The sequence below is a fragment of the Micromonospora sp. WMMD1102 genome, from assembly GCF_029626265.1.
GTDB lineage: Bacteria > Actinomycetota > Actinomycetes > Mycobacteriales > Micromonosporaceae > Plantactinospora.
In genome coordinates this window covers 5,609,703-5,667,373 of sequence record NZ_JARUBN010000001.1, presented here as the reverse complement: position 1 = coordinate 5,667,373, position 57,671 = coordinate 5,609,703, and the positions used below count along the sequence as shown (strand labels likewise).

The following is a 57,671-nucleotide window of genomic DNA, read 5'->3' as shown; positions in this document are numbered from 1 at the left end:
GCGGATCCGGTCGAGCTTGGCGGCGGGTGCCCGGCGGGACGCCACCACCGTCACGTCGAGGCCGCGGCGGCGACCTGACCAGCCGAGCGCCTGCCCGAGGTTGCCGGCGCTGGCGCAGACCACGGCCGTACGGCCCTGCCCGGTCAACAGGCTGGCGACGAGTTCGGTGCCCCGGGCCTTGAAGCTGCGTACCGGGTTCGCGGTCTCCAGCTTGATGCTCACCGTGCAGCCGAGTTGGTGTCCGAGCGGGTCGCACTGGTACAGCGCGGTGTCCAGGAAGAGTGGATCGATCACCCGGCGGGCCGCCCGGATCCGGTCGAGGTCCAGTCGTGTGGCGAGCATGGCCAGGCAGCGTATCGCGGGGCGCGGCTGCCGGGATCCGCATATTTGGCGCTACCGACGGGTAACAAAACCCGGTAGCGTTGGCGGGGTATTTGCGCAAGGACCTCAGGGGGTTACCGCTCCAGTAGCTGCCGTAGCCGGGCGAAGCGGCGCGGACACCCCCTTACCGCCGTACTCGATCGGAGGGGTTGCCGTGACCACGACAGAGCGGAACGGGCCGGCGGTGAGCGGGTCGGACGGAGTCGGGCCGCTGCCGAAGGAGGCGGGGCAGGTCTCCGAGCGGGAGGCCCGGCAGGTCGCCGAGGCGGCCCGGGAGACCGAGTGGGGCAAGCCGAGCTTCGGCAAGGAACTCTTCCTCGGCCGACTCCGGCTGGACCTGATCGACCCGTGGCCGCAGCCCGATCCCGAGCGCGCCGCGCACGCCGAGGAGTTCCTCGACCGGCTCGACAGCTACGTACGCTCCGAGGTGGACGGCGCGGCGATCGAGCGGGACGCCAGCATCCCGGACGAGGTGTTCGCCGGGCTCGGCCGGCTCGGCGCCTTCGGCATGAAGATCGACCGGAAGTACGGCGGCCTCGGCCTGACCAACCTGCACTACTGCCGGGCGCTGACCCTGGCCGGCTCGGCCAGCCCGGCGATCGGCGCGCTGCTCTCGGCACACCAGTCCATCGGCGTGCCGCAGCCGCTCAAGATCTTCGGCACCGACGAGCAGAAGCAGCGCTTCCTGCCCCGGCTGGCCGCCGGGGAGGTGTCGGCCTTCCTGCTCACCGAGCCGGACGTCGGCTCCGACCCGGCCCGGCTGGCCACCACCGCCGAACCGACAGCCGACGGCAGCGGCTACCGACTCGACGGCGTCAAGCTGTGGGCCACCAACGGCACCGTGGCATCGCTGCTGGTGGTGATGGCCCGGGTGCCCGCGTCCGAGGGGCGGCGCGGCGGGATCACCGCCTTCGTCGTCGAGGCCGACTCGCCGGGGATCACCGTCGAACGGCGCAACGAATTCCTCGGACTGCGCGGCCTGGAGAACAGCCTGACCCGGTTCTCCGACGTCTTCGTACCCGCCGAGAACGTCATCGGCGGCGAGGGGCGCGGCCTGAAGATCGCGCTGACCACCCTGAACACCGGCCGGCTCTCGCTGCCGGCGATGTGTGTCGGGGCCGGCAAGTGGTCGCTGAACGTGGCCCGGAGCTGGGCCGCCGAGCGGGTGCAGTGGGGCCGGCCGGTCGGCGGGCACGAGGCGGTGGCCACCAAACTGTCGTTCATCGCCGCCACCACCTACGGCATGGAGACCATGCTCGACCTCTGCTGCCTGCTCGCCGACGACGACCGCAACGACATCCGGATCGAGGCGGCGCTGGTCAAGCTCTACGCCAGCGAGATGGCCTGGAAGATCGCCGACGAGTTGGTGCAGATCCGGGGCGGGCGCGGCTACGAGACCGCCGACTCGCTGACCGCCCGGGGGGAACGCCCGGCCGCCGTCGAGCAGATCCTCCGCGACCTGCGGATCAACCGGATCTTCGAGGGCTCGACCGAGATCATGCACCTGCTGATCGCCCGGGAGGCGGTCGACGCCCACCTCTCGGTGGCCGGCGACATCATCGACCCGGACGCCGAACTCGGCCAGAAGGTCCGGGCCGGCGCGAAGGCGGGCGCGTTCTACGCCCGCTGGCTGCCGACCCTCGCGGTCGGACGCGGCCAGAACCCCACCGGGTACGCCGAGTACGGCCTACTCGCCGGGCACCTGCGACACGTCGAGCGGTCGTCCCGCAAACTGGCCCGCTCGACGTTCCTGGCGATGTCCCGCTGGCAGGGCAAACTGGAGCACAAGCAGAGCTTCCTCGGCCGGATCGTGGACATCGGGGCGGAACTGTTCGCCATGTCGGCGGTCTGCGTACGGGCCAACGCCGAACGGGAGAACCGGCCGGAGGGCGTGGAACTCGCGGACCTGTTCTGCCGGCAGGCGAAGGTGCGGATCGCCGGGCTGTTCCGGGCACTGTGGGAGAACACCGACTCGGTCGACACGGCGGCGGCGAAGCGGATCCTCGCCGGCCGGTACGCCTTCGTCGAGGAGGGCGTGGTCACCCCGCCCGCCGACCTGCCCTGGGTCTCCGCCTGGCAGCCCGGTCCGTCGACCGTCGAGGACGTACGGCGCCGCATTCCCCGCCCGAACGAGAAGAAGTGACCGGCATGGTGATTGACGAGTTCCGAGAAGCGAAGGAGATCTAATTCAGGTAGCCGGGCCTGACGGGTGCGGACGAAGGCGCCCCAGTCGGCTCGAACCATCGCAGGCTCTTCGCGTTGCGCGGGAGGACTGACCCAAGCGGCGGATTCCGGTCATACCCCCTCGTGAAAGACTCGTCCCGGACGACGCCGTGCCCGGCGCGCCGCCCGGTACGACAGAAGGGACCCCGGTGAGCGACCCGACGCCGAAGAATCTGGCCAACTGGATCTGGCAGGTCGCGGACCTGCTCCGGGGCGACTACAAGCGCGCCGACTACGGCAAGGTGATCCTGCCGTTCACGGTGCTGCGCCGCCTGGAGTGCGTGCTGGAGCCGACCCGGGACGCGGTGCTGGCGGAGAAGGCCAAATGGGAGGCCAAGGGTGTCGACCCGAGCCCGTTTCTGCCCAAGCGGGCCGGCTACCGCTTCTACAACACCACCGAGCACACCCTCGAATCGATTGCCGGCGCACCCGACGACGCCGCCCGCAACCTGATGGGCTATCTCAACGGCTTCTCGGAGAACGCCCGCGAGGTCTTCGACCGGTACCGCTTCGCCGAGCAGGTCGCCCACCTGGCCGAGGCGAAGCTGCTGCACCTGGTGGTCGGCAAGTTCGCCGACTTCGACCTGCACCCGGACGTGGTGGACAACCACGAGATGGGCTACGCCTTCGAGGAGCTGATCCGGAAGTTCGCGGAAGACTCCAACGAGACCGCCGGTGAGCACTTCACCCCACGCGAAGTGATCAAGCTGATGGCGGGCCTGCTCATCGCTCCCGACCTGAACGAGATCAAGGTGCCGGGTGCGCCCCGCCGGATCTACGACCCGGCCTGCGGGACCGGCGGCATGCTGACCGCCGCCGAGGAGTTCATCCTCGCGCACAACAAGACCGCCAAGGTGTACGCCTTCGGCCAGGAGCTGAACCCCGAGTCCTGGGCGATCTGCCGCTCCGACCTCATGATCAAGGATCAGGAGGTCGACAACATCAAGCTCGGCAACTCGTTCAGCGACGACCAGCTCCCACACCGCACCTTCGACTACATGCTCTCCAACCCGCCGTTCGGGGTGGAGTGGAAGAAGGTCCAGGCACAGGTCAGGGACGAGCACGAGGAGCGCGGCTTCGACGGTCGCTTCGGTGCCGGCCTGCCCCGGATCAACGACGGCTCGCTGCTCTTCCTCCAGCACATGATCGCGAAGATGCGGCCGGTCAGCGAGGGCGGCTGCCGGCTGGCGATCGTCTTCAACGGCTCGCCGCTCTTCACCGGCGCCGCCGAGTCCGGCGAGTCGGAGATCCGCCGCTGGATCCTGGAGAACGACTGGCTGGAGGCGATCGTCGCCCTGCCCGACCAGCTTTTCTACAACACCGGCATCTCCACGTACTTCTGGATCCTCACCAACCACAAGGACCCCGCCCATCGTGGCAAAGTGATGCTGGTGGACGCCCGGGACTACTGGGTCAAGATGCGTAAGTCGCTCGGCGACAAGCGCAAGATGATCGACGAGAAGCAGATCGACGAGATCATGCGGATGTACAGGGACGGGCCCGCCATCGCCGCCGACCCCGAGCACCCCCAGCACGGCAAGGTGAAGGTCTTCCGCAACCGCGACTTCGGCTATCACCGCATCACGGTCGAGCGCCCGCTGAAGCTCCGCTTCGAGGTCACCGAGGAAACCCTGACCCGGGTACGCGAATCCAAGGCGCTCCAGCGGCTGGTCGGCTCCGACGCGCTGGAGAGTGCTCTCAAGCCGCTGCTCGGCTCGGTATGGTCCACCAAGAAGGCGGCGTGGACCGCGCTGCGCGGCAGCATGGCCGAAGCAGGGGTGCTCTGGCCCACCGGGGCACCGTTCCAGAAGGCGCTCCGCGACGTGATCGGCGTCCGGGACCCGGAGGGCGAGGTGCAGATGGTCAAGGGCGCCCCCGAGCCGGACCCGGAGCTGCGCGACTTCGAGAACGTCCCGCTGGACGAGGACCTCGACGCCTACGTCGAGCGCGAGGTCCTGCCGCACGTCCCGGACGCCTGGGTCGACCACGACAAGACCAAGATCGGGTACGAGATCCCCTTCACCCGCCACTTCTACGTCTACCAACCACCCCGCCCGCTCGCAGAGATCGACGCCGAACTCAAGGCCCTGGAAGCAGAAGTCCAAACCCTCCTCGGCCAGGTGACGCAGTGACGTGGGCGGCGAACGTCTCGGTACGTTCGATCGCTGAGGTGGCGCTGGGCAGGCAGCGATCGCCACAGCACGCCGAGGGCCCCTTTATGGTCAAGTATCTCCGGGCAGCCAACGTCAAAGACGGAAGACTGGACCTTAGCGATGTGATGTCCATGAATTTCACGCCGGATGAACAGAGAATCTTTGGCCTCAAGCAGGGCGACGTTCTTGTTACCGAAGGGAGCGGCAGCCTTACATCGGTTGGAGCATCCGCGGTTTGGCGAGCCGAGAATAGCGAGCCTGTCTGTTTTCAGAACACACTGCTGCGTCTGAGGCCACGAGCTGGTGTCACCGACGGCCGGTTTTTGGGCTGGTGGGCTCGGTCGGCGTTTGGGTCAGGACTGTTTGCCTCGCTTGCGGACGGAGCAAACATCTACCATTTGAGCGCAGAACGAGTCCGTGCGATCCGCATCGACCTTCCGCCGCTGAACGAGCAGCGCCGCATCGCTGACTTCCTCGACGCCGAAACGGCTCGGATTGATGGATTAATCGAGGCGCAACGTCGGGTCACGCACCTTTTGCGGGAGCGGCGCAACGTCGGCGCTATTGCACATATCACCGGACTTACCGAGCCAAAGCGGCGTACGTCAAGGCTGGCCTGGACGGATTCACTGCCCGCCGGCTGGCCGGAGGTTCGCCTTGGGCTCGTAGCGCGAATGGGAAGTGGGCACACGCCAAGCAGGTCGCATCCGGAGTGGTGGACAGACTGCACCATTCCCTGGATAACCACGGGAGAAGTTAGTCAAGTGCGTGATGACCGGCGCGAGGTCATCACCGAGACCCGCGAGCGCATCAGCGCGCTCGGCCTCGCGAATAGCGCCGCCGAGTTGCATCCTCCGGGAACGGTCGTCCTCTGTCGCACTGCATCGGCCGGATACTCTGCTGTCATGGGTGCCAGCATGGCGACCAGTCAGGATTTCGTGACCTGGACTTGCGGTCCGCGCTTGAATCCCTTTTATCTCCTGTGGTGCCTACGGGCAATGCGGCAGGATCTGCTCGGCCGTTTGGCAATGGGATCGACGCACAAAACGATCTACGTGCCCGACCTCCAGATGCTCCGGATCCCGTTGCCAGGACTCCACGAGCAGGAGCAGATTGTTGAACGGATTCGCGAGGAAAATGCCCGAATTGATCAGCTAATTGACGCCGTCCATCGCCAGCTTCAGCTCCTCGCCGAGCGGCGGCAGGCACTTATTACGGCGGCGGTGACGGGGCAGATTGACGTGACGACCGCTCGGGGAGTGGATGTGTCGTGAGTGAGGGGTTCGGGCTCGGCCCGCAGCCGGTGCCGTTCGTCCGGCGGGTCCGGGTCAGGAACTACCGGTCGATCGCCGACTGTGACGTCACCCTGGGGCCGCTGACCGTACTCCTGGGCTTCAACGCGTCCGGGAAATCCAACTTCCTCGACGTACTCCGGCTGGTCTCTGACGCCCTGCGGACCTCGCTGTCGCAGGCGGTGTCGGACCGGGGCGGCCTCGATGCCCTGCTGCATCGCGGCCCGAGCGGCGTGGCCGACTCCTTCGAGATCCTGCTCGACCTGATGCTCCGGCCCCGGATGGCCGGCGCGGAGGCGGTCCCCGCGACGTACGGGTTCGAAGTCGGCCCGGACCCCGATGGCCTGCTGCCGCTGCTGGTGCTGCGGGAGACCGGCGAGATTCGGCAACCGGACGGGGTGCTGCGGCTGCCGCTAAAGGTGCCGGGCCGCAGCCAGCGGTTGCGGCTCTCCGCCACGATCCTCCGCGAGGAGGAGCCGCAGGCGACCCTGGAGTCCAGCCTGCGGGGCATGACCTTCTACGAGCTGGACCCGACAGTGCTGCGCGCGCTGGACGAGCCGATCACCAAACGGCCCGTGCTCGGCCCGGCCGGACAGCATCTGGGTCCCGTCCTCGGCGCGCTCGACGGCGCCGACCCGCTGGGCAAGGAGCGGCTGGACGCCTACCTGTCGGCGCTGGTGCCCAACGCGCTGGGCGTGGACGAGCGCCGGGAGGGCCGGTATTCGACCGTGCAGGCGCGGTTCCAGGCTGGAGACGACGACGGGGCACAAACCTTCCTCCGGGAGAACCTCTCCGAGGGGACCGTGCGGGCGGCCGGGGTGCTCGCCGCGCTGTTCCAACCCGCCGTCTCCGCCGGGCGGATACCCCTGATCGGCATGGAGGAGCCGGAGATCGGGCTGCATCCGGCCGGCGTCGGCGCGCTCTACGAGGCGCTCGACGACGCCGCGGCGCGCGCTCAGGTGATCGTCACCAGTCAGAGTTCGGAACTGCTCGACAACGAATACGTCCGGCTCGACCACGTGCGCGCGGTGGCCAATGTGGACGGGGTGACCAGGATCGGAGAGGTGGACGCCGGTGGGCGCACCATCGTGGAGAAGGGGCTGATGAGCATCGGCGAACTGCACCGCAGCGGCCAGATGCGACCGGAAGGGGCGCACGCCGGACCATGGTCCGCCGGAGGTGAGGTCGGGTGATGAGCCGCGCCACGATCGCCGCGATAGTGGAAGGTCAGGGCGAGGAGCGGGCGGTGCCGGTGCTGCTGCGCCGGATGGCCGCCGAGATCGCCCCGGACATCTGGGTCCAGGTCACCCGCCCGTTGCGGGTGTCCCGTGGCACCCTGACCGCGCCGCTCGGGCTGGAGCGGTACGTCGAAACCGCCGCCGTGCACGCCGGTCCGGACGCCGGTCTGCTGGTGCTGCTGGACGCGGACGACGACTGCCCGGCCGACCTGGGCCCACGGCTGCTCGCCCGCATCCGCGCGGCCAGGGGAGACCGGCCCAGCTCGGTCGTGCTGGCCAACCGGGAGTTCGAGGCATGGTTCCTCGCCTCGGCGCCCTCGCTGCGCGGGCATCGGGGTTTGGCCGGAGACCTCGCGCTGCCCGTCGACGCGGAGGGGCCGCGCGACTGCAAAGGTTGGCTGAAGCAGCGCCGGACCGACGGGCGGGCCTACAAGCCGGCCGCCGACCAGGCCGCACTCGCGGCGGTCTTCGACCTGAAGATGGCCCGGGACAACTCGCCGTCCTTCGACAAACTCTGGCGCGACGTGACACGACTGCTGACTGGGGGCACGAGTGAGTGAACGGGTGCTGACCGAAGGGGCGTTCGAGCGCGAGATCGTCGAGTCGCTGCTCGCCTCGGGCTGGCAGCGCGGCGACCAGCAGTCGTACCGGCCGGAGTTCGGGCTGGACACCGGCCACCTCTTCGAGTTCATCGGGGCCACCCAGCACGAGGAGTGGAAGACCCTGGTCGGCTACGCCGGGGGCGACCAGCCCCTCGCCCAGCACCAGTTCACCCGCTTCCTCGCCCGCGAGTTGGACGAGCGCGGCGCGCTCGACGTGCTGCGCAACGGGGTCCGGGACCGGGGCGTCCGGATCCGGCTGGCCTACTTCCGGCCCGCGCACACCATCGCCGAGGGCGCGCTCGACGACTACCGGCGAAACCGGCTCTCGGTCACCCGCCAACTGCACTTCTCGGCCGGCGCCCCGCAACAGTCGGTCGACCTGGCGCTCTTCGTCAACGGGATTCCGGTCGCCACAGCCGAGCTGAAGAGTTTCGCCAGCCAGCGTCCGCAGACCGTCGAGGACGCCAAGGAGCAGTACCGGTCCGATCGCGACCCGAAGGACACGTTCTTCGCCCGGCGTACCCTCGTGCACTTCGCGGTGGACGAGGACCTGGTCTTCCTGACCACTCGCCTGCGGGGCAGAAAGACGGCCTTCCTCCCGTTCAACCAGGGCACCGCCGGGCCGGGCAACTCCGGCGGCGCGGGCAACCCGCCGGTGCCGGGCCTCGGTGGACCGGCCTACCGGACGTCCTATCTGTGGGAGCAGGTGTGGCAGCCGGACGCCTGGCTGGACCTGCTGAAGCGGTTCCTGCACGTGGAGGATCCCAAGGCCGCCAGATCCAGGGGCCGGGGCGCCGGCAACGGCCGGACGAGCGTGCACGACCGCACGCTGATCTTCCCGCGCTATCACCAGCGGCATGCGGTGCTCGGGCTGGCCGCACATGCCGCCCGCGCCGGTTCGGGGAGCAACTATCTGGTGATGCACTCCGCCGGCTCCGGCAAGTCGAACACGATCGGCTGGCTGGCACACCGGCTTTCCACCCTGCACGGCTCGGCAGACCCCGGTGCCCTTGACCCGGACTCGGTCGCGGCGGGGCGGATCGAGCCGAACAAGCCGGTGTTCCACAAGATCGTGGTGATCACCGACCGGTCCGTGCTCGACAAGCAGCTCCAGGGCACGATCTACCAGTTCGACCACACTCCCGGTGTGGTGGAGCGAATCACCGGCTCCGGGGGATCGAAGTCCGTCGAGGTGGCCGCCGCGCTGGCCAACACCGCTACGAAGATCGTCATCGTGACCGTGCAGACCTTCCCGTATGTCCTGGACGGCATCGAGGCGCTCAAGGAGAAGCGGATCGCGGTGATCGTCGACGAGGCGCACTCCGGACACTCCGGCGACAGCGTCAGCAAGCTGGGCAGGGTGCTCAGCGGCAAGGGCGCCGAGGACGCCGACGCGGACGGTGATTTGCTGCTCGCCGCGGCGAGCGCCCGCCAGCAGCGCCCGAACGTCTCCTACTTCGCGTTCACCGCCACCCCGAAACAGAAGACCCTCGACAAGTGGGGCATCCTCGACCCGCTCACCAACGAGATGCGGGCGTTCCACATCTACTCGATGCGCCAGGCCATCGAGGAGGGCTTCATCCTCGACGTGCTGCGCAACTACACCACCTACCAGACCTACTGGCGGGTGGCGAAGGAGGGTGCCGAGGACATCGAGGTCGACCCGGGCAAAGCCGGGGCGCAACTGGCCCGGCTGGTCTACCTCAACCCGGCCACCCTCGGCGCGCACGCCGAGGTGATCGTCCACCATTTCCAGACCCGGGCCGCGCACCGGCTGGGCGGCCGGGCCAAGGCCATGGTGGTGACCCGGTCCCGGGAGAGCGCGGTACGGATGTACCACGCCCTGGCCAAGGCCACCGACGACCTGGGCTGCCCGGAGATCGGCGTGCTCGTCGCGTTCTCCGGCGAGCTGGAGGTGGACGGGATCAAGGTGACCGAGACCGGGTTGAACGGGTTCTCCGAACGGGAGTTGCCGGAGGCGTTCGGATACACCCGGGCCGACGATCCCCACGCCGCCGCCCGTACCGGCCGGCCCGGCGCCGCGCCGGCCCGTACCGAATACCGCATCCTTGTCGTCGCGGAGAAATACCAGACCGGATTCGACCAGCCGCTGCTGACCAGCATGTACGTGGAGAAGCCGCTCGACGGCGTCGCGGCCGTGCAGACCCTCTCCCGGCTCAACCGCACCCACCCGCTGAAGAGCCAGGACGACCTGTTCGTGCTGGACTTCGCCAACGACGCCGAGAACATCCAGGCCGCCTTCAAGCAGTACTTCGAAGAGGCCCGGGCCACCCCCAGCGACCCCAACCTGCTCTACGGGATCCAGCGTGCGGTGATGGACCACCAGATCCTGGTGGAGTCGGAGCTGCGGGAGTTCGCCGAGGCGTACCTGCGAGCTCAGCCCGCGCCCGGCTCGACCGAGGCCGGGCAGCCGCCCGCTCAGCGGTGGGACCGCCGTCATGCGGCCCTCTATCAGCTCACCGACCCGGCCCGGCAACGCTTCGAGCGGCTCGCCGCCGAGGACGCCGACGCGGCCGAGATGTTCCGCTCGGACCTCACCGACTACGTCCGCAAATATGGCTTCCTCTCCCAGGTGATGCAGTTCGTCGACGCGGACCTCGAGGGGCTCTACCTCTTCGGCAAGCACCTGCTCAACCGGCTGCCCCGGCGTCAGGACCCGGCCATGGACATCGGCGAGGTCGACCTGACCCACCTGCGGGTGGCCAAGACCGGCGAGCACGACATGACCCTGGAGCCGGAAGGCGCGCAGCTCCTGCCCGGCTTCGACACCAGCGGCGCCGGCATCGCCCGGGACCCGGACAAGGCCCTGCTCTCCGAACTCATCGAGGAGTTCAACCGGCGGTACGGCGAGGGGATGAGCGAGGCGGACCGGCTGAGCGTCGAAGAGCGCATCGTCGCGGCGGCCGAGGATGCCGAGCTTCAGGAGGCGGCCGTGGCCAGCCGCAACGAAGGTGACTTCGAGTTGCCGTTCGACGCCCGCTTCCGGGACATCATGGTCGAGCGGGCCGAGGCCGACACGAAGTTCACCGAGCGGTACTTTGCCGACAACGAGTTCCGGGGCCGGCTGACTCGGGAGGCCCGGCGCCTCGCGTACCGGATGATCCGGCGGCGGCACGGTCTCTCCGACGTGGCCTGAGCCGGCCCTGCGGGCTCGGTCTCTCGGGGCGGGTGTCGCGTTCTCGCACACGCATGGACATGTTCGCATCGTCCACGACAGACTGACCGGACGTGATCGCGAGGAGAAGACGCGTGGGGTCCCCGCATCCGCGACTGATCGCCGGACGCTACGAGGTGCAGCCGCTCGACGACGGCGGAATGGGAACGGTCTGGCAGGGCTACGACCGTGTCCTCGACCGCCTCGTCGCCGTCAAGCAGATCCGCGGCGACCGCCACCACCCGGCCGAACTGCGCCGGGAGCTCGCCGAGCGCTTCCGCCGCGAGGCCAGGATCACCGCGAAGATCGAACACCCCGGCGTACCGGCCGTCTACGACGCCGCCATCGACCGGGGTACCGACGACGTCGAACAGCTCTATCTGGTCATGCAGCTCGTGCGCGGGGTCACCGTTGCCGACCTCCTCGCCGAAAACGGTCCGCTTCCCGTGCCATGGGCCGTCAGCATCGCGGCCCAGGTCTGCGCCGTGCTCTCCCACGCCCACGCAATTCCGGTCGTCCACCGCGACCTCAAGCCGAGCAACGTCATGGTCGACGGAGACGGCAACGTCAAGGTCTTGGACTTCGGCGTCGCCGCAGTGCTCCGAACCGACGTCACTCAGTTGACCGGTACCGGGCAGATGATCGGCAGCCGGGACTACATGTCACCCGAGCAGTTCCACGGTGTCGGTGTCAGCCCGCGGAGCGACCTCTACGCGTTGGGCTGCCTGCTGCACGAGATGCTCGCCGGGAAGAGGCTCTTCGACGGGGCGAACGACGCGGCGCTACAGCACGTCCACGACCGTCCGACACCGCTTCGGGGTTTGCGGGGCGACGTGCCCGAGGCAGTCGAGAGGCTGGTCCTCGACCTGCTGGAGAAGGCGCCTGAAGACCGCCCCGTTTCGGCGCAGGAGGTGTTCGGCCGGCTCAGCCCGTTCCTGCCGGCGCCGAGTGCTCCTGCGGCCTCGTGGACCGGTCAGCCCGATGGCGATCCCGAAGCCACGGCCGATCCGACCCGCCCCTACCGGCATCCGCTCGCCCCGCGCCGCCTGGTAGCGCCACCGGGCGTGCCACGGCCGGTGCCATCGGCTCCGTCGCCCGTGGTCGCACGGCGACAGGTGTTGCCCACCACACTCGCCAAGGAACTCGACAACGCCGAAGAACGGGCCTCGCAGCTCGTCGACTCCGACCGCCTCTCGCAGGCCGTCGCGGTGCTGGACGCGGCGCTGACGTCAGCCGACGCCGAAGGCGTGCTCGACCACCCACGCGTGTTGGAACTGCGGAACACCCACGCGGCGGTGTTGTTTCTAGGTGGCGACGTCCGACGGGCGCTGACCGCGTTCGAGGAACTGGCCGACGCCTTCGCCCGGAAGTTGGGTCCGGACGACCTGCGGGTGCTGGAGTGCCGGAAACAGGCGGCGTACTGCCACGCCGAGTTGGGCGACACCGACGCCGCCCTCGCGGGGTTCCGGGCCGTCCAGGAGCACGTGCGCAGCCAGCACGACGATCGCAGCCAGGACGCGCTGGAGTTACGCACACAGATCGGCATTCTTCTGCTGGCCGCGAACCGGCTCCGGGAGGCCGCCCGGACCCTCCGTCCGCTCTACGATGATCTCGTCGCCACCCGTGGCCCCGACCACCCCGAGACCCGGGAGATCCTCGACCTGCTCACCCGCATCCGACTAACCGGCGGATCGCGATAACGGCGGCAGTCGGGGCACGGCGTGCCATGCCCGCTGTGTGTCCATTTCGGGGTGACCTCCCTCGGTCATCCGTCGACCGCACTCAAGCCCACAGCGTGAGCCATGCCAGAGAGACAGCGCCGGCTCAGTGGAGCCAGGACTCCTTCGGGGCGGTGAGCGGGGCCAACGCCTCCCACAACTGATCGGGGACATCCCAACTGGCCAGGCGGGCTGTCTCGGCGATCCGCTCCGGGCGGGACACCCCGACGATCGTGGACGTGATCCGGGGATCGCGCAGCGAGAACTGCAGCGCAGCCGCCGCGAGCGGTACGCCGTGCGCCGCACACGCCGCCTCCATCGCCCGGATCCGGGAAAGCGTCGCGGCGTCGGCATCCCGGTAGGCGTACTTGGTGAACCGGTCCGGCCCCTTGGCCAGGATGCCGCTGGCGAAGGGTGCCGCGTTCACCACACCGACACCGAGCGAGACCGCCTCGTCGATCAGTTCACCTGCCGAGTGGTCCACCAGGGTCCACCGGTTGTGTGTGATCAGCGCCGCGAAGTGCCCGGTACGCAGGTAGCGCGCCATCAGCTCCACCGGGCCGCCGGCCACCCCCAGGTGCTCGACCACGCCCTGGTGCTGCAGGTCCAGTAGCGCCTCGACCGGGCCGCCCGGTGCCATGCCCTGCTCGAAGCCGATGTGCTCCGGATCGTGCAGATAGACCAGCGGCAGCCGGTCCAGGCCGAGCCGTTCCAGGCTCCCCTCGGCGGAGCGGCGCATCTGCTCGCCGGAGAAGTCGCCGGTCCCGAAGTCCCGGTCGACCTTGGTGGCCAGCACGAAGCCCTCCGGCACGCCGCCGATCCGGCGCAGGGCGGCACCGATCCGCCGTTCGCTCTCCCCGTCGCTGTAGCCGGCGGCGGTGTCGAGGAAGTTGAACGGGCCGGTCAGCGCGGCGAGCGCGGTCTCGGTGCCGCGTTCGGCGCTGACGTCGTACCCGAAGAGGGCCGGCATGCTGCCCAGCGGGCCGCCGCCGATGCAGACCGGGGTGACGCGCAGGCCGGTGGCGCCGAGCAGGCGGCGGGGGAAGGCGTCCGGCGGTTGCTGGTGTGCGTACACGGAGATCCTCGACCTGCGGTGTCGGCGGTGCGTCGGCGTGCGGATGGCGGCCGGCGCACCGGCAGACGATCATGTCGCCCGCCCGCACATTGTTGTCGTGCGGTCCCGCGTCGGCCAGCAGAGGTGAACCGCTGCGGTCACGCCACCTTCAGCTGGATGTTGCCGATCCGGGCGACCACCTCCAGGTGGCCACCGAGACCGGTGACGTACGCCCGCAACGTCTTGAGGCTGGTCGCCTCGCCGTTCTCGATCTGGCTGATCCGGGCCTGTGACACCCCTGCCGCCTCGGCGAGCTGCACCTGTGTCATGCCGAGTCGCTTGCGGATCTCGGCGAGCTGGGCGCCGCTGACCGAGGTGAGCATCTGCTCCCGCATCCGGACACGCCGTTCCACCCGCTCGGCGCTGTCCCACCTGGGATCGGTCGCCCGAGCCTTGACCTGCACGTCAGGCCAGTTCAACGGAGCACTCATGACTGTTCGTCCTTCCGCTTGGTAGGTCTTCGTTCGGTTTGGTCAGAGTCGAAGGCGTCGGCGCCGCGTCCGAGACGTCATCGGCGTACCGGGGCGGACCGTAGCCCGAGTGCCCGCAGTTCCAGCGCGGCCAGCGCCTCCACCGCCTCGGTGTCACCCCGCCGCCACGCCTGCGCCACGTCCGGGTCGATCCGGGTGAGCTTGCGGAGCGGCTGGTTCGCCAGCGCCCGCAGCGCCAGCAGATCCCGTCCGGCCGGTGCCGACCGGAGCGCCCGGGCCGCACCCGCGCGCCGCATCCAGCGGACCCGCAGCGGCAGCCACCCCAGCAGCACCACCCCGAGCGGAAACACCAGCAGGGCCAGCGAGAGCGCCAGCGCCAGTTCGCCGACCAGCTCCTGCTGGTCCCGGCCGGCGTCGGCCATCGCCCGCGCCGCCCCGGCGGCCTTCTCGAACGGCTCGGTCAGGTCGTCGCCGACCACCGGCACCCGGCCGACCTTGCCGCCCGCGTCCGCCAGGTTGTCGGCCAGCCCACCGCCGGCCCCCTCCAGCTTCTGTCCGGGTACGGCGAGTTTCTGCACCAGGTCGTGCAGCCACATCGCGGCCCGGACCCAGAGGTAGACCCAGGCGACGACGAGCAGGTCGGTGAGGAATTGGCGGGTGGCGGTCGGAAAGCGATCGGCGTAGATCCTCATGCCGGTCAGCGTGCCACGGCCGGGAACGCTGTGCTGCTGGGCCTGTGCTGCCGGGCTGGTGGGCCGGGATGCGTTCCCGGCCCACCAGCACCCCCCACGGCACAGCCGTCAGCCCCGGGCCGCCACGATGGTGTAGTCCACCCCGCCCAGCACGAACTTCTCGCCGAGTTCACGGGCCGGACCGATCTGCAACACCTGGAGTACGTACGGTTTCTGCGCCGCCTCGCCGGCAGCGAAGCTCAACCTGACGACCGGCCGCTCCTCCGGATCGATCAGGATGCCCCTGATCTGCGCCCCGGCCGGGTCGACCTCCAGCTGGCTCCGGCCGACCACCCGGACGCCCTCGCCCCCTCGGCCGCCCCGCACCCAGCGCTCGAAGAGCTCCGGGCCGAGGTCGACCACGACCCGTACGCCCGGCTTCACCTGCTCCGCCGGCCGGAACACGAGGTCGAAGTCCGCCGGCACCGGCAGTGCGTTGGCCAGCGCGTACGGCCGGTCCACCGGCGGCCCGCCCGGTGCGGCCGGAACGGTGTTGGCGTTCTTCCAGACGATGTTGTTGTTGTACTGCGTGTTGACGGACGTCGCCGTGCCCTCGAAGTTCATCGGGTCGGTCTCGGACTCCCAGCGGAGCAGCAGGCAGAAGTGACCGATGGACGGCACGTTCGACCACTCGATCGAGGTGACCGTCTCACCGGGCGTCACCGGCAGGCTCCTCGAGCCGATCGGGGTCCAGTGCGCCGGCCAGTTCGCCGCGCCACCCGAGGTGGTGTAGTACGCGCGCAACGTGCCGGAGCTGGTCCCCGAGCCGTACGGGCCGGGGTTCCGGAGCTTGACGAAGATGTGGCTGGTCGATCCGACGACCGGGTTCGTGTGCGAGGCGCACTCGATTCCGCTGGGGCAGATCTTGACGTCCGGGCTGTTGAAGAAGGACGAATAGATCGCCCCGTCCGGCTCGTTCCCGACATCCGACGCGATGTCCTGCATGAACGCGTCGGTACGCGCGGAGACCGTCGCGCCGGCCTTCGACCCGTCGGCGATGTCGCCACCCAGGGCGGCGCTGCTCGTCGAGACGGTCAGCAGCGCCGCCAGTACCGCGCCGAACAACACGATGGGAGTTCGGAACAGGCGTGTACTCGCAGTACTCATGCGGGTTCCTTCTCTTCGGGGACACTGGGGCGACGAGAGTGAAGGGCGCGCTCCCTCGGTTGCCGGCATAATGACTCTAATCAGTGTCCGGAGTCGATGGAACAGGCGAAGAATTCGATTGCCGCGCGTGCCCGCATATGCCGGGGACGGAGTAATTCTCGAATAAGGTGGAATGTGAGGCGGAAGAATTACCCGCGATTTTGTATCAACGGAGCTCGACGATCCTCATGTACGGCCGCACCTCTGGGCCAATGGCGTTAACTTAGTGTGGGTCGGTCTATGATCTGTGGTCGTGGCGAGGGCTGGTCAGGTCAAGACTGGGTTGCAGACGCGGTTGCCGGATTTGGTGGGGATCGGGGTGTTGACGGCGGCGTTTCCGCCGGAGTTGGTGGATCTGGCGATCGAGCGGTGGGACGCGCGGGAGCGGCGGCATCGGCTGTTGCCGGCCCGGTTGATGGCGTACTACGTGATGGCGTGTGTGTTGTTCCTCGACAGCGCGTATGCGGAGGTGTGGAACAAGCTGCTCGGCGGGTTGTCGTGGGCGCGGCGGTACCGGTCGCGTCGGCAGGTGGGTATGCAGCCGTCGGCGGCCGCGTTGGCCAAGGCGAGGGTGCGGTTGGGGCCAGACGCGATGAGCGGGGTGCTGGCGACCTCGATGCGGCCGATGGTGGCCGATGCGCGGGCCGCACCGTGGGCGTACTTCCACGGGCTGCGCAAGCTGGCCGCCGACGGGTTCACCGTGAACGTGGCCCGCACGCCGGAGAACGTGGCGCATTTCGGGATGCCCTCGAACGCGGCCGGGCAGGTGGGGTATCCGCAGGTCCGGGTGGTGGCTCTGGCCGAGATCGGTACCCGTTGCCTGCAAGGCGCCGGTGTGGATGTGCTGGCTACCGGGGAGCAGACCCTGGCCCGCACGCTGTGGCCGCGGCTGGGCCGCGGGGACGTGGTCGTTGCTGACCGGAATTTCCTGTCGCATGAAGACCTGACCGCGATCCTGGCGGCCGACGCGCACGCGGTACTGCGGGTCGAGGCCGGAATCGATCTGCCGGTGCTGCAGGTCCTGGCCGACGGTTCGTATGTATCGAGGATCGCCGACCCGCAGCAGGCCCGCCGGCTGCGCCGCCGCAAGACGAAGGTGCCGCCTGAGCAGTTCCCCGGCATCCCGGTACGGGTGATCGAGTACACGGTGGAATCCGAGCCGGACGAGCACGGCAACCGGGAGGTCAGCGAGCTGTTCTGCCTGGTCACCACCCTGCTAGACCCGGACGTCTACCCCCTGGGCGACTTCCCCGAGCTCTACCACGAACGGTGGACCCTGGAAACCGCGATCGGTGATGTGGAAACCCGGCTACGCGGCGGTGCCGAGGTCGTGCTGCGCTCCGGCCGCCCGGACCTGGTCTACCAGGAGGTCTACGCACTGCTCTGCGTCTACCAGGCCATCCGCGCGCTGATCGTGGCCGGTGCCGAGCACGCCGACCTCGACCCCGACCGCATATCGTTCACCCGCACCCTTCAAGCAGCCGCGCGTCACGTCAGTGACGACGCGGCCTTTTCCCCCTGACGACCTCACCGACCTGGTCAACGACGTCATCTACGAAATCACCGACGAACGCAACCTGCTACCCGCCACACCCCGCAACCGCAGCTTCGCCCGCCAGCAACGACAACCCGGCCGCCGCTACCCCCGCCAGACCGACGACTACAAGAAACCCCTACCACCCCGCACGACGATCAGACTGTGGATCCTGACCAGGCCAGACACGCTAAGTTGACGGCATTGCGCCTTGACCAGCGCGGCCAAAGCGGCATCGGCAGACAGCCCGCCGGGCCCTCGTAACCCGTCTCGACCTCCCTGGTGCCGTCAGCGAGGATCACGACAACCCGAGAACGGCGTACCCCGAAAATCTCCACGACCCGACCGGCCACCACCGACCTGACAATGTCCTCCAGGTACGCCACATCCTCCTCGTCACCGCCGAGCTCCCAGCGACCGCCAAAGTCACCGACCTGAACGACGATCCCGACGCCAAAGTCCCCCCAGCTCACCCGGCGAGCGCCCACCCTGCGAGGAACAACATCAACGACGAACCCACCCTCGGCGTCGTCGACGAGCACCCACGCAGCGTCTGACAACTCAACGGCCAACGCCACCGCCAAGCCGCGCGAACGCGCCAGACCCGACGTCGATGCGTCCTCACCGCCGCCATCCTGAATCCCGACCACGCAGCGATCATCGTGCGAACCCCCGAACCCGTCACCCCGTTTTCGCGGCCGGCCAGCAGGGCCCGACACGAACCGAGCAAAACTCGCCGCGGCAGATGCCGTGCGCCTCCAACGTCGACGGGCACCGCCGCGGCGATGGTGCGGTCCAGACGCTCGCGCAGCATTTCCGACGTGCCGTGCCGCGGCCCAATCAGCAGGGTGGCGGCCACAGTGCCCTCGGCGATGAATCGCTCGACGGCGGGTCCAGGCCCATGCCGTCGGCCAGGTTCAGCAGGTGGGTCACGGCCGGCTCGTCGCCGGGGGCGGCGAGCCGGATCCGGGTGTCGCGGCGGCGGCGCGGCCGTAGTCGATGCGCTTGTCGAGGTCGAGTTCGAACGTGCCGTGCAGCGCCACGTTGGACCAGAACAACGGGGTCAGGCCGCGCAGATCGTTGGCAGTGAGCCGGCCGGCGAAGTCCGCATCGTCGAGGACCCGGTCGACCAGGCGGGTGTTGACCAGGACCAGCGCCGACTGCAGACGATGCTCAACACCTGCACATCCTGACGGCGGCGAGGCTGGGCAGGAGTGGTAGCGCGCTCGATGCTGTGGCGGCCGACGTGGCGAAGGTCCATGGCGTGCCCGTCGACGCGGAGATGCACGGCTACGACATGTTCCACGGGGAGCTGGGCTGGTCGGGAGTGCCGCCCCGGGTCCGGATCGCGGTCTACAACCAGGCGTTGAAGGCGATCGGCGCGCACGACGTCACGATCATCCTGCGCGGTGTGAACCGGCACGGCCTGACCCAGCGGTACGTCCAGCCCAAGCCGGCGCACGAGGTCGTTCTGTCGCACGTCCTGGAGCGCGTCGACGCCTTCGCCGCGAAGGAAGAACAGCTCGCGCTGGTCATCGCCGACGAGGTCGACAACCAGGCGGCACACCGCGCGGACCTGACCCGCTACCGGGAGGACGGCACCGGCGGGTACCGCTCACGGCAGATCAACCGTATCGTCGACACGCTGCACTTCGCCCCGTCACACAGCTCTCGGCTGGTTCAAGCGGTCGACCTAGTGACCTTCCTGCACCGGCGGATGCAGACGGTGGTCGAGACGGACCGCGTGCGACGGCCTCGAACCCGGCTATCGCCGGGTTGCTATCGAGGCGATCGCTGGCACGTGTGACATACCGGGTTGCCCGAGCCCTCGCTGGTCAGTTCGGTGCCCTTGATCAGACCGACCCGTGCGCAAAACTCCTCGTGGTTTAGCGTCACGTGCGAGGCTGTCAACTCAAGAACGGACTTGGATTTGCCTCGCACGAGCTCGTAGAAGGCACAAACGCGCCGGTACGCGAGGCGACGACCGTCACGGCGCGGAAGGATCACCAGGCTATCGTCGACGTCCCAAAGCCGGCGACCGATCTTGGCGAGCTCGGCGGGGTCGTTGCACGCCAGCGTGTAGGCCGCCAGCGCGTCCCACGCCTCACCGACGGGCCGATGCTTCAGAACCCCCACACCCACGCTCAGATGCCGGTCCGGTCGGGCCACGAAGACGCGCTGCAGCCGGTCCTGATCGGCGGCACCAAGCCGGTCGTAGAGGCCCCCCAAAAGGGAAGAAACTTTCGAGCCATCATCGAGTCGGCGATCCAGATAGAAGTGCAGCAGGCGGCCCAACCTATCGGGCTCGATCACGGCAGACCTCAGCAGCTCCCAGGCATACGGGTACCGCCGGTCGCCTGCCGTCGCGAGCGACTCGGCGGCATCTCGAAGTCGCGCCTGCTCCTCAGGCGACGAGTTGACGTACCCGTCGTACCAAGGCGGGTTATCCCAGAGCGGATCCGGGTCGTTGTCGGCGAAGCGCTCCTCCGACCGACGCAGCAAGGCTAACGCCTCGTCCAGATTCACCGCCTGACTGTATCTAGATGGCCCCCCGAACCCGCAATCGGGAGCCGGCTACACACAGGACCACAGACGTGCAGTCGTCCGGCAAACAGGCGGCCAAGCTTCCAAGGCTCGGCTAGACGCGGCCTGCAAAGACGCAGGTCAGAGGCCAAGCTTAGACCGACAGCGACACCCGCCTCCGGAGGCGGGAGCGCAGGTTCGAATCCTGCCGGGGGCACACCGCAAATGGGCACGGTCGTCTGAATCACCACGGCAACTGGTGATCGAGGCGACCGTTTCGCTTTCTGTCCGCGGTGGTGGTGCTCCATGAGCACCGTCGATCGAGCGATCGCCGTCGCGGCCGGTGCCACGGTCGTGGTACTCGCCGGCGTTGCCGGGGCGATCTCGTGCTCACACATGGCCGAGCTGGCTTGGCTCGGGCGGGCGCGTACGTGGGCAACCGTTGATGCCATCCTTCAGGCGCTTTGCACCTTGGCGGACCGGAGCCCTGACGAGGAGCGGTGGCCCGAGGACAACTGGTCCGAATTGGCCCTTGACGCCTGATCTTGTAAAAAACGGCGGTAGCCGGCTGCGCACTTGCTCGGCTACCGGCTGCTGCCGCGGTTGAAGAACATCGGCTCCGCCCGGCTGTACCGCCCGCACGACGGCGCGGCGTACCCGGGTCTGGAGCCGGTCCTGACCCGGGCGATCAACTGGGATCTGATCACCCAACAGTACGACCAGATGATCAAGTACGCGCGGGCGTTGCAGCTCGGCACCGCCGAGGCCGAGCAGATCCTGCGCCGGTTCCATAGCCGCGGCCCGAAGCACCCCACCTCGCCGCGATCGAGGAACTGGGTAGGGCGGTGCGGACGGCGTTCATCGCCGACTACCTCGCCGACCCGGCCCTGCGCCGCGAGATCCACGAAGGGTTGCAGGTCGTCGAGCAGTGGAAGTCGGCGAACCTGGCCATCCACTACGGCCGCGAGGCCGAGCTGCCCGGCACCGACCGCGAGGCCCAGGAGATCTCCATGCTCGCCCTGCACCTGCTGCAGGGCGATGCCGAGGTTGTTCAGTGCCCCGCCTTCGCCGTGTCGGGCGTCGAGCTGGCGGTAGATCTCAGCGGCTTGGGTGTGGGCGGTGATGGCCTCGTCGAACCGGCGCACCTCGGCCAGGGCGAGGCCGAGGTTGTTCAGCGCCCCGCCTTCGCGGCGTCGGTCGTCGAGCTGACGGCAGATGTCAGCGGCGAGGGTGGTGATGGTGATCCAGTCGTCAAAGTAGCGGCGGAAGCCGAGAAACCTGGCGAGAGTGAACGCGAGGCCGATGCTGGTCTGTGGCAGGTGGTGGCCAGGGGCAAACCTCTGGGCCGCCGGCGCCACCCCTCGACCGGGATGGGCGGTCGCCCCGGTCGGGCCGGTCGGGCCAGGTCAGGCGCGGAAGCCGGCTGGGCCGGGGGCTACGGCTCCCGGCCGGGTTCCGTACCCGTGGCGCTCGGCGGTGCGGGGTGGGTCAGCGGAGCGAGACCCAACTGGTCGCCACCGAATAGTCCGAGGTGCGGGCGTGCAGCTGGACCGGACCGTCGGGCGGCGGACCCAGCGAGAAGAAGCCGACCGGATCCACCGGCACCTCCTCGTACGGGCCGTGCGGGGTACGGGCGACGACCCGGCCACCGCGGGCCGGCGACAACTGGCCGACGATGCCGCTTGCGGTCACCTCGATCGCGACGGCGACCGGACCGGCGTGGAAGGCCAGGGCCCGGTCGGAGCCGGCGGACCGGGTGAGCCCGGCGGGTTCGAGGTCGCAGGCCGAGTCGAAGGTCAGCTCGGCGATGGCCAGTTCGACGTCCAGGGCCCGCCAACGCAGCGCCGCGAAGCCGGCGGACAGGAACTCCTGCTCCGGCGGCGGTCCCGCCTCCCGCAGGGCCGTACCCAGCTCGCGCAGCAGGGCGTCGTCATCGACCGGCGGCCACTGCCCCATTCCGGTCACCTCCGTTCCCCTCGGCGTCCGAGGACGACCCGACGTACGCGGCGAGCGCGGGGGAGTCGCGCAGCTTCCGCAGGCAGCGCGCCTGCGAGGGGCCGATGCTGCCGATCGGCATGCCCAGCCGCTGCGCGATCTCCCGATAGCTGGCCGGCGGGTCGGCGACCAGCAGGGACAGCAGCTCCCGGCAGCGTGCCGGAAGCTGGCCGAAACCGTCCCGGAGTGCCTGCCGGCGTTCGGCCCGGAGCAGGTTCTCGTCCGGCGCCGTGAAGTCCGGGGGGAGCAGAGCGCCGATGGTCGCCTCGACGGCGTCGTCGAGCGGGTCGAACGGCTGGGTGCGCCGGCCGACCCGGACCAGCCGGTAACACTCCCGTCGGGTGGTGGTGACCAGCCAGGTCGCCAGGGCGGCCGGCTCGCGTACCCGGTCCAGGTGCTCGACCAGGCGCAGCCAGACGGTCTGGTTCACGTCCGCCGCGTCGGTGCGGTTGAGCCGGTGCGCCCGGATGACCGAGAGCACCAGCGGGGTGTAGCGGCGGACCAGTTCTGCCCAGGCGAACTCGTCACCGTTCGTGGCGGCGGCGACCAGCACGGTGAGGATCCCGTCCGGCGCCGGGCCGTCCGTGGTCCGGACGTCCGGCCCCGCACTCCCGGACCCGTGCGTCGGGCAGGCTTCGGGGGGCGCGGTCCGGTCCGGACGCTCAGTCAACGAGTACGCCATAGTCGGGGTGCCAGACGGGCTGGGCGAGCAGGAACTGGCGGGCCTGTTCGGCGTCGAGCCCGTTGCCGGTCATCACGGCGGCCAGCCGGCCCGAGACGTGTGCCGCCGCGAAGGAGGTGCCGGCCCAGCTCGCGTACCCGAGGAACTGCCTGGCGGGCAGCCCGGGCAGCAGCAGCCGGCCGTCGACGAAGGTGCTGGTCCGCTCGCCGACGGCACACACGTCCACCCAGGAGCCGTGGTTGCTGTACGGTGCCGGGGCCAGCCCGGCCGCGTCCCGGCTGACCGCGGCCACCGCGAGCACCTCGGGCAGTGCCGCCGGCCAGGTCGGCCGGCTGGTGCCGGCGTTGCCGGCGGACGCGACGACGACGCTGCCCTGCCGCCGGCCGCCGAGGACGTTCGCCAGCGGCAGCGGCGGCAGGTCGTCCTGGGTGAAACAACCGAGCGACAGGTTGACGATCGACACCTGGGGGTCGAGGGCGGCCAGCGCGGCCACCAGCATTTCCTCGTCACCGATGCCGGTCGGGTGCAGCGCCGGCTCGGGATCGAACGACACGCCCGGCGCGGCCTGCCGGACCACTCCGGCGACGAAGGTGCCGTGCCCGCCCTGCGGGCCGAGCACGTCGGTGTGCAGGTAGAGCGGGTCCTCGTCGTCGACCTGCGGCAGGTAGCTGCCGCCGAGCCACAGCGGGTGCCGGCTGTCGGCGAGCCGCCAGACCCCGGTGTCGCAGACGCCGACCGTCACCCCGGCGCCGTCCCGCGCGTGCGCCGGATCCGGCGCGGGCAGCGCGGCGGCGACCTGGGGCGGGCCGCCGGGATTGCCCATGATGTTGCCGTAGCCGACCAGCAGGTGGTGCGGCTGCACCCGGGGGACCGGCTGCTCGGGCCACTGCCGTGGGTCGCGCAGTTTCGCCACCACCGCGGGCACCTCGGTCTCCCGGTCGAAGCGCAGCCGGGTGACGCCGGCGAACCGGCCGCCCGGGGTGGCCTGGTGCCCCGCCTTCCGCAGCGCGGCCAGCACCCGTTGGGCGTCCGGGTCGGCTACCAGCAACTGCCGGGGGCGGTAGAGGAACTCCCGGCCGGTCTCGCCGTGCAGTCGCACCTCGGGATCGGCGGCCAGCAGTTGCTGGAATGCCCGCTGGTACGCGTCGTCGTCGCCCTCGCCGCCGGAGCCGGCGCCGGCCGGACCCGGTCGCAGTCCGGCGCCCAACGGGGTGGCCGCGGCCAGCGCGGCCAGCGCCAGGAGATGCCGACGGGAGAACCGACCGGCCGAACGCGGCGCGACGGGACGGGACGGCGACACCGGTCCTCCAAATGAGCGAAGAAAGTGCGGTGGAGTGGTCAACTTCTCGGACGTTCCCCGGCGGCGTCAATTCTTTTCCACCGATAGTTGGTTGTCAATAATTGTCGGCCCGGCGGACGGCCCGGAATCACCTCTTTTCGGATAACCGCACAGATTGACCGAAGGTCATTTATCGGGGATTCTATCCGGATGGGTGACAGCGTCGGCTCCGCCGCGGCGACGGCCCGGGCCGCGCTCGACGCCGTCCAGCGCTATCCCCGCGAGGCGATCACCATCGGCCGGCGGGTGCTGACGACCGGGCAACCCGACCCGGACGAGCGGTCCACCGCCGAACGGGCCATCGGGCTCGCCCTGCGGGAACTCAACGACCTGCCGGGAGCCCTGCGGCACCTGCGCCGCGCGCTGCGGGCCGCCGGGACGCCCCGGGTGGCGGCGCTGGCCAGGATGAGCCTCGGGTACGTGCTCGCCAACGCCGGCCGCACCTCCGCCGCCCTGGCCGCGGTCACCTCGGCACTGCCCGAGCTGACCGGCGCCGACGCCGGGCGGGCCCGGATGCAGCGGGGCGTGGTGCTGCACTTCCGGGGCCAGTTCGAGGAGGCGATCCGGGAGTACGGGATCGCGGTGGAGATCGCCCGCCGCGAGGGCGACCTGCCGCTGGAGGCACGCGCCCGGAACAACCGGGGACTGCTCAACGCCCACCGGGGCGCGACCCTGGGCGCCGACGACCTCGGCTGCGCCGCCGCCATCTTCCAGCGGCTCGGACTGGACCTGGCCGCTGCCGACGTGCGGTGGAACCTCGGCATCGCCGCCGGCCACGGCGGCGACATCCCGGGGGCGCTGCGCCGCTTCGCCGCCGTCGAGGAGGAGTACGCCCAGCTCAGGGTGCCCCGGCCGGCGCTGCTGCTGGACCGGTTCGAACTGCTGCTCTCGGTGCCGCTGGTGGAGGAGGCGGTCGAGGTGGCCGGCCTCGCCGTCCGGGAACTGCGGCGGCGCGGAATGGCTTCGGATCTCGCCGAGGCGCTGCTCGCCCAGGCGCGGGCCGCGTTGCTCGCCGGTGACCTGGCCACGGCCACCGAGTCCGCCGCCGCCGCCCGGGTCCGGTTCCGCCGCCAGGGTCGCCGCACCTGGGCCGCCTTCGCCCGGCACGTCGAACTGCGCGCGGAACTGCGCCGGGGTACCCGCTCGGCGGCGCTGCTGGCCGCGATGGTCCGTACCGCCGACCAGCTCGACGGCACCGGATGGCCGGGACCGGCGCTTACCACCCGGATCGAGGCCGCCGGGCTGGCCGCCGCGCTCGACCGCACCGGGCGGGCCCTCGAACTGCTGGCGGTCGCCGCCCGGGCACGCCGCCGGGGCACGGCGTCCCGGCGGGCGCAGGGCTGGTACGCGTTGGCGCTGTCCCGCCGGCTCGCCGGGGACCACCGGGGTGGCGCCCGCGCCCTGCGCCGCGGACTGGCGGTGCTCGACGGCTACCGGGCCGCGCTGGGCGCCACCGAACTGCGCGCGCACAGCGGCGCACATGGCCAGGAACTCGCGGCCGAGGGAGTCGACCTCGCGATCAGCTCCGGTACGCCGGCCCGGGTGCTCGCCTGGACGGAGCGGTGGCGGGCCAGCACGCTGCGGATGCGGGCCGTCCTGCCACCCCAGGACGTCGGACTGGCCGCCGCCCTCGCCGAGCTGCGGATGGTCAGCGGCGCGCTGGAGGAGGCCCTGCTCGCGGGCCGGCCGGTGACCGCGCTGCGCGGTCGCCAGGCCCGGCTCGAACGACACATCCGGGAACTGGCCCGGGGGGTCGACGGCGGCGGCGGACTGCTGGCACCGCCGGGCCTGCGCACCCTCGCCGAGGAACTCGGCCCGGCGGTACTCGTGGAACTCGTGGCCCACCGGGAGCGGCTGCGGGCGGTGCTGCTCCGGGACGGCCGGGCGACCCTGCACGACCTCGGCCAGGTCGAGGCGGCGCTGCACGCGGCCCGGCTGCACCGGTTCGGCCTGCGCCGGCTGGTCGTCACCGGGGACACCCCGGACGCCCGGGCCGGGGTGTCGCACACCTCGGAAGTGCTGGACCGGCAGCTCTTCGGGCCGCTCCGGGCACACCTGGCCGACCGGCCACTCGTGCTGGTGCCGATCGGGGAGTTGCACGCGGTCGCCTGGTCCGGGCTGCCGACCTGCGCCGGACGGCCGGTGACGGTGGCTCCGTCGGCGACGGCGTGGCTCGCCGCCAGCCGGCGTACGCTGCCGGACGGCCCGCCGCTGCTGGCCGCCGGCCCGCGCCTGCCCGCCGCCGCGACCGAGGTACGCCAACTGGCCCGGGTGCTGCCGGGGGCACGCGTGCTGACCGGCGCGGACGCGACCGCCGAGGCGGTGACCAGCGCCTTGGACGGGGCCCGACTGGCACACGTCGCGGCGCACGGCACGTTCCGGGCCGACAACCCGCTCTTCTCCACACTGGAACTCGCCGACGGCCCGCTTACCGCCTACGAGTTGGAGCGGCTGCCCCGGCCGCCCGGCTGTGTGGTGCTCTCCGCCTGCGACTCGGGGCGCTCCGGCGTACGCCCGGGGGACGAGGTGATGGGCTTCAGCTCCGTACTGCTGGCCATCGGTGCCAGCAGCCTGGTCGCCACCGTGCTGCCGGTGCCGGCGGACCTGACCACCGCGCTGATGCTGGACCTGCACCGCCGGATGGCTGCCGGTGCCCGGCCGGCGTCGGCGCTCGCCGCCGCCCAGCGGGAGTTCGCCGCCAGCGGGGACGGTTCCGCGCGGGCCACGGCGGCGGCCTTCGTCTGCTTCGGAGCGGGCTGACCAGCCGGGCCCCGGGTGCGGGCTGACCAGCTGTGTCCCGGGTGCGGGCTGACCAGCTGTGTCCCGGGTGCGGACTGACCAGCCGGGTCCCGGGTGCGGGCTGGTTCGCCGGGTCCCCGGGGTCAGCGCTTGGCGCAGTCCGGGCAGGTGCCGAAGATTTCCAGGGTGTGGCTGACGTCGGAGAAGCCGTGCTTGTTGGCGACCCGGTCGGCCCAGCTCTCCACGGCCGGCCCCTCCACCTCGACCGTACGGCCGCAGGCCCGGCAGACCAGGTGGTGGTGGTGGCCCTCGCTGCACCGCCGGTAGAGGTGCTCACCGCCCGGCGGTCGCATCACGTCGATCTCACCCGCGTCGGCGAGCCCCTGGAGGGTGCGGTAGACGGTGGTCAGGCCGACCCGCTCGCCCCGGCTGCGGAGCATGGCGTGCAGGTCTTGGGCGCTGTGGAAGCCCTCGACCTCGCCGAGCAGTGCGCTGACCGCGCTGCGCTGTCGGGTGTTGCGTACCGCCGCGCCGCTGTCCGTCGCCGCCATCTCGCCCTCCTCGCGTCGTCTCAGGTGCCTGCCGGACGTCCTGGGCGTCAGGTGGCTTCCCCCGAATGGCTCACCGCGTCCGCCACGATATGCGCGATGTGTTCGTCGACCAAGGTATAGGCGATTTCCCGACCGCGCCGCGAGCCGCGCACCACGCCGGCCCCGCGGAGCACCCGCAGGTGTTGGGAGACCAGCGGCTGCGGTGCGCCGAGGGTTTCCACCAGTTCGTGCACGCAGCGTTCACCGTGCGCGAGTTCGCTGACGATGGCGAGCCGGATCGGTGCGGCGAGTGCCCGCAGCAGCTCACCGGCGCCCGCATAGGCCTCGTAGGCGTTCGTGCTCGTCACCCTGTAACGGTAACGGTTGTTAACGCCGGGCCGCCGTTCGGTGCGCCGTCCCAAGGTCGACCGCCGCCGGGTCGACCGGGGCGGGACCGGCCGCCGGGGCTGGCGGTGCGGCCGGGCCGAGCAGCACGTCACAGGGTTCGACGTGCGGCTCCGGCCCGGCCACGGCCCGCCGCCGGGCCAGCGCCCGGCGTACCGCCACGCCGACCGACACCACCAGGAACAGGCCGATCGCCAGGATCACGATGGTGGCTCCGAGCGCGGTGTTGGCGGTGCCGGCCAGCCACACCCCGGAGCCGGAGGCGAGCAGGCCCAGCCCCATCGCGGCGACCATGGTGCCGAGGAAACCGCGGGTGAACAGCTGCGCGGTGGCCACCGGCACCACCATCAGGGCGCTGATCAGTAACAGTCCGACCGCCCGCATCGCGATGGTCACGGTCACCGCCGTGGTCACCGCGAGCAGCAGGTTCAGCGCCCGGACCGGCAGCCCGGAGACCCGGGCGTACTCCTCGTCGTGGCAGATCGCGAAGAGTGCCGGGCGCAGCCCGACCATGGTGACCAGGACCACCGCCGCGAGCACCACGATCACCACCAGATCCTGCGGTGACGTCGTGGTCAGCGAGCCGAAGAGGTACGCCAGCAGGTTGGCGTTGCTCCGGCTGCCGGAGAGCCCGACGAGCATCACGCCACCGGCGATGCCGCCGTAGAAGAGCATCGCCAGTGCGACGTCGCCGGAGGTGCGGCCGCGTTCCCGGATCAGCTCGATGGCGACCGCGGCGACCGCCGCCACGAGCACCGCGGTCAGCACCGGGGACTGGTGGAGCAGCAGCCCGACCCCGACCCCGGTCAGCGCGACGTGCCCGACCCCGTCGCCGATCAGCGACATCCGGCGCTGCACCAGATAGATGCCGAGGGCCGGGGCGGTCAGCCCGATCACCAGCGCCCCGACCAGGGCGCGGATCATGAACTCGTACTGGAAGATGCTCATGTCGCCCTCACTTGCCCCACATCCCGGTGGACTCCTCCGGCGCGTGCGGGTGGACGTGGTCGTGTCCGGGCGCGGCGTGGTGCCCGACCGGTTCCGGGACCGCGCCGTCGTGCGCGATCGTCCCGTCGTGTACGACCACCGCCCGGGTGACCACCCCGGCCAGCGGCCCGAGTTCGTGCGCGACAAGCAGCACCGTCCCGCCACCGGCGACGAACCCGCGCAGCGCCTCGGCGAAGGCGTCCTGGCTGGCGGAGTCGACTCCGGCGGTCGGCTCGTCGAGGACCAGCAGCTCGGGCCCGCCGGCCAGCGCCCGGGCGATCAGGGTGCGCTGCTGCTGCCCGCCGGAGAGGGTGGCCACCGGGTCGCCGGCCCGGTCGGCGAGCCCGACGGCGGCCAGCGCCTCGGCCACCGCCGCCCGGTCGACCCGCCCCGGCGGCCGGAACACGCCCCGCCGGGCCAGCCGGCCGGAGGCGACCACCTCGGCCACGGTGGCCGGTACGCCGCTGCCGGCGCCCATCCGCTGCGGCACGTACCCGATCCTGGCCCACTGCCGGAACCGGCGCTGCGGGGTGCCGAACAGGGTGACCGCCCCGGCGGCCAGCGGCACCAGGTTGAGGATCGCCCGGATCAGCGTGGACTTGCCGGAGCCGTTGGCGCCGAGTACGGCGACCACCTCGCCCGGCTCCACCCGCAGGGAGACGCCGCGCAGCACGGGACGGTCGGCGTAGGCGACCACCCCGTGCTGCACGGTGACGACAGGTTCGGTCATGAACATCCCAACGCGGTCCTCAGGGCACCCAGGTTGCTGCGCATCACCGAAAGGTAGTCCCCGGTGCTGTCCGGTTGCAGGCCCTCGATCGGATCCAGTACGGCGGTCTTCGCCCCGACCTCCCGGGCGATCGTCTCGGCGACCTTCGGGCTGACCAGCGTCTCGAAGAAGATCGTGGTGGTCTTGTGCTCCCGGGCCTCGGCGGCCACCTCGGCCAGCCGCTGCGGGGCCGGCTCGTCCTCCGGGGTCAGCCCGGAGATGCCGATTTGCTCCAGTTGGTAGCGCTGGGCCAGGTATCCGAAGGCGGTGTGGCTGGTCACCAGTTCCCGCCGCTGGCAGGTCTTCAGCCCCTGGGCGTACTCGGAGTCCAGGGCCTCCAGTTCGGTGCGCAGCGTCCCGGCCCGGGTGGTGTAGTCGGCGGCCCGGTCCGGGTCGACCGTGCCCAGCCGCTCGGCCAGCTTGTCGGCGATCCCGGCCAGCCGGGTCGGGTCGAGCCAGACGTGCGGGTCCTTGCCGGTGGCCTCCCCCTCGTGCTTCTCCCCGGCGGCGCCCTCGCCCTCGTGCGCCTCCTCCTCCTGGTGGCCCTCCGCGCCCTCGTGCTCGTGCCCGCCCTCCGTCGCGTCCAACAGCGGCGCCACGCCTGCCACGTCGAAGGCCCGGTCGCCGGCCTGCTGGCTGACCGCCTCGTCCACGCTCGGCTGGAAGCCGGCCAGGTAGACCACCAGTTCCGCGTCGCTGACCTGGCCGACCTGACCGGGGTTGAGTTCCAGGTCGTGCGGCTCGGCGCCGGGCTTGGCGAGGTTCGTCACCCGGACGGCGTCCCCGCCGACCCGCTCGGCGACGAACTGGAGGGGATAGAAGGCGGCGACGACGTCGACCCGGTCGGGGTCGGCGCCGCTGCCGTCACCCCCGCAGGCGGCGACGCCGGTCAGCGCGAGCAGGCCGGTGGTGGCGAGGGCGGCGGTACGGAGGGCGGAGCGGATCACCATGCCCTCTACTTTCCGCGACAATGAGAATGATTGTCAAAAACGCATGCTTGCATGAAACGGCTTCACGGGTTCCGTCGCGGGTGCCGGACCACCGGCGGGCGGACGGGGGTCATCCGGCGATCTTCACCAGGGCGGCACCGACCAGCAGGGTCAGGATCACCAGCCGGAGGGTCCGGGTCGCCGGGCGCTGCACCGGCCAGGTGGTCACCAGCAGCGCGGCCAGCCCGGCGGCCAGGGCCAGCAGCACCGCCCCGCCGACGATCCCCGGCGCGAAGAGGCCGAGCAGCACCAGCACCAGTGCGGCCAGGAACATCGTCGTCGGGTTGACCCGGGCCAGGCGGGTCAGCAGGGCGCTCTGCGTACGCTGCATCCCACAGACTCTACGAGATCCCGGAACCTGCGGCAGGAGGCGTACGTGTTGGTGACCAACCGGTTCGTGGTGGCGGAGGAGACCGCCGCGACCTTCACGGAGCGGGCCCACGCCGCGCTGGCCGCCCTCGCCGCCCGGCCGGGATACCGCCGGGGCGAACTGCTGCGGGCCCTTGACGACCCCCGGCACTGGTGCCTGGTCACCGAGTGGGAGTCGGTCGGCACCTACCGGCGGGCCCTCGGCGCCTTCGACGTCAAGGTCGACGCGACTCCGCTGCTCGCCGAGTCGCTCGACGAGCCCTCCGCGTACGAGACGCTGGCCAGCGCCGAACCGGACGGCCAGGTCGAAGTCACCCCGAGCGACCGGGCCACCGACCCCGCCCGGTGACTCTGCCCGGTGACTCCGGCCGGTGATGACCCGGGCACTACCCTTTCCCCATGACCGTTCCCGGGCCGCCCGGCGGGCCGCCGCCCCCACCCGAGTCCGTCCGGCCCGACGACCAGGCCCCGCCCGGTGCCCCCGGGCCGCAGCGCGGCTACGCCCCGCCGCCCGGCTACGCCCCGCCGCCCGGCTACGCCATGCAGCCCAATTTCGGGCCGCCGCCCGGCTACGGGCAGGTTCTGCCGGCCGTGCCGGCACCGCCGGCCGGGCCCGGTGTCGAGCCGGTCTTCGCCGCGCCGCCCAGCGAGGGGCGTGGCGCGCGGCTGTGGCTCGGGCTCGGGGTGGCGGCGCTGGCCGTCGTACTCTTCTGCGGCGGGGGCGGAGCCGCCCTGGCCGGTCTGCTGGTCTTCGGCTCCCAGGCGTTGAACGAGCAGGCCCGCTCGGTGGTCACCGACTACTTCGAGGCACTCGACGACGACGACCTCGACAAGGCGTACGACCTGCTCTGCGAGTCCGCGCAGCAGGTGGAGTCGCCGGCCGAGTTCGCCCGCCGGGTCGGTGCCGAACCGGACATCGCCTCGTTCCGGATCGGCGACGTGTCGCTGACCAGCGAGCTGAGCGTGCCGGTGGACGTGACGTACGCCAGTGGGGGGCAGGACAGTCTCCGGGCCCTGCTCGACCAGGACCAGTCCAGCGGCGGGCTGCGGGTGTGCGAGATCAGCTGACCGGCGTGGCCGCCCGGCCGGGCGGCGGCGGTGTCACCGCCGAGGTGGAGTAATCTGCTGGGCTCGGGGACGCGGGTGGCCGTACCGTGGTGCGGAGCACCGCCCGAGCCAGGTCCTGGTGCCGTCCCTGCCCGCCGTGTCCGACCGTTGTCCCCGTTGACCGCCCCGACAGATGTCCCCGCCGGCCGCCAGCCGGTGTAGGAGGTAGCCATGCCAGCCGACCGCATCGACGCCGTCGTCAGTCTCGCGAAGCGCCGAGGCTTCGTCTTCCCGTCCAGCGAGATCTACGGGGGCACCCGGTCGGCCTGGGACTACGGCCCGCTCGGCGTCGAGCTGAAGGAGAACGTCCGGCGCCAGTGGTGGCGGAGCATGGTGCAGCAGCGGGACGACATCGTCGGCCTCGACTCGGCGGTGATCCTCGCCCGGGACGTCTGGGCCGCCTCCGGCCACCTGGACGCCTTCGTCGACCCGCTGACCGAGTGCCAGTCCTGCCACAAGCGGTTCCGGGCCGACCACCTCGAAGAGGCGTACGCGGAGAAGCACGGCAACCCGCCGGCCTCGCTGGCCGAGCTGAACTGCCCGAACTGCGGCAACAAGGGCACCTTCACCGAGCCCCGGATGTTCAACGGCCTGATGAAGACCTACCTCGGCCCGGTGGAGAGCGAGGAGGGGCTGCACTACCTCCGGCCGGAGACCGCGCAGGGCATCTTCGTCAACTACAACAACGTCGCCGCGTCGGCCCGCAAGAAGCCGCCGTTCGGCATCGCCCAGGTCGGCAAGTCGTTCCGCAACGAGATCACCCCGGGCAACTTCATCTTCCGGACCCGCGAGTTCGAGCAGATGGAGATGGAGTTCTTCGTCGAGCCGGGCAGCGACGAGGAATGGCACGAGTACTGGCTGCGCGAGCGCTGGAACTGGTATCTCGACCTCGGCCTGACCGAGGAGAACCTGCGCTTCTTCGAGCACCCGCAGGAGAAGCTCTCGCACTACTCGAAGCGGACCGTCGACATCGAGTACCGCTTCCGGTTCGGCGGCACCGAGTTCTCCGAGCTGGAGGGCATCGCGAACCGCACCGACTTCGACCTCTCCACGCACAGCAAGCACTCCGGTGTCGACCTGTCCTACTTCGACCAGGAGAAGCAGCAGCGCTGGGTGCCGTACGTGATCGAGCCGGCCGCCGGCCTGACCCGGGCGGTGCTCGCCTTCCTGCTGGAGGCGTACGACGAGGACGAGGCGCCGAACACCAAGGGCGGGGTCGACAAGCGCACCGTACTCCGCTTCGACCCCCGGCTCTCCCCGGTCAAGGTGGCCGTGCTGCCGCTCTCCCGCAACCCCTCGCTCTCGCCGAAGGCGAAGGACCTGGCTGCCGCGCTGCGCAGGCGCTGGGTGGTGGAGTTCGACGACTCGCAGGCGATCGGCCGCCGCTACCGCCGGCAGGACGAGATCGGCACCCCGTTCTGCGTCACCGTCGACTTCGACACCCTGGACGACAACGCCGTGACGGTACGCAACCGGGACAGCATGACCCAGGAGCGGGTCAGCCTCGACCAGGTCGAGCAGTACCTGCTCGAGCGCCTGCCCGGCTGCTAAGACCCAGGTGTAAGGAAGGGCCCCCGCTTATCGGATTCTGCGGTAGCGGGGGCCCCGCCTAACAACACCCCGCACCGTGCGCCGAAACCTCGGCGGGACCGGTACGCGTCCTCGACGATCTGCCGAACTCGATGGGGCTCCCGGCGGATCTGGGCCGGCGGAAAGTGCAGGATCAGCAGGCCATGCCGGCTCAGTTCGTTGTGTCGATCCATGGTGCGGTGCCAGTCGGCCGGCGCGAAGTGAAACTCCTGCGAGTCGACCTCCAGCGCGATCGCGGCGTCCGCGAGGTAGCCGTCCGGGGTCGGCAGGCTCGACCGGTCCGGGCCGAGCAGTCGAGGATTCCAGATGATCTCCGGCAGCAACCGGCTGTTGGACAGGCAAGCCCGAAGTTCCGCCTCCGGCGCCGATCGGGTTCCCTGGACGACCTCCTGGAAGGCCCGGCGTACCAGCGCTGTGCGGCTGCGGCCAGCCCGGACGACCTCCTCGTCCAGCGCCCTCAGGTCGGTGTAGCTCCGTTGGATGGCCTCCGCCACGATCGCCCGTACCATTCGAAGGTCACGCAGGTCGCGGGAGGTGTCGACCACCGCGCGGGCTGGCGAGCACACCTGGTATAGACCCCCGTCCCGGGCACGATCGTCGAGGGAGAGGGTCCGGCAGACCCGGACATGGCCTGCCGAGGCGCGACGGGTGTCGTGCGGCACGATGAGCTGCGTCTCCGGCGTTTTCGGGGCGTAGCGGAAGCCGTACCACCGTAGTGCCGCCGGTCCGGTGAGCTGTCCGCTCCGACCGACGTAGAGCACGGCGGCGATGAGTCGCTGTTCGTCGGTGAGAGTGCCCGTGACCAGGGCGTACGTCGCCGGCAACACTCGTTGCCAGCGACCGCGTCGGGTCTGGCGGTACATGTGCATGTCGTCGAAGCCGGCGGCAAGCAACTGGGATCGTGTGACAATCTGCTGCTGGCGCACCGCGAGGCTGTCGATGCTCTGCCGCTGTTCAGCGGACGGGTCGGCGTTGGTCATTCGTGCAGGCTGCTTCGATCGCCCGTACGCCGCCAGACCTCTGCCACGAGTCTGTGGATAACGTGGGGGGTTGTGTACGACGTACCGGCGGACGGGGAGTGTGCTATGGCTAAGCGGTTTGGAGGGGGCCCTTCCTATACAGAAAGCGATAAGCGGGGGCCCTTCCTTGCACCCCGCCCGCTGGAGTTGGGTGGGCATGTGGTGTGGCCGCCGGTGGTGCTCGCCCCGATGGCCGGGATCACGAATGTCGCGTTCCGGCAGCTCTGTCGGGAACAGGGCGGCGGGCTCTACGTCTGCGAGATGGTGACGACCCGGGCGCTCGTCGAGCGGAATCCGAAGACGCTCCGGATGGTCGCCTTCGGCGGTGACGAGCGACCGCGCAGCCTCCAGCTCTACGGGATCGACCCGGCGGTGACGGCGGCGGCGGTCCGGATGGTGGTCGAGGAGGACCTGGCCGACCACGTGGACCTCAACTTCGGCTGCCCGGTGCCGAAGGTCACCCGCAAGGGCGGCGGGGCGGCGCTGCCGTGGCGGCACCGGCTCTTCGCCCGGATCGTCCGGGCGGCGGTCGAGGCGGCCGCCCCGGCCGGGGTGCCGGTGACGGTCAAGATGCGCAAGGGCATCGACGACGACCACCTGACGTACGTCGAGGCGGGGCTCGCCGCCCAGGAGGCCGGGGTGGCGGCGGTCGCCCTGCACGGGCGGACGGCCGCGCAGCGGTATTCGGGTACGGCGGACTGGGATGCCATCGGCACCCTCAAGCAGGCGCTCGACGTGCCGGTACTCGGCAACGGCGATATCTGGGAGGCGGACGACGCGCTCCGGATGGTGGCGCACACCGGTGCGGACGGGGTGGTCGTCGGTCGTGGCTGCCTGGGCCGGCCGTGGCTCTTCGCCGACCTGTCGGCGGCCTTCGCCGGCAGCCTCGCACGTCGGTTGCCGGCGCTCGGCGAGGTCGCCCTGACCATGCGCCGGCACGCCGAGCTGCTCGTCGACTGGTTCGCCGGGGGCGACCGGCCGGAGACCGCCGAGCGGGACGGTTGTGTCGACTTCCGCAAGCACGTCGCCTGGTATCTGAAGGGTTTCCCGGTCGGCGGTGAGCTGCGCCGGGCGCTGGCGATGGTGAACGGCCTGGCCGAGCTCAACGACCTGCTCGGCAAGCTCGACCCGGCGGAGCCGTTTCCGGTGGAGACGCTGGGCCAGCCCCGGGGCCGGACCAACTCGCCGGGCAAGGTCTTCCTGCCGGACGGCTGGCTGGCCGACCGGGACAGCGCCGAGGTGCCGGCCGGCGCCGAGATCGCCGATTCCGGCGGCTGACCGCCGGACCTGCCGGCTGTGGCGCTCGGGCCTGTCGGGCTGTGGCGCTCGGGCCTGTCGGCCGGGCAGTACCTTGGCGAACCGGCGACTGTCGAGCTGCCCCGTCTGTGCGCCCACGATCACCTCCATCGCCTGCCCCCGGCGCAACCGGTCGACCTGGGTCGGGTCCGGAGGGGCTTGCGTCGGGTATCCGGAGGGGCTTGCGTCAGGTCTTCGGAGGGGCTTGCCGGTTGATAGTCGACATATGTAGAGTTTGAAAATGCCCCGGATACCGCACAGCTCGCCACAGACACTGCGCCTCTTCGAGGCGCTGCTCGCCGCGCCGGACCAGTGGCGGTACGGCTACGACCTCAGCAAGGAGACGGCGCTCGCCTCCGGCACGCTCTATCCGATCCTGATGCGGCTGGCCGAACAGTCCCTGCTGGAGACCCACTGGGAAGAGCCCACCACCCCGGGGCGGCCACCCCGGCACAGCTACCGGCTCACCGCCGAGGGTGCCGAACTGGCCCGTACCCGACTTGCCGGTGCGGCTCGCCGGGCGCCCTCCCCGCGTCCCGGCCCGGCCTTGGGCGGTGCCTCATGACGGCCCGGCCGATACCGGGTACGCCGGCCCGACCTGACGTTCCGACCAGCATGCGCACCCTCGCGACCGCCGATGCCGCCGATGCGGCGAGCGCCGATGCCGCCGATGCCGCCGTCCGGGAACCGCGCCTGCGGCGGATCGCCCGGGCCGTCCTGACCCGGGCGGTGCACGGGCGGGCCGAGGTGGCACCGGGCGATGCCCGAGGAGTCCGGTCCGGTGCGGCCGGAACCTGGGGTGCCGCGATCCTCGGCGAGTTCGACGAGACCTCGGGAAGCTGGGAGGCGGTGCGCTGGGCGGCCAGCGGTGTCTGGCTCTCCTGGCGGGAGCGCCGTCCCGGGCGACGGCTGTTCGTGCAGGTCGCGGCGGTGCTCTGGCCCGACAACCGCCGGCGCCGGCTGCTGGTCGCCGGAAGCGCGGCGGCGCTGCTGGGCGTACTGCTCGGCCAGTTCCTGCTGGCTGTCCGCTACGTACCCAGCATCAGCATGGAGCCGACCCTGCAGGTCGGGGACCGGGTCGTGGCGGACCGGTGGCTCGTCCGGCTGACCGGGGCGGACCGTGGCGACCTGGTGCTGCTCCGGGTCCCGGACCAGCCAGCCGGCCGAGTCGACGGAAGGGCGTTGTCCGACGGGAAGCCGGAGACCTTCGTGGTCCGGGTACTCGGACTGCCCGGAGATCAGATGTCCTGTGTGGACGGACACCTGTGGCGCAACGGTGCGCCGGTCGACGAGCCCTACCTGGCGGCCGGCAGCCGCACCGACTGCCGCCCGGTCACCGTACCGCCGGATGGTGTCTACCTGCTGGGCGACCACCGCGAGGGCGCCGCCGACTCCCGGATCTGGGGACCGGTGGATGCCGACGACGTCGTCGGCCGGGTCTTCCTGCGCACCTGGCCGGTCACCCGAGTCGGGCCGGTGCACTGACCCGAGTCGGGCCGGTGCACTGTACTGACCCGAGTCGGGCCGGTGCACCGAGCCGACGGGCCGGCCCGGCTCCAGCCGAAGCCAGCGGGTCAGCCGTCGGACGGTGCCGGTCAGGCGATCGGCACCGGCGGCTGGTCGTCGGCGGGCGGCGGGCCGCCGTCGGCAGCGGCCTGCGCCGTCGCACCAGGTGCACCCGCCGTCGATCCGCCGGCCCTGGGCTCGGGTACGACCGGAGCGCCCTTCCACGGCACGTTCGGCGAGCGGTGGAAGGTGATCCCCGCCGTGCTCCACCGCAGACCCTGGCCGGCCAGCCGCAGCCGGAAGTCGGCCCAGTCCAGCATCTCGGCAGGTGACCAGCCCAGCTCGGCGATGGCCGGCAGCCGGGGGAAGGTCATGAACTCGATGTCGGCGACGCTACGGATCGTCTCCGTCCACAGTGGTGCCTCGACCCCGAGCACCGCCTCGGCCGGCACCCCGGCCAGGTAGTTGCCGGGATCCCAGTCGTACGCGTCGCGCACCTCGACCAGCCCGGCCCAGTCCTTGCCCAGTGGGGTCGTCGAGGAGTACTTCATGTCGAGGTAGCTGCGGTTGCCGGGGGAGAGCAGCAGTTTCGCGCCGTCCCGGACCGCCGCCGCCACCGTCGGGTCCTCGTCGGTGGTGCCCCAGTACTGGACGACCCGGCCGGCGCTGGGCTCGGCGACGGCGAGCTGGTGCCAGCCGAGCACCCGCTTGCCGTGCCCGGTGACGATCCGCTGGACCCTGTTCATGAACCGGGTGTAGGCGGCCCGGTCCAGGGTGAATGCCTCGTCGCCGCCGATGTGCAGGTACCGGCCCGGGGTGAGCGCGGCGATCTCGCCGAGCACGTCGTCGACGAACCGGTAGGTCCGCTCGTTGTCCACGGCCACCGCGCTGAACCCGACGTCGGTGCCGGTGTACTCCGGCGGCGCGACACTGTCCGGGGCGAGTTCGCCGTACGCGTTAAGGGCCGCGTTGGTGTGTCCGGGCAGGTCGATCTCGGGCACCACCGTGACGTGCCGGGCGGCGGCGTACGCGACGATCTCGGCGTACTGCTCCTTGGTGTAGTAGCCGCCGGGGCCGCCGTCCACCTCGGTGGCGCCGCCGACGCTGGCCAGCCTCGGCCACGAGTCGACGGCGATCCGCCAGCCCTGGTCGTCGGTGAGGTGCAGGTGCAGGTGGTTGAGCTTGTACCGGGCCAGGTGGTCGACGAAGCGCAGCACGTGCGGTACGGCGAAGAAGTGCCGGGCCACGTCGAGCATCGCGCCCCGGTAGCCGAACCGGGGGCGGTCGTCGATCGTGCCGCCGGGGATCGCCCACGGGCCGGGCTGCCGCCGGGCCGACTCGATCTTCGCCGGCAGCAGCTGGCGCAGCGTCTGCACCCCGTAGAAGAGCCCGGCCGCGGTGCCGGCCCGGACGACCACGCCGGCGGCGCTGATTTCCAGCCGGTAGCCCTCGGTCTCCAGCAGCCGGTAGTCCTCGGGTGAACCTCCACCGGCCCTCGGCCGCCCGGACCGGTCCGGTGCCGTCCGGTCGCCGGTCAGCAGCAGGGTGATCCCGCCCGGCGGGTCGGACCGGCCGGCGGTGACCACCGGCAGCGGGTAGCCGGTGGGGCGGCGCAGCAGCTCGGCCAGCTGGCGCCCGACGGCGCCCGCCTCGGGGCCGGGACTGGTCCGGATCGTCGTGCCGGGGGTCAGGATGAACTCGACTCCGGCGGCCGGCTCGACCCGGGCGGGGGCGGGCAGCACGTCGGTGAGCCGGGGTGGAGCGTCGCCGGGGTTGCCGAGAGGGGTCCGAGAGGGAAAGGCGGTAGGTCGCACGGCAGATCTTCTCCGGGGGGAGCCGCAGGTGATTTCCGAGCAAATCTCATGAAACGTACGTTCGAAATGGCCGCGTGTCAAGGGCCGGTCACCCTGTGGTGCGAGCCCGGCTGTCGACACGTCTCAACGTCGAGGCGGTGCGGGTTCTTCCGGGCGGGGAGCCCGGCGCCGGACCCCGGGTGCCGCCGCCGGGCCCGGCTGACTGATCTTGCGCATGGGATCGTTCCCATGCAACCTCGCGAACACGGACAGGCTTCGCGAGTGTGCGGATTGTCACCGAACAGTCCCAACCCGCCCGCCGGTCGCTTAGCCTTCGCCCACCGGCAGCCGGCGGTTCCCCGCTGGTACGGGCAGCCGTCCCCTGGGTACGTACAGGGCGGCTAAAGCTTCGTTCAGTGTCGAACGGCGCACCTGGGAGGGTCCGTTGACAGCTCAGCAGACGGCGGGACAGAAGTACGTCTACGACTTCACCGAGGGCAACAAGGATCTCAAGGACCTGCTAGGTGGCAAGGGCGCGAACCTGGCCGAGATGACGAACCTCGGACTGCCCGTACCACCCGGGTTCACCATCAGCACCGAAGCCTGCCAGGCGTACCTGAGCACCGGGGACCAGCCCGACGGACTGGCCGACGAGATCGACGCGCACCTGGCCGCGCTGGAGCAGACGATGGGCAAGCGGCTCGGCGACCCGGCCGACCCCCTGCTGGTCTCGGTCCGCTCCGGGGCCAAGTTCTCGATGCCCGGGATGATGGAGACGGTGCTCAACGTCGGGCTCAACGACGCCAGCGTGGCCGGGCTGGCCGCCCAGGCCGGCGGCAACGAGCGGTTCGCCTGGGATTCCTACCGCCGGCTGATCCAGATGTTCGGCAAGACCGTCTGCGACGTGCCGGGCGAGGACTTCGAGCACGCGCTCGACGACGCCAAGCGGGCCCGGGGTACCGAGGACGACCTCGACCTCGACGCGGACGACCTGCGGGCACTCGTCGACACGTACAAGACGATTTTCCGCAAGCACACCGGGCGCGACTTCCCGCAACCGCCCCGGGAGCAGCTCGCCCTCGCCGTCAACGCGGTCTTCGCGTCGTGGAACGCCGAGCGGGCCGTGCTCTACCGCCGGCAGGAGCGGATCCCGGCCGACCTCGGCACCGCGGTCAACGTCGTGGCGATGGTCTTCGGCAACCTCGGCCCGGACTCCGGCACCGGAGTGGCGTTCACCCGCGACCCGGCCAGCGGATCGCAGGGCATCTACGGCGACTACCTGGCCAACGCCCAGGGCGAGGACGTGGTGGCCGGGATCCGCAACACCGTACCGCTGCAACAGCTCGAAGAGCTGAACAAGCCGGCGTACGACGAGTTGCTGGCCATCATGGCCAAACTGGAGGAGCACTACCGCGACCTCTGCGACATCGAGTTCACCATCGAGCGCGGCAAGCTCTGGATGCTCCAGACCCGGGTCGGCAAACGGACCGCCGCCGCCGCGTTCGTGATCGCCGCCCAGCTCGTCGACGAGGGCCTGATCGACCTGGACGAGGCGCTGCACCGGGTCAACGGCGCCCAGCTCGCCCAGCTGATGTTCCCCCGGTTCAGACTCGACGACGACCCGACCCCGCTGGCCAGGGGGATCGGCGCCTCGCCGGGGGCCGCCGTCGGCCAGGTGGTCTTCGAGGGAAAGCGGGCGGTCGAACTGGCCGAGGCCGGCGAGGACGTCATCCTGGTCCGCCGGGAGACCAACCCGGACGACCTGCCCGGCATGATCGCCTCACGCGGCATCCTCACCTCGCGCGGCGGCAAGACCAGCCACGCCGCCGTGGTGGCCCGGGGGATGGGCAAGACCTGCGTCTGCGGTGCCGACGCACTCGACGTGGACGTACGGGCCCGGAAGTTCACCGTGCACGGGCAGACCGTCGCCGAGGGGGATGTCGTCTCGATCGACGGCACCACCGGCAAGGTCTACCTCGGCGAGGTGCCGGTCTGGCCCTCCGAGGTGGTGCGCTACTTCGAGGGCAGCGTGGACGGCGAGACCACTGAAGATCCGCTGGTGGCCGCCGTACACCGGATCATGGCGCACGCCGACGCCAAGCGGCGGCTGGGCGTGCGGGCGAACGCCGACACCGGCGAGGACGCGGCCCGGGCCCGGCGGTTCGGGGCCGAGGGGATCGGTCTGTGCCGCACCGAGCACATGTTCCTCGGCGACCGGCGCGCGCTCGTCGAGCGGCTGATCCTGGCCCGCACCGACGACGAGCGGCGGGCGGCGCTTGCCGAACTGCTGCCGTTGCAGCGGGCCGACTTCGTCGAGGTCCTCCGGGCGATGGACGGCCAGCCGGTCACCGTCCGGCTGATCGACCCGCCGCTGCACGAGTTCCTGCCCTCGCTGGAGGAACTGGCCGTGCACGTCGCGGTCGCGCACGAGCGCGGCGAGGACGCCGCCCGGGACGAGGCGCTGCTCAGCGCCGTACGCCGGATGCACGAGCAGAACCCGATGCTGGGCCTGCGCGGCGTCCGGCTCGGCCTGGTCATCCCGGGCCTGTTCGCCATGCAGGTCCGGGCGATCGTCGAGGCGGCGGTGCAGCTGGCCAGGGCCGGCGGCAGCCCGAAGCCGGAGATCATGGTCCCGCTTGTCGGCGCGGTGCAGGAACTGGAGACGGTACGCACCGAAGCGGAGAAGATCATCGCGGAGGTGACCCGGGAGCAGGCCGTCGAGGTGCTGATCGGCACCATGATCGAGGTACCCCGGGCGGCACTGACCGCCGGCCAGATCGCCGAGGCCGCCGAGTTCTTCTCCTTCGGCACCAACGACCTGACCCAGATGGGCTGGGGCTTCTCCCGGGACGACGTGGAGGGCGCGTTCTTCTGGCGCTACCTGGAACTGGGCATCTTCGGCATCTCACCGTTCGAGTCGCTCGACGCCGACGGGGTCGGCCGGCTCGTCCGGATCGCCACCGACGAGGGCCGGGCGGCCCGCCCCGGGCTCAAGCTCGGGGTCTGCGGCGAGCACGGCGGCGACCCGGAGTCGGTGCACTTCTTCCACGAGGTGGGGCTGGACTACGTCTCCTGCTCGCCGTTCCGGGTGCCGGTGGCCCGGTTGGAGGCCGGCCGCGCGGTGATCGAGTCCACCGGCTCCGACAGCCGCTGACCGCCGCTACGCCGCAGACTCGTCGACCCGGTGCCGGTGGGACCAACGCCGCTCCCACCGGCGCCGGGCCGCCGCCCGTCGGTGGTCGGCCTCGACGGGCCGTTGTTGCCGTGCCTCGATGGCCGGCCGGCGTCGGTGGGCCCCGACGGGCGCGCCCCGCTGCTCGCCAGTGGTACGAGCGGCAGCGGGAGATCCTGACCGAGCTGGTGACGGCGCTGCTGGACCGGAAGCCGGACGCGCCCCGACCCGGTCTTCGGGCCACTGTGGAAGGCGGCACCGGACGACGCCGCCGGGCTGCGGATGGTGGTCGACCAGGTCGCCTCGCTCACCGACCCGAAAGCGGTCGCCTGGCACGGGCGGCTGACCATCTCCTGACAACGACCAGCGATGGCCTTGGTTCGACTCGTCACCTTGGGCCAACACGAAGGCCGCTAGTCTCTGATCGTGGCTGTTCCTGACTTTCAAACGATCATGCGCCCTGCGCTGGCAGCTCTCGAGGGCGGGAAGCCGCGCTCCCTATCGGAGATCCGAGCGTCGGTCGCTGATGCGCTCGAAGTTGACGAGGACGATCAGGCGCAGTTGCTGCCGAGTGGTAAGCAGACAACCTACTCCAACCGCATCGCGTGGGCGCTCACGCACATGACGAAGGCCGGCCTTGTGTCCAGACCGGCACGGGCACAGTACGCACTCACTCCACGTGGTGAGGAGGTTCTGGCGAAGAATCCTCAGCGGGTCGACATGACGCTGCTCTTTACCTTTCCCGAGTACCAAGCCTTCCGGACACCAAAGACATCCTCTCCGGACGATCCCGCTGATCCGGCTGACGAGGCGATTACCGCCAGTGAGATCTCACCTAGCGAGGCAGTTGGGCAACTGGTTCGGGCGGCAGACGCCGCAGTCGCCAGTGAGCTACTTGAACGGGTGCTTGCCCAGCCGCCAGCCTTCCTCGAGCGCCTCGCGCTGCGGCTCTTGCAGGCAATGGGCTACGGCGGGCGCGAGTCTTTGACCGAGCACACCGGGAAGCCCGGCGATGCAGGGCTGAATGGACTCGTTCGCCAGGACGCCCTCGGGTTGGAGTTGGTGGGCGTGCAGGCGAAGCGATATGACAAGAGCGCGACGGTGAACCGACCCGAGATTCAGGCTTTTGTGGGCGCCCTCCAGGGCGCGCAGACAAGTCGCGGGGTTTTCGTTACCACCGGACGATACAGCCCGGGGGCACGACAGTTCGCCGAGAGTGTCGCGATGCGCCTCGTGCTGATCGATGGTCTTGAGCTGACCAGGCTCATGGTCAGGTATAACGTCGGTACGTCCGTCCGCGAGACCTTCGACCTCAAGCAGGTCGATGAGGAATTCTTCGAGGAGTAGTCAGCGTTCGGCCTCACCGTCATGCGGTCGCTGACCGGGCTCGGTGGTGGATGGACGCCTGCCTAAGGCAGCCATGTGGAGCGTGGCTTGCTGGGAGCCTGTCACCGAGCGGTCGGCTCGATCGCGTGTCAGCAGCTTGGAAGGGAGTCGGTGGCAGCGGCGCGGACGAAGGTGGACCACTGAGCCGGGGAAATGAGGAGCACCGGCCCGCCCTGGTCCTTGCTGTCGCGTACGGCGACGTGGGCGGGGAGGATCGCGCACTCGACACAGTCGCCGTTATTGGTGCTGCGGCTGCTCTTGAACCAGCGGGCGGTGCTCAGATCGGGGCTGGACACGGGGACCTCCGGGGCTATTCCGCGCCGGCCAGCTCCCGGATCAGGGCGCGCGAGTCTGCCGGCGAGAGCGCGACCTGGCGCAGGTTGTCTCCCACCATGCTATAGGTCCGCACGCCGTCCGGATCCTGCACGTACATCGCCCCGTCCAGTAGTTCGGAGTAGGCGATGGGTCGGACGTGACCGAACTCCAGCACAACGAACTTGCCGATCGCGCCTGCTGCGTGCGGGCCGTCCTCGGGACGGAGAACCTGGACGGTGACGTTCGGAAGTTCGGACATGGTGACCAGGTGGACGAGCTGGGCACGCCGGGTCTCGTCGCCGTTGACGCGCAGCCGTAGCGCCGCCTCGCCGATCACCGCGTGCAGGGTCAGCGGGCTGTCCTCGTCGGTGAGCCGCCGCGCCCGTGCCTGCCGGAACGACACGAACCGTTCGGCGTGGTCGGGTCGAACGAATCCGGTGCCCAGGGTCAGCGCTTGGGCGTACGCCTCGGTCTGCAACAGGCCGGGGATCACCATGGACTCGAAGACGAACGCGCCGTCGGCGAGACCTTCGAGGCCGACGTACGTCCGGAACCAGTCGGGTACGACGTTGGCCCAGGGTGCCCACCACGATCGAGAGTCGGCGCGGCCGGCGAGTGTGGTGAGTCGGTCGATGGCCGGCTGCTGGGCGCCGCAGGCGCGCAGCACGGCGGCGATGTCGTCGGGAAACTGCTGGTAACGACCGCTCTCCATGTGACCGAGCTTCGGCTGCACGCGTTCGCCCGGCCGGCCGAGCTGATCTGGATCGACCGCCACGGTGGCCCGCAGCGATAACAGCCGAAGGCCGAGGGTCACGATGGACGCCAAAGCCGGAGCCAGCCGCCAGCAGATCCACACCGTACCGGTGCGAGTGGGCCGGCGACCGGTCGAAGATCGATTCACCAATCGGGGTTGGACCCGTCCACGCCAAGGATGATCTGGTCGAACGAGTTGCCGTCGATGCGTCGTTGTGCCCGGCTGCCGTCGCAGCCTGCACCTCGCGCACGGCGTCGACTTCTTGTTCGGGGCGGTCGGCGGCCCCGAGGTCCTACTGCCGGCCGGGGGAGCGCCGGCCGCCGGGGGAGGACCAGAGGCCGGCGGGAAGCGCGGCCATCGGAGTACGGGTGGCCAGGGGTGCGTCCGGGTCGGTGGCCGGCGGGATCGCGGTCGCCACGGTCGGCTCTCGGAGGGCGTCCCAGAGCGCGCCGAGTCGCTGGGCGGCCGGCCGGGCCTCGGCGTGCAGCCGCGCCAGGTCGGCGGCCGGGTGGACGAGGACGGTCAGGATCCCGTTCTCGCCGGCCGGATAGACGACCACACAGCCGTCGGCGCCCCGGACCACCGACTCCCGCAGCGGCCCGTCCCCGACCAGGTGGGCGAAGCGGTCACCGATGCCGAGGTTGGCGGCCGAGAGGGCGGCGACGTGATGTGGATCTGTTCCGGGCAGGTCGCCGGCGACGAGCAGCCCGTCCACGGCAGCCAGCAGGGCACCCGATATCTCCGGCACGGCGCGCCGCAACCGGTGCAGTTCGGCCAGCAGGGCGGCATCAGTGTTCACTGGTGACTCTCCTTCGGCGTTGGTCCGTGCCGCTGGACTTTGCTCGGTGCCGTCGCTTCTCCGCCGGTGGCCTCGTTGCCGGTCGACGTCGCCGGGTCCCCTCCGGGGGCGCTGCCGGTGCTCGTCCGGCCCGACCCGCCGCTCGGGTTCGGGGTGTCGAGGGGAGCGCCGCCCGCTACTCGCCGATCACCCTCGCCGTCGGTGGTTCCAGTCCGGTAACCTACCGACTCCGGCACGCTACACCGAGCAAGGTCCCGGCGTCGTCCCCGTGACGATCGGCAATCGTCCGACAACTCTCGGCTGTTCGGCGGTTGCGCGCCCAGGCGCAGGTCAACCGCGTAGTGTGTCGGAGCGTCCGACGGCGCGCGGAGCCGGGAACCCGGGCGTAACCTGATCGACACCCGAACGTCGTTTCCCCTCGTGACGAGTGACGGAGTGTGGCCCATGGGCAGCGTGTGGGAGAACCTGGTGGTCGACGCGGCCGATCCGGCCCGGCTCGCGCGCTGGTGGGCCGAGGCGCTCGGCTACCAGATCGTCAACGAGCTGCCGGACGAGGTCGAGATCCGCCGGACCCCGGAGACGCTGCCCGGCCTGGTCTTCGTGCCGGTGCCGGAGGGCAAGGAGACGAAGAACCGGCTGCACATCGACCTGCGCCCGGCCGACCAGGAGGCCGAGGTCGAGCGGCTGGTCAACATGGGCGCCCGGCACGTCGACGTCGGGCAGATGCCGGACGAGGGCTGGACGGTGCTGGCCGACCCGGAGGGCAACGAGTTCTGCGTACTCGCCCAGCGGAGTTGACGGCGGCGAGGGCGCCCGGGTGAGGATCGGTGACGTGCTCAGCCAGCCCGACGCGGAGCGCCGGGTGGCCGAGCCGGCGAAGGACAGCGGCTACGGGCGGAGCCCGTACCAGCGGGATCGTGCCCGGGTGCTGCACTCGGCGGCGTTCCGGCGGCTGGCCGCCAAGACCCAGGTGCACACCGCCGGCACCGACGACTTCCTCCGGACCCGGCTCACCCACTCGCTGGAGGTCGCCCAGATCGCCCGCGAGATGGGCGGCCGGCTCGGCTGCGACCCCGACATCGTGGACGTGGCCGGGCTGGCGCACGACCTCGGGCACCCGCCGTTCGGGCACAACGGCGAGGCCGCGCTCGACGTGCTCACCGCCGACTGCGGCGGCTTCGAGGGCAACGCGCAGACACTGCGGGTACTGACCCGGCTGGAAGCCAAGGTGTACGGCCCGGACGGCACCTCCGCCGGGCTCAACCTGACCCGGGCCGCCCTGGACGCCGTCTGCAAGTACCCGTGGCCACGCCGCCCGGGGCAGCGCAAGTTCGGGGTGTACGCCGACGACGCCGACACCTTCGACTGGCTGCGCCGGGGCGCCCCGGACGGCGACGTACGCTGCCTGGAGGCCCAGGTGATGGACTGGGCCGACGACGTGGCGTACTCGGTGCACGACGTGGAGGACGGCATCCACGGCGGCTACCTGCGGCTGCGCCTGACCCAGTTGCGGGGCGACCCGGACGAGCGGGCCGCGCTCTGCGCCGACGTCGCCGGGCGGTACTCGACCGAGTCGGCGGACTACCTGGCCGAGGTGCTGTCCGGGCTGCTCGCCGACCCGGTGCTCGCCCCGCTGCGCGAGTACGACGGCAGTCACCGGGCGCTGGCCGCGTTGAAGGCGAGCACAAGCGTGCTGACCGGGCGCTTCGTGGCGGCGGCGGTCGAGGCGACCGAGCGGCGGCACGGCACCGGCCCGCTGTGCCGGTACGCCGCCGAACTCGTCGTACCCCGGCGGATCCGCGCCGAGTGTGCGCTGCTCAAGGGGATGGCGCTGCGCTACGTGATGCGGCGTCCCGGCGCCCTCCAGTGGTACGAGCGGCAGCGGGAGATCCTGACCGAGCTGGTGACGGCGCTGCTGAACCGGGCGCCGGACGCGCTCGACCCGGTCTTCGCGCCACTGTGGAAGGCGGCGCCGGACGACGCCGCCCGGCTGCGGGTGGTGGTCGACCAGGTCGCCTCGCTCACCGACCCGGCGGCGGTCGCCTGGCACCAACGGCTCGGCTCCGGCCCCCGTTGAGCGTGCGCCGACCGCCGCGGCCCTCGGCGGGCGGCAGACGCCGCGGTCGCGTGGTCCGCTGGCCCGGCTGTGTGCACGGATGTCTGAGGTGTAAGGAAGGGCCCCTTCTTATACAAAAAGCGATAAGAAGGGGCCCTTCCTTACACCTCAGCTGAAACTGAACGTCTTCGTGACCATCAGGTCGAACTTCTCCAGCAGGTCGGCCGCGCCGGCCGAGTCCGGATCGTTCTCGTAGCTGATCGTGTACACCCGTCCGTTGGCCGGCACGACGTACCGGACGACAGCCGTGCCCACGGCGGCCCGCCCGATGATGTCCTCCTTCGCCCAGACGGCGGAGTGGCGCTTGCCGGCGACGCCGTCGACGGTGACGTCCCGGACCTCGATGTCGTCGAAGGTCTCCTCGTCGTAGGGGCCGCTGAAGGCCTGGTCGGGCTCCTGGACCCGGACCCAGGCGAGGAAGAAGAAGAAGTCGGTGCCGAGGCATCCGGGCAGCAGTTCGGGGACGTGCGCGAGCCAGAGGTCCGTCTCGCACTCCTGGGTGGACCAGTTGGGCGGGTAGCGCAGGGCGTAACCACCCCCGGTGTTCCGGTACGGCTTCCAGTCGGCGGTGGGGTCGGGGGTGGGAATCGCCACCGGGGCGGCGTCGGGCGAGCGCGGGATGGTGAACTGCTTGAGCACGGCGGTGAGATCGTCGGCGGTTTCCGGGAAGGTCGGCTCCGGTGCGCCGGTCGCCGAGGCCACCTGGGTCAGCACCGGGCGCTGCTCGGCCGGCACCTGGTAGCCAACGAACCTGAAGTCGAGGTCGAGTCCGGCTTCGCCGACCCGGTCCCGGATCGCGGCGGCCACCTTGGCGGGATCGGGGTCGCACCCGTCGACGCCGTGTCGGGAGACCACGACGATCCGGTTTCCCTTGCTGCCCCGGAAGGGGTACGGGTCGGCGAAGTCGTCGATCGCCGCGAGGATGCCGGCGAGCAGCGTCGGCTGGCCGTCGGGGGTGAGCCCGCGTACCGCCCCGGCGATCTCCGAGGCCCGGCCGGTGCCGACCTCCACCACCTGTGCGGTGTTGCCGGCGTCGGCGCAGCGACCGCCGAACCGGCGCAGCGACAGCGCGTCGTCGTCGGCGGAGTTCTGCGCCGCGGCGCCCACCGCGGCGGCGATCTCGGCGAAGTCGCCGCCCGCCGGGTCCACCGAGGTGTCGACGAGCAGCGCGGTGCGGTACTCCGGGATGGAGCGCACCACCAGGAAGGCACCGCCCCCGAGCACGGCGACGACAGCCACCGCCACGACCAGCAGGTAGCGCCGTCGACGTCCAGCCGGGCGGCCGGGGACGGTGCTCATCGGGTACTCCTCGGTGCCTTGGCGCGGAGCGCGGCCAGTGCCTCGTTCATCGCCTTCACCTCGTTGTTGTAGTCCGTGGCGACCCGCTCGAAGGCGGCGTGTTTCGGCCCCAGCGGTGTGCCGGACCGGGCGGTGCCGACCAGGTCGTCGGCGGATTTCACCACCCGTTGCTGCTGGGCGCGAAGCCGGGACGCCCGGGCGTGGATGTCCCGGGCCGTCGCGTTCTTGGCCCGACCCTGGAGGTCCTCGAACTCGGTGTCGGTGCTCGCGATGGCGGCGCGGGCCCGGTCCAGGGTGCGCTCGGCCGTGTCGAGCCGTCCGGTGCCGACCGCCGCCACCGCGCTGTTTACCTGCTCGACGGCGGGGTTGAGGATGTCGACGATCTCCTTGGCGTTGCGGAGCACCGGTTCGATGTTGGTGAACCAGTCCAGGGCCGCGTCCAGTTGCCCGGGGGTGTCGACGAACATCGGCTCCGGGGCGCCGGTGCCGGTGGCGAGTTGGGTGAGCTGCTCCTGCTGGTCGTCACGCACCTGGTAGCCGATCATCCGGAACTCGATGGCCAGGCCGGCGGCCCGGATCCGGCTGCTGATCTGCTGCTGGACGAACGCGGTGTCGCTGTCACAGGCGTCGGTGCCGTTGCGGGTCACCACGATGATCCGGTTGACCTGCTTGGCCCGCCGGGCGAAGGGCTTGGAGAAGTCGGCGACGGCCTCGACGATGCCGCGTTGCAGCGTCGCCTGGGCGCCCTGGCCGATGTTGCCGACCGCGTCGGTGATCTCCTGCCGGTTGCCGGTGCCGAAGCCGACTAGTTGGCTGGTGTTGTCCTGCGCGCCGCACTCGCCACCGAAGCGGCGCAGCGCCAGCGCGTCGCTGTCACCGGAGTTGTCGACCACCTTCCTGAGCGAGTCGGCGATGGTGGCGACGCCCTCGGCGGTGCCGGCCGCGGTCGTGTCGATCAGGAACTCGGTCTTGTAGGTCGGCGCGAACTGCGGGAGCACCCAGGTCACGGTGAGCACACCGGCACCGACGAGGACGACAAGCGCCAGGGTGCTCAGCAGGGCTATCCGGACGCTGCGGGGCAGGTTCACCCGGAACACGTTGCGCTGCCGGCCGTGGTCGCCGATCAGCACTCCCTGGGCGTGCCGCAGGATCGGGCCCGGCTGCCCCGGCAGGCTGACCCCCCGGTGCGGCCTGTCCGGCTCCGGCGGCGTGCCTGCCGGCTCGGCGTGCGTGCCGACGGGCTCGGGCTGCTTGCTGGCGGGTGCGGGCTGCGTATCGGCGGATGCGGGTTGGGTGCCGGCGGATGCGGGTGGGGTGCCGGTCGGCTCGGGCCGGGCGGCGCCCTCGGGTCGAGCTGCCATGTCAGGAGAACGTGTTGGTCTGGGTGCCGTGATCGCCCAGGTAGACACCTTGGGCGCCGCGGAGGTCCGTGGTGTAACGCGCGGCCGACTCCCCGCTGGCCGGGAAGGTCAGGGCGAGCACCCGCAGCGCCGCCTCGGCCAGGTCGCGGTCGTGACCGGCGCCGGCCGTGGTCAACTCGGCCACCAGCCGGCCGTACTGGCCGACCGGATCCGCCCGGTAGGCGTCCACGATCTCCGCGCCGGGACCGTCGTCGCCGTGGCCGCCGCCGAGCCGGCGTCGCACCAGGGCCACCAGGCCGGTGTAGGCATCCTGGACGGCCGTCGACGCGGCACCGGAGACCCCGGCCGCGGCACCGGCCACCAGAGCGGTCACCACGACGGTGATGGGATCCATCAGATCAAGCTCCTGTTGCGAAACTGGCGGAGGCGGGATTCGTGCTGCTGGCGGGGCGTTCAGCAAGGAAACGGTATGGCGGATCTGGCATTTCCCCGCACCGGGGAAGTGTCCGGGAAAGCATTCGGTTGCTGCTGCTCGTCAGGGCGGTCGTCGCCGGATGGGAATTTCCGACCAGGTCACTGGTTTATCAGTCCACTGTGGGCAGCTCAAGCGCCCTGACGCCAACCTGACAGGAGTTGTCCGAAGGTGGCAGGCTTCAGGTCGTTGGTCCGACACGGGTCGGCCGAACGGGGAATGCCGTATCGGCGGGCGGTCGAAGAATGGCGCCAGGTGAGGGTTTCGCCGCTCGGAGACCTGGCCGACGGGTCCTGGGTAGCGCGGTCGGATGGTGAATCCCGAACGAGCCGAATTCCGTGCCCGGACCGGCCCCGGTGTCCGGATTCGCCGGACCGGTCGTGGTCGATCGTGGCCGGGTCCGGCTCCGATTGGGCGATCATGGCCGCACGCGCCGGCCCCAGGTGGAAACCTCCTTGGTAGGACCGCGTCGTCGAGGTGAGAACTGGAGTGGATCATGGATTCCAGGACGTTCGTGGTGGACGGCGGCACCAGCGGGCTCGGGCTGGAGGTCGCCCGGATCCTCGCCGCCGACCACCGGGTCGTGATCCTCGGCAACGCGCCCGAGGAGGTGTCCCGGACCCGCGACGAGCTGGGCTGCGACGGCATCGTCTGCGACATGTCCCGCAGCGACCAGGTCCGGGACGCGCTGGCGGAGGTCGCCGACCGGTACGGTCCGATCGACGGCCTGGCGCACTGCGCGGCGATCTGGGCCGGCGGCCGGCTGGAGGAACTCTCCCCGGAGACGATCCGCCAGGCGGTCGAGGTGAACGTACTCGGCACGGCCTACCTCCTGCACGAGGCGCTGCTGCGGATGCGCGATCAGGGGTACGGCAACATCGTCTACGTCAGCGCGCTCGCCACCGACGTGCCCCGGCCGGGCATCCCGCTCTACCGGGCGACGAAGAGCTTCGGCACCAGCCTGGTCGAGTCGCTGGCCGAGGCGCAGGGCACGAACAGCATCAAGGTGATGGAGATCCACCCCGGGCCGATGCCCACCAGGCTCCAGGAACGGGTCGGCGCCGAGTTCCTCGACACGGTCTACGCCGAGCCGGCACAGGTGGCCACCGAGGTCGTCCGGCTGCTGCTGCTCGGTGGCGACGACCTCTACGTCTCCGGGCAGCGGGTGCTCCGCGCCGACGGGCGTTGGTGACCAGCCGGCGATGGTCAGCGCCGGGCCGGCGTCCGCCGAGCCGCCACCCTCGGCGTGGGCGCCCCTGCGGGTGGCGACCTACCGCAACCTGTGGGTGGCGATGCTTGTCGCCAACATCGGCACCTGGATGCAGACCGTCGGCGCGCAGTGGCTGCTGATCGACGAGCGGAACGCCTCCACCCTGGTCTCCCTGGTGCAGACCGCGAGTACCCTGCCGATCCTGCTGCTCGCCCTCCCGGCCGGCGCCCTGGCCGACACGCTCGACCGGCGGCGGCTGCTGATCGCCGTGCAGTTCTTCATCGTCGGGGTGGGGGTGGCGCTCACCCTGCTCACCGCGACCGGGCGGATGCCACCGGCCCTGCTGCTCACCCTCACCTTCGCCTTCGGGGTCGGGCAGGCGCTCACCCTGCCGGCCTGGGCCGCGATCATCCCCGACCTGGTGCCGCGGGACCTGTTGCGGTCCGCCTCCGGGCTCGGCTCGATAAGCGTGAACGTGGCCCGGTCGGTCGGCCCGGCGGTGGCCGGCCTGCTGATCGCCTGGACCGGGGTACCACTGGTCTTCGCCCTGAACACCGTGGCCTTCCTCTTCTTCGCGCTGACCCTGCTCCGCTGGCAGCCCGGCAACTCCCGCTCGGTCGAGGTGCCGGAACGGTTCACCGCGGCGCTCCGGGCCGGCGGCCGGTACGTCCGGCACTCGCCGATCGTGCAGCGGCTGCTCTTCCGGGCGCTGCTCTTTCTCGTCCCCGGTAGCGCGCTCTGGGCGCTGCTGCCGCTGATCGCCAACCGGCGGCTCGGCCTCGGCGCGGGCGGGTACGGCGTCCTGCTCGCCGCGCTCGGTGCCGGGGCGGTGGTCGGCGGCCTGGTGCTGCCCTGGGTCCGGTCCCGGTTCCCGCCGAACCTCTTCCTGCTGGCCGCCGGGCTGACCTACGGGGTGGCCATGCTTGTGGTGGCGCTGGTCCCGGTCGAGGCGGTGGTGCTGGTCGCCCTGGTCCCGGCCGGTCTGGCCTGGGTGACGGTACTGGCCAACCTGAACGCCGAGATGCAGCTCTTCCTCCCCGGCTGGGTACGCGCCCGCGGCCTCGCCGTCTACCAGGTGGTGTTCGCGGGCGGGCAGGCGGTCGGCGCGCTCGTCTGGGGTGTCGGTGCCGACGCGGCCGGCCTGGTCCTGGCGTTCCTCGTCGCCGCACTGCTGATGATCCTCGGCGCGCTGACCGTGCGGATGTGGCCGCTGCCGGACCTGCGGGCCGTGGAGCGGGACCCGGCGACGCACTGGCCCGACCTCGACCTGGTGCACGAGCCGGACCCGAGCGTCGGGCCGGTGATCGTGGTGCTGACCTACACGGTCCGCCGGGAGCGGCGGGAGGGGTTCGTCGCGGCGATGGAGGAGGTCCGGGCGGCGCGGCAGCGTACCGGCGCGTCACGCTGGGGGCTGTTCCGGGAGGGCGAGTCGGCGGACCTGTTCGTGGAGGTCTACGAGCTGCCCTCCTGGGACGAGCACCTGCGCCAGCACGGCGGCCGGCTGACCAAGGCGGACCAGGCCGCCGAGCTGCGGGCACTGGAGTACGCCGAGGGGATACCGCAGGTGAGCCACCTGCTGCCGGCCCAGGCCAACCCCTGACGGTGCTGACGCGGCAACCGTCACCCGGCCGGGGTTGCCAGGACTCCACCGGCTTCCTCGGGCGATGGAGTCAGGACTCCACCGGCTCCCTCGGGCCGATCGGCTCGCGCACCAGCGCGCCGTCGACGTAGCAGTACTGCCAGTCCTCGCGCGGCTCGAGCGAGCGGATCAGCGGGTGCCCGGTCTCGGAGAAGTGCGCGGTCGCGTGCCGGCCCGGCGAGTCGTCGCAGCAGCCGACCGTGCCGCAGGTCAGGCACATCCGCAGGTGCACCCACTCCTCACCGGCCTCCGCGCACTCCTGGCAGACATCTGCGTCGGTCTCGGTGATCTGGATCCGGTCGAGGTGCGTGCAGGCGGTGCTCATGGTCTCCTCGCGGACGTACCGGAAGCGGGACCGGAGCAGCTGGTCCGGGATGATCCGGGCCAGGTAGCGGGACTGCGCGGCGAACATCGGGCTGAGCACCGCCAGGACCAGTACGTAGAGCGCGACGAACGGGCCGATCCGGCCGTCCAGCCCGGCGCCCAGCGCCAGGGTGGCCAGGATCAGCGAGAACTCGCCCCGGCCCAGCATGGTCAGCCCGACGTTTGCCGCACCGCGCTGGTTGAACCCGAAGAGCCCGCCGGTGATCAGGCCGGAGCTGACGTTCATCAGGATGGTGACCCCGACCGCGATCGCCACCGGTACGGCCACCGAGCCGAACGCCCCGACGTCGATGCTCAACCCGAAGCCGACGAAGAAGACGGCGGCGAAGACGTCCCGCAGCGGCAGGACCAGTCGCTCGACCCGTTCCCGCAGGGCAGTCCGGGCGACGACGAGGCCGATCATCAGCGCCCCGATCGCGTCCGAGACGCCCACCTCGGCCGAGAGCCCGGCGACCAGCACCACCAGCCCGACCATCCCGATGGCCAGTAGTTCGTCCTCGTGGCTGCCGATCAGCGCACCGATCGCCCGGGCGCCCCACTTCGCCACCGCGACCAGCAGCAGCAGGTAGCCGAAGCTCATCCCGATGTGCAGCGCGATGTCGGCCGGGGTGGAGGCGCCGGCCAGGATCGGCGAGAGCAGCGCCAGGTAGAGGGCGAGGAAGAGGTCCTCGATCACGATGATGCCGAGGATGATCGGGGTCTCGGCGTTGGCCAGCCGGCGCAGCTCGATGAGCAGCTTGGTGGCGATCGCCGAGGAGGAGATGCCGAGCGCCCCGCCGATCACGAACGCCTCGGAGGTGCCCCAGCCGAGGGTGAAGCCGAAGACCAGGCCGGCCCCGACGTTCAGCCCGATCGCGCAGCCGGCGGCGATGAAGAGCCGCCTCCCGCTGCCGAAGACCTGGCGTACCGGGAACTCGACGCCGAGGTTGAACAGCAGCAGTACCAGGCCGATGGCGGCGAGCAGGGCCAGGTCCTCGGGATGGGCGACGAGTACCGGGCCGGGGGTGGCCGGGCCGAGCAGGATCCCGGTCAGCATGAAGAACGGCACGCTGGGCAGGCCGATCCGGCGGCCGGCCCGGGCCAGCAGGCCGGCGACCAGGACGATGGCGCCGAACCCGATCAGGTCGGCGTGCATGGGGTCTCCAATCGGGTGGCGTCGCGTCCGGCGGGGAGCCGGGGGTGGCGTCAGGCGAAGAAGGTGCCGCCGAGTACGGCGCCGACCTTGCGGGACTGCTCCTCGGAGAGTTCGACCACGGCGGTGGGCTCGTCCGAGCGGGAGGTGAAGACGTAGAGGTCGCGGGTGCCGTCCCGGCGTACCACCACCGAGACGCGGGTGCCGCCGTGCCCGAGGTCGATGTCGTAGCGCTTGCCGATGCCCGGCAGCTCCTGCACGTGTACGCCCTGGCCCATAACCTCTCCCCAGACATGGCCGTCCCCCACGGGCGGGCCGAGGGTCGGCGACCGGCCGGTCAGGGGGTGATCCGTGCCGCAAGCCTACGTCCCGGGCGGGCGGATCGACCGACCCCGGCCTGCGGGATCCGACAACTTAGGCTAGCCTAATCTAATGGCGGAAAGTTCGAACGGTACCGGAGTCCGGTATGCCACCGTACTGCGCAGGTCGTGGCTCACGCCGCACATGATCCGGGTGGTGCTCGGCGGGGACGGGCTGGCCGGGTTCGCGGCGGACACCTACGCCGACCACTACGTAAAGTTGATCTTCCCGCCGGCCGGCGTCGACTATCCCTTCCCGCTCGACCTCGACCTGGTCAGGCGCGAGCTGCCCCGCGAGCACTGGCCCCGGCTGCGCACGTACACGGTGCGGGCCTGGGACGCGGCCGCCCGGGAGCTGACCCTGGACTTCGTCTACCACGGAGACGAGGGGCTGGCCGGCCCGTGGGCGGCCGGCGCCCGCCCCGGCGACCGGGTGATGTTCCGGGGCCCCGGCGGGGCGTACGCGCCGGACCCGCTGGCCGACTGGCACCTGCTGGTCGGCGACGAGAGCGCCCTGCCGGCGATCGGCGCGGCGCTGGAGCGGCTGCCGCACGGCGTACCCGCCCGGGTCTTCGTCGAGGTCGCCGGCCCGGCCGAGGAGCAGCACCTGGAGACCAAGGCGGACGCCGAGATCGTCTGGGTGCACCGGGCCGGCCGGGTCGTCGGCGAGGCCCTGGTCGAGGCGGTACGCGCGGCCACCTTCCCGCCGGGCGGGATGCACGCCTTCGTGCACGGCGAGGCGTACTTCGTCCGCGAGCTGCGCCGGATGCTCCGCGCCGAGCTGCGGGTGCCGAAGGAACGGCTCTCCGTCTCCGGCTACTGGCGGCGCGGCGACGACGACGAGAGCTGGCGCTCGGCCAAGGCCGACTGGAACCGGCAGGTCGAGGCCGAGGAGTCCGCGACGGTCGGCTGAGCCCCTCCCGGCGCACCGCCACCCCTTCGCCGTGCGCGTCGGTCCGGCAGGGCAGGATGTAGGGCCGAGGGGGTGAGGCCGGTGGCCGGGCGGATCCGCGACGAGGACATCGCGCTGGTACGCGAGCGCACCTCGATTGCCGACATCATCTCCGAGACCGTCACGCTGCGGTCGGCCGGCGGCGGCAACCTCAAGGGCCTCTGCCCGTTCCACGACGAGAAGACCCCGTCGTTCACCGTCGCTCCTGCCCGAAATGTCTATTTCTGCCACGGTTGTGGGGCAGGCGGGGACGCGATCAAGTTCCTGATGGACGCCGAGCACCTGACCTTCGTCGAGTCGGTCGAACGGCTCGCCGACCGGGCCAACCTCCAGCTGCGCTACATCGAGGCCGGCCCGGCGCCGGTCCGGCCGCAGCAGGGCCAGAAGCAGCGGCTGGTTGCCGCGCACACCGCCGCCGCCGAGTTCTACGCCGGCCAGCTCGGCGCCGCCGGGGCCCGGCCGGCCCGGGAGTTCCTGGCCCAGCGCGGCTTCGACCGCACGGCGGCGCAGACGTACGGCTGCGGCTTCGCCCCGGACGGCTGGGACCCGCTCACCAAACACCTGCGGCAGCAGGGCTTCACGGCGCAGGAACTGGTCACCGCCGGGCTGGCCAAACCGGCCCGGTCCGGCTCGCTCATCGACCGGTTCCGGCGCCGGCTGCTCTGGCCGATCAAGGACCTGACCGGCGACGTGATCGGCTTCGGCGCCCGCAAGCTCTTCGACGACGACGACGGCCCGAAATACCTGAACACCCCGGAGACGCCGATCTACAAGAAGTCGCACGTGCTCTACGGCATCTCCCAGGCGAAGCGGGAGATCGCCCGGCAGGGGCGGGCGGTGATCGTCGAGGGGTACACCGACGTGATGGCCTGCCACCTGGCCGGGGTGCCGACGGCGGTGGCGACCTGCGGCACGGCGTTCGGCACCGACCACATCTCGGTGCTG

At 71.0% G+C, this 57,671-nt stretch carries 52 protein-coding genes and 2 pseudogenes (2 of these 54 cut by a window edge); 26 read left to right on the top strand and 28 right to left on the bottom strand.

The window, feature by feature from the left end:
• On the bottom strand, positions 1-342 hold the 5' end (the start) of the coding sequence (locus O7626_RS25360; protein ID WP_278063600.1) for a pyridoxal-phosphate dependent enzyme. The gene continues 654 nt to the left of window position 1, outside the view; 342 of the gene's 996 nt are visible here — the first part of the coding sequence; the start codon lies at positions 340-342; the stop codon falls past the left edge of the window.
• A gap of 223 nt (positions 343-565) precedes the next feature.
• Here O7626_RS25360 and O7626_RS25355 point away from each other — a divergent pair, with 223 nt between their 5' ends.
• From O7626_RS25355 to O7626_RS25325, 7 genes are all read left to right on the top strand, one after another.
• Positions 566-2,524, top strand: coding sequence for an acyl-CoA dehydrogenase family protein (locus O7626_RS25355; protein ID WP_278066310.1), 1,959 nt, complete (start codon positions 566-568; stop codon positions 2,522-2,524).
• Positions 2,525-2,753: 229 nt separating this feature from the next.
• The gene (locus O7626_RS25350; RefSeq protein WP_278063599.1) at positions 2,754-4,736 is read left to right on the top strand and encodes a class I SAM-dependent DNA methyltransferase; all 1,983 of its coding nucleotides are present in this window, start codon (positions 2,754-2,756) and stop codon (positions 4,734-4,736) included.
• On the top strand, positions 4,733-6,031 hold the full coding sequence (locus O7626_RS25345; protein WP_278063598.1) for a restriction endonuclease subunit S: 1,299 nt from the start codon (positions 4,733-4,735) through the stop codon (positions 6,029-6,031). The genes O7626_RS25350 and O7626_RS25345 overlap by 4 nt, the downstream gene beginning before the upstream one ends.
• Positions 6,028-7,242 carry an AAA family ATPase gene (locus O7626_RS25340; protein WP_278063597.1) on the top strand — a complete coding sequence of 405 codons (1,215 nt, stop codon included), beginning with the start codon at positions 6,028-6,030 and terminating at the stop codon, positions 7,240-7,242. Before O7626_RS25345 ends, O7626_RS25340 begins: the two co-directional genes overlap by 4 nt.
• The gene (locus tag O7626_RS25335) at positions 7,242-7,847 is read left to right on the top strand and encodes a DUF4276 family protein (RefSeq protein WP_278063596.1); all 606 of its coding nucleotides are present in this window, start codon (positions 7,242-7,244) and stop codon (positions 7,845-7,847) included. The genes O7626_RS25340 and O7626_RS25335 overlap by 1 nt, the downstream gene beginning before the upstream one ends.
• Entirely contained in the window at positions 7,840-11,046 is a 3,207-nt protein-coding gene (locus tag O7626_RS25330) for a type I restriction endonuclease (protein ID WP_278063595.1), read from the top strand. The genes O7626_RS25335 and O7626_RS25330 overlap by 8 nt, the downstream gene beginning before the upstream one ends.
• Positions 11,047-11,159: 113 nt before the next feature.
• Entirely contained in the window at positions 11,160-12,764 is a 1,605-nt protein-coding gene (locus tag O7626_RS25325; protein ID WP_278063594.1) for a serine/threonine-protein kinase, read from the top strand.
• 124 nt (positions 12,765-12,888) lie between these two features.
• Here the strand turns inward: O7626_RS25325 and O7626_RS25320 are convergent, their stop codons facing one another.
• The 4 genes from O7626_RS25320 to O7626_RS25305 form a co-directional block, all read right to left on the bottom strand.
• Positions 12,889-13,857 (bottom strand): aldo/keto reductase, encoded by a 969-nt coding sequence (locus O7626_RS25320; RefSeq protein ID WP_278063593.1) that lies wholly within the window; start codon positions 13,855-13,857, stop codon positions 12,889-12,891.
• Positions 13,858-13,994: 137 nt separating this feature from the next.
• A complete protein-coding gene (locus O7626_RS25315) occupies positions 13,995-14,327 on the bottom strand; it encodes a helix-turn-helix transcriptional regulator (RefSeq protein WP_278063592.1) in 333 nt (110 codons plus the stop codon).
• A 77-nt stretch (positions 14,328-14,404) separates the two neighbouring features.
• Entirely contained in the window at positions 14,405-15,019 is a 615-nt protein-coding gene (locus O7626_RS25310; protein ID WP_278063591.1) for a hypothetical protein, read from the bottom strand.
• A gap of 108 nt (positions 15,020-15,127) precedes the next feature.
• Positions 15,128-16,165, bottom strand: a complete 1,038-nt coding sequence (locus O7626_RS25305; protein WP_278063590.1) for a hypothetical protein — start codon at positions 16,163-16,165, stop codon at positions 15,128-15,130.
• A 292-nt stretch (positions 16,166-16,457) separates the two neighbouring features.
• Here O7626_RS25305 and O7626_RS25300 point away from each other — a divergent pair, with 292 nt between their 5' ends.
• Entirely contained in the window at positions 16,458-17,726 is a 1,269-nt protein-coding gene (locus tag O7626_RS25300) for an IS4 family transposase (RefSeq protein ID WP_278063589.1), read from the top strand.
• Positions 17,727-17,896: 170 nt separating this feature from the next.
• Here O7626_RS25300 and O7626_RS25295 read toward each other — a convergent pair whose 3' ends face one another.
• Together O7626_RS25295 and O7626_RS25290 are read right to left on the bottom strand one after the other, a co-directional pair.
• Positions 17,897-18,388: a hypothetical protein gene (locus tag O7626_RS25295; protein WP_278063588.1), complete on the bottom strand. Its 492-nt coding sequence runs from the start codon at positions 18,386-18,388 to the stop codon at positions 17,897-17,899.
• A gap of 279 nt (positions 18,389-18,667) precedes the next feature.
• The gene (locus O7626_RS25290; protein ID WP_278066309.1) at positions 18,668-18,892 is read right to left on the bottom strand and encodes a hypothetical protein; all 225 of its coding nucleotides are present in this window, start codon (positions 18,890-18,892) and stop codon (positions 18,668-18,670) included.
• 110 nt (positions 18,893-19,002) lie between these two features.
• Here O7626_RS25290 and O7626_RS25285 point away from each other — a divergent pair, with 110 nt between their 5' ends.
• Positions 19,003-19,545, top strand: a complete 543-nt coding sequence (locus O7626_RS25285) for a DUF3800 domain-containing protein (protein ID WP_278063587.1) — start codon at positions 19,003-19,005, stop codon at positions 19,543-19,545.
• Here the strand turns inward: O7626_RS25285 and O7626_RS25280 are convergent.
• Positions 19,518-20,264 (bottom strand): hypothetical protein, encoded by a 747-nt coding sequence (locus O7626_RS25280; protein WP_278063586.1) that lies wholly within the window; start codon positions 20,262-20,264, stop codon positions 19,518-19,520. The two genes, O7626_RS25285 and O7626_RS25280, sit on opposite strands and share 28 nt — an antisense overlap.
• Before the next feature lie 303 nt (positions 20,265-20,567).
• Here O7626_RS25280 and O7626_RS25275 point away from each other — a divergent pair, with 303 nt between their 5' ends.
• Complete coding sequence (locus O7626_RS25275) at positions 20,568-20,804, top strand: hypothetical protein (RefSeq protein ID WP_278063585.1); 237 nt, start codon at positions 20,568-20,570, stop codon at positions 20,802-20,804.
• 41 nt (positions 20,805-20,845) lie between these two features.
• Here the strand turns inward: O7626_RS25275 and O7626_RS25270 are convergent, their stop codons facing one another.
• From O7626_RS25270 to O7626_RS25255, 4 genes are all read right to left on the bottom strand, one after another.
• Positions 20,846-21,619, bottom strand: a complete 774-nt coding sequence (locus O7626_RS25270) for a tetratricopeptide repeat protein (protein ID WP_278063584.1) — start codon at positions 21,617-21,619, stop codon at positions 20,846-20,848.
• 130 nt (positions 21,620-21,749) lie between these two features.
• Positions 21,750-22,217 carry a hypothetical protein gene (locus tag O7626_RS25265; RefSeq protein ID WP_278063583.1) on the bottom strand — a complete coding sequence of 156 codons (468 nt, stop codon included), beginning with the start codon at positions 22,215-22,217 and terminating at the stop codon, positions 21,750-21,752.
• Entirely contained in the window at positions 22,192-22,926 is a 735-nt protein-coding gene (locus O7626_RS25260; RefSeq protein WP_278063582.1) for a sigma-70 family RNA polymerase sigma factor, read from the bottom strand. The genes O7626_RS25265 and O7626_RS25260 overlap by 26 nt, the downstream gene beginning before the upstream one ends.
• Entirely contained in the window at positions 22,919-24,238 is a 1,320-nt protein-coding gene (locus O7626_RS25255) for a S8 family serine peptidase (protein ID WP_278063581.1), read from the bottom strand. Before O7626_RS25255 ends, O7626_RS25260 begins: the two co-directional genes overlap by 8 nt.
• 189 nt (positions 24,239-24,427) lie before the next feature.
• On the opposite strand from O7626_RS25255, the gene O7626_RS25250 reads away from it, so the two are divergent.
• The gene (locus O7626_RS25250) at positions 24,428-27,037 is read left to right on the top strand and encodes a CHAT domain-containing tetratricopeptide repeat protein (RefSeq protein WP_278063580.1); all 2,610 of its coding nucleotides are present in this window, start codon (positions 24,428-24,430) and stop codon (positions 27,035-27,037) included.
• Positions 27,038-27,159: 122 nt separating this feature from the next.
• On the opposite strand, the gene O7626_RS25245 is transcribed toward O7626_RS25250, so the two are convergent.
• The 6 genes and pseudogenes from O7626_RS25245 to O7626_RS25220 form a co-directional block, all read right to left on the bottom strand.
• Positions 27,160-27,567 carry a Fur family transcriptional regulator gene (locus tag O7626_RS25245; protein WP_278063579.1) on the bottom strand — a complete coding sequence of 136 codons (408 nt, stop codon included), beginning with the start codon at positions 27,565-27,567 and terminating at the stop codon, positions 27,160-27,162.
• A 47-nt stretch (positions 27,568-27,614) separates the two neighbouring features.
• The gene (locus O7626_RS25240) at positions 27,615-27,914 is read right to left on the bottom strand and encodes a metalloregulator ArsR/SmtB family transcription factor (protein WP_203860160.1); all 300 of its coding nucleotides are present in this window, start codon (positions 27,912-27,914) and stop codon (positions 27,615-27,617) included.
• 109 nt (positions 27,915-28,023) lie between these two features.
• Positions 28,024-28,899, bottom strand: a pseudogene (locus tag O7626_RS25235) (metal ABC transporter permease); the annotation flags it as partial.
• A gap of 7 nt (positions 28,900-28,906) precedes the next feature.
• Complete coding sequence (locus O7626_RS25230) at positions 28,907-29,668, bottom strand: metal ABC transporter ATP-binding protein (RefSeq protein WP_278063578.1); 762 nt, start codon at positions 29,666-29,668, stop codon at positions 28,907-28,909.
• Positions 29,665-30,657: a metal ABC transporter substrate-binding protein gene (locus O7626_RS25225; protein ID WP_278063577.1), complete on the bottom strand. Its 993-nt coding sequence runs from the start codon at positions 30,655-30,657 to the stop codon at positions 29,665-29,667. The genes O7626_RS25230 and O7626_RS25225 overlap by 4 nt, the downstream gene beginning before the upstream one ends.
• 109 nt (positions 30,658-30,766) lie before the next feature.
• A complete protein-coding gene (locus O7626_RS25220) occupies positions 30,767-31,027 on the bottom strand; it encodes a hypothetical protein (protein WP_278063576.1) in 261 nt (86 codons plus the stop codon).
• 45 nt (positions 31,028-31,072) lie between these two features.
• Between O7626_RS25220 and O7626_RS25215 the strand changes: the two genes are divergently transcribed.
• The 3 genes from O7626_RS25215 to O7626_RS25205 all read left to right on the top strand — a co-directional run bounded on the left by O7626_RS25215 (position 31,073) and on the right by O7626_RS25205 (position 33,723).
• Entirely contained in the window at positions 31,073-31,414 is a 342-nt protein-coding gene (locus tag O7626_RS25215) for an antibiotic biosynthesis monooxygenase (protein WP_278063575.1), read from the top strand.
• Positions 31,415-31,656: 242 nt separating this feature from the next.
• Complete coding sequence (locus O7626_RS25210; protein WP_278066308.1) at positions 31,657-32,133, top strand: hypothetical protein; 477 nt, start codon at positions 31,657-31,659, stop codon at positions 32,131-32,133.
• Between the two features lie 210 nt (positions 32,134-32,343).
• Positions 32,344-33,723: a glycine--tRNA ligase gene (locus tag O7626_RS25205; protein WP_278063574.1), complete on the top strand. Its 1,380-nt coding sequence runs from the start codon at positions 32,344-32,346 to the stop codon at positions 33,721-33,723.
• Here the strand turns inward: O7626_RS25205 and O7626_RS25200 are convergent.
• Complete coding sequence (locus O7626_RS25200; RefSeq protein WP_278063573.1) at positions 33,720-34,742, bottom strand: type IV toxin-antitoxin system AbiEi family antitoxin domain-containing protein; 1,023 nt, start codon at positions 34,740-34,742, stop codon at positions 33,720-33,722. The genes O7626_RS25205 and O7626_RS25200 overlap by 4 nt on opposite strands.
• Before the next feature lie 180 nt (positions 34,743-34,922).
• Between O7626_RS25200 and dusB the strand changes: the two genes are divergently transcribed.
• From dusB to lepB, 3 genes are all read left to right on the top strand, one after another.
• Positions 34,923-36,059, top strand: a complete 1,137-nt coding sequence (dusB, locus tag O7626_RS25195) for a tRNA dihydrouridine synthase DusB (protein WP_278066307.1) — start codon at positions 34,923-34,925, stop codon at positions 36,057-36,059.
• A gap of 259 nt (positions 36,060-36,318) precedes the next feature.
• A complete protein-coding gene (locus O7626_RS25190) occupies positions 36,319-36,642 on the top strand; it encodes a PadR family transcriptional regulator (RefSeq protein ID WP_278063572.1) in 324 nt (107 codons plus the stop codon).
• Positions 36,643-36,692: 50 nt separating this feature from the next.
• Complete coding sequence (lepB, locus tag O7626_RS25185) at positions 36,693-37,562, top strand: signal peptidase I (RefSeq protein ID WP_278063571.1); 870 nt, start codon at positions 36,693-36,695, stop codon at positions 37,560-37,562.
• 110 nt (positions 37,563-37,672) lie between these two features.
• Here the strand turns inward: lepB and O7626_RS25180 are convergent, their stop codons facing one another.
• A complete protein-coding gene (locus O7626_RS25180) occupies positions 37,673-39,397 on the bottom strand; it encodes a beta-N-acetylhexosaminidase (RefSeq protein ID WP_278063570.1) in 1,725 nt (574 codons plus the stop codon).
• A gap of 424 nt (positions 39,398-39,821) precedes the next feature.
• Here O7626_RS25180 and ppdK point away from each other — a divergent pair, with 424 nt between their 5' ends.
• The 3 genes and pseudogenes from ppdK to O7626_RS25165 all read left to right on the top strand — a co-directional run bounded on the left by ppdK (position 39,822) and on the right by O7626_RS25165 (position 43,895).
• The gene (gene ppdK / locus O7626_RS25175) at positions 39,822-42,530 is read left to right on the top strand and encodes a pyruvate, phosphate dikinase (RefSeq protein ID WP_278063569.1); all 2,709 of its coding nucleotides are present in this window, start codon (positions 39,822-39,824) and stop codon (positions 42,528-42,530) included.
• Positions 42,531-42,703: 173 nt separating this feature from the next.
• Positions 42,704-42,905: pseudogene (locus tag O7626_RS25170) on the top strand (deoxyguanosinetriphosphate triphosphohydrolase); the annotation flags it as partial.
• A gap of 69 nt (positions 42,906-42,974) precedes the next feature.
• Entirely contained in the window at positions 42,975-43,895 is a 921-nt protein-coding gene (locus tag O7626_RS25165) for a restriction endonuclease (protein WP_278063568.1), read from the top strand.
• A gap of 128 nt (positions 43,896-44,023) precedes the next feature.
• Here the strand turns inward: O7626_RS25165 and O7626_RS25160 are convergent, their stop codons facing one another.
• The 3 genes from O7626_RS25160 to O7626_RS25150 form a co-directional block, all read right to left on the bottom strand.
• On the bottom strand, positions 44,024-44,230 hold the full coding sequence (locus O7626_RS25160; protein WP_278063567.1) for a DUF397 domain-containing protein: 207 nt from the start codon (positions 44,228-44,230) through the stop codon (positions 44,024-44,026).
• Positions 44,231-44,244: 14 nt separating this feature from the next.
• Positions 44,245-45,063, bottom strand: a complete 819-nt coding sequence (locus tag O7626_RS25155; protein WP_278063566.1) for a DUF5753 domain-containing protein — start codon at positions 45,061-45,063, stop codon at positions 44,245-44,247.
• A 232-nt stretch (positions 45,064-45,295) separates the two neighbouring features.
• Positions 45,296-45,802, bottom strand: a complete 507-nt coding sequence (locus O7626_RS25150) for a roadblock/LC7 domain-containing protein (protein ID WP_278063565.1) — start codon at positions 45,800-45,802, stop codon at positions 45,296-45,298.
• Between the two features lie 444 nt (positions 45,803-46,246).
• Here O7626_RS25150 and O7626_RS25145 point away from each other — a divergent pair, with 444 nt between their 5' ends.
• Both O7626_RS25145 and O7626_RS25140 read left to right on the top strand, forming a co-directional pair.
• Positions 46,247-46,600, top strand: a complete 354-nt coding sequence (locus tag O7626_RS25145; RefSeq protein WP_278063564.1) for a VOC family protein — start codon at positions 46,247-46,249, stop codon at positions 46,598-46,600.
• Between the two features lie 34 nt (positions 46,601-46,634).
• On the top strand, positions 46,635-47,879 hold the full coding sequence (locus tag O7626_RS25140; RefSeq protein WP_278066306.1) for a deoxyguanosinetriphosphate triphosphohydrolase: 1,245 nt from the start codon (positions 46,635-46,637) through the stop codon (positions 47,877-47,879).
• Positions 47,880-48,026: 147 nt separating this feature from the next.
• Here the strand turns inward: O7626_RS25140 and O7626_RS25135 are convergent, their stop codons facing one another.
• Genes O7626_RS25135 through O7626_RS25125 form a run of 3 tightly spaced genes read right to left on the bottom strand, consistent with a single transcriptional unit; the run spans position 48,027 to position 50,972 of the window.
• The gene (locus tag O7626_RS25135; protein WP_278063563.1) at positions 48,027-49,217 is read right to left on the bottom strand and encodes a hypothetical protein; all 1,191 of its coding nucleotides are present in this window, start codon (positions 49,215-49,217) and stop codon (positions 48,027-48,029) included.
• Positions 49,214-50,578 (bottom strand): VWA domain-containing protein, encoded by a 1,365-nt coding sequence (locus O7626_RS25130; RefSeq protein ID WP_278063562.1) that lies wholly within the window; start codon positions 50,576-50,578, stop codon positions 49,214-49,216. Before O7626_RS25130 ends, O7626_RS25135 begins: the two co-directional genes overlap by 4 nt.
• Position 50,579: 1 nt before the next feature.
• On the bottom strand, positions 50,580-50,972 hold the full coding sequence (locus tag O7626_RS25125) for a hypothetical protein (RefSeq protein ID WP_278063561.1): 393 nt from the start codon (positions 50,970-50,972) through the stop codon (positions 50,580-50,582).
• A 574-nt stretch (positions 50,973-51,546) separates the two neighbouring features.
• Here O7626_RS25125 and O7626_RS25120 point away from each other — a divergent pair.
• The gene (locus O7626_RS25120) at positions 51,547-52,242 is read left to right on the top strand and encodes an SDR family oxidoreductase (protein WP_278063560.1); all 696 of its coding nucleotides are present in this window, start codon (positions 51,547-51,549) and stop codon (positions 52,240-52,242) included.
• 10 nt (positions 52,243-52,252) lie between these two features.
• Positions 52,253-53,860, top strand: a complete 1,608-nt coding sequence (locus O7626_RS25115; protein ID WP_278063559.1) for an MFS transporter — start codon at positions 52,253-52,255, stop codon at positions 53,858-53,860.
• A gap of 70 nt (positions 53,861-53,930) precedes the next feature.
• Here O7626_RS25115 and O7626_RS25105 read toward each other — a convergent pair whose 3' ends face one another.
• Both O7626_RS25105 and O7626_RS25100 read right to left on the bottom strand, forming a co-directional pair.
• Positions 53,931-55,418 carry a cation:proton antiporter gene (locus tag O7626_RS25105; RefSeq protein ID WP_347404811.1) on the bottom strand — a complete coding sequence of 496 codons (1,488 nt, stop codon included), beginning with the start codon at positions 55,416-55,418 and terminating at the stop codon, positions 53,931-53,933.
• Between the two features lie 50 nt (positions 55,419-55,468).
• Positions 55,469-55,693, bottom strand: a complete 225-nt coding sequence (locus O7626_RS25100) for a potassium transporter TrkA (RefSeq protein WP_107263243.1) — start codon at positions 55,691-55,693, stop codon at positions 55,469-55,471.
• Positions 55,694-55,847: 154 nt separating this feature from the next.
• Between O7626_RS25100 and O7626_RS25095 the strand changes: the two genes are divergently transcribed.
• Together O7626_RS25095 and dnaG are read left to right on the top strand one after the other, a co-directional pair.
• Positions 55,848-56,687, top strand: a complete 840-nt coding sequence (locus O7626_RS25095) for a siderophore-interacting protein (RefSeq protein WP_278063558.1) — start codon at positions 55,848-55,850, stop codon at positions 56,685-56,687.
• Positions 56,688-56,768: 81 nt separating this feature from the next.
• A protein-coding gene (gene dnaG, locus O7626_RS25090) for a DNA primase (protein ID WP_278063557.1) crosses the window boundary here: on the top strand, positions 56,769-57,671 show its start. 978 nt of this gene lie beyond the right edge of the window; only the first 903 of its 1,881 coding nucleotides appear in the window; it begins with the start codon at positions 56,769-56,771; the stop codon falls past the right edge of the window.

Bases quoted from the DNA above. Each gene is read 5' to 3' on its own strand.
- O7626_RS25310 (WP_278063591.1), bottom strand. From the start codon at position 15,019: ATGAGGATCTACGCCGATCGCTTTCCGACCGCCACCCGCCAATTCCTC.
- O7626_RS25225 (WP_278063577.1), bottom strand. From the start codon at position 30,657: ATGGTGATCCGCTCCGCCCTCCGTACCGCCGCCCTCGCCACCACCGGC.
- O7626_RS25135 (WP_278063563.1), bottom strand. From the start codon at position 49,217: ATGAGCACCGTCCCCGGCCGCCCGGCTGGACGTCGACGGCGCTACCTG.
- O7626_RS25105 (WP_347404811.1), bottom strand. From the start codon at position 55,418: ATGCACGCCGACCTGATCGGGTTCGGCGCCATCGTCCTGGTCGCCGGC.
- O7626_RS25305 (WP_278063590.1), bottom strand. From the start codon at position 16,165: ATGAGTACTGCGAGTACACGCCTGTTCCGAACTCCCATCGTGTTGTTC.
- O7626_RS25200 (WP_278063573.1), bottom strand. From the start codon at position 34,742: ATGACCAACGCCGACCCGTCCGCTGAACAGCGGCAGAGCATCGACAGC.
- O7626_RS25250 (WP_278063580.1), top strand. From the start codon at position 24,428: ATGGGTGACAGCGTCGGCTCCGCCGCGGCGACGGCCCGGGCCGCGCTC.
- O7626_RS25265 (WP_278063583.1), bottom strand. From the start codon at position 22,217: ATGGGGCAGTGGCCGCCGGTCGATGACGACGCCCTGCTGCGCGAGCTG.
- O7626_RS25130 (WP_278063562.1), bottom strand. From the start codon at position 50,578: ATGGCAGCTCGACCCGAGGGCGCCGCCCGGCCCGAGCCGACCGGCACC.
- O7626_RS25125 (WP_278063561.1), bottom strand. From the start codon at position 50,972: ATGGATCCCATCACCGTCGTGGTGACCGCTCTGGTGGCCGGTGCCGCG.
- O7626_RS25100 (WP_107263243.1), bottom strand. From the start codon at position 55,693: ATGGGCCAGGGCGTACACGTGCAGGAGCTGCCGGGCATCGGCAAGCGC.
- lepB (WP_278063571.1), top strand. From the start codon at position 36,693: ATGCGCACCCTCGCGACCGCCGATGCCGCCGATGCGGCGAGCGCCGAT.
- O7626_RS25095 (WP_278063558.1), top strand. From the start codon at position 55,848: ATGGCGGAAAGTTCGAACGGTACCGGAGTCCGGTATGCCACCGTACTG.
- O7626_RS25245 (WP_278063579.1), bottom strand. From the start codon at position 27,567: ATGGCGGCGACGGACAGCGGCGCGGCGGTACGCAACACCCGACAGCGC.
- O7626_RS25275 (WP_278063585.1), top strand. From the start codon at position 20,568: ATGAGCACCGTCGATCGAGCGATCGCCGTCGCGGCCGGTGCCACGGTC.
- O7626_RS25335 (WP_278063596.1), top strand. From the start codon at position 7,242: ATGAGCCGCGCCACGATCGCCGCGATAGTGGAAGGTCAGGGCGAGGAG.
- O7626_RS25145 (WP_278063564.1), top strand. From the start codon at position 46,247: ATGGGCAGCGTGTGGGAGAACCTGGTGGTCGACGCGGCCGATCCGGCC.
- O7626_RS25315 (WP_278063592.1), bottom strand. From the start codon at position 14,327: ATGAGTGCTCCGTTGAACTGGCCTGACGTGCAGGTCAAGGCTCGGGCG.
- O7626_RS25205 (WP_278063574.1), top strand. From the start codon at position 32,344: ATGCCAGCCGACCGCATCGACGCCGTCGTCAGTCTCGCGAAGCGCCGA.
- O7626_RS25115 (WP_278063559.1), top strand. From the start codon at position 52,253: ATGGTCAGCGCCGGGCCGGCGTCCGCCGAGCCGCCACCCTCGGCGTGG.
- O7626_RS25220 (WP_278063576.1), bottom strand. From the start codon at position 31,027: ATGCAGCGTACGCAGAGCGCCCTGCTGACCCGCCTGGCCCGGGTCAAC.
- O7626_RS25230 (WP_278063578.1), bottom strand. From the start codon at position 29,668: ATGACCGAACCTGTCGTCACCGTGCAGCACGGGGTGGTCGCCTACGCC.
- O7626_RS25190 (WP_278063572.1), top strand. From the start codon at position 36,319: ATGCCCCGGATACCGCACAGCTCGCCACAGACACTGCGCCTCTTCGAG.
- O7626_RS25120 (WP_278063560.1), top strand. From the start codon at position 51,547: ATGGATTCCAGGACGTTCGTGGTGGACGGCGGCACCAGCGGGCTCGGG.